At 72.9% G+C, this 57671-nt stretch carries 46 protein-coding genes and 3 pseudogenes (1 of these 49 running past the window's edge); 16 read left to right on the top strand and 33 right to left on the bottom strand.

Translation table 11 applies throughout. From position 1 onward, the window contains the following. On the top strand, positions 1–326 hold the 3' portion of the coding sequence (locus ABZY44_RS22195) for a subtilase-type protease inhibitor (RefSeq protein ID WP_356656393.1). The gene continues 118 nt to the left of window position 1, outside the view; only the last 326 of its 444 coding nucleotides appear in the window; the start codon falls outside the window, past its left edge; its stop codon occupies positions 324–326. 102 nt (positions 327–428) lie between these two features. Here the strand turns inward: ABZY44_RS22195 and ABZY44_RS22190 are convergent, their stop codons facing one another. Continuing rightward, complete coding sequence (locus tag ABZY44_RS22190) at positions 429–1301, bottom strand: GNAT family N-acetyltransferase (protein WP_356656391.1); 873 nt, start codon at positions 1299–1301, stop codon at positions 429–431. A 75-nt stretch (positions 1302–1376) separates the two neighbouring features. Beyond that, a complete protein-coding gene (locus ABZY44_RS22185; RefSeq protein ID WP_356656389.1) occupies positions 1377–2255 on the bottom strand; it encodes an ATP-grasp domain-containing protein in 879 nt (292 codons plus the stop codon). A gap of 150 nt (positions 2256–2405) precedes the next feature. Between ABZY44_RS22185 and ABZY44_RS22180 the strand changes: the two genes are divergently transcribed. Beyond that, a complete protein-coding gene (locus ABZY44_RS22180; RefSeq protein WP_356656387.1) occupies positions 2406–3146 on the top strand; it encodes a Sir2 family NAD-dependent protein deacetylase in 741 nt (246 codons plus the stop codon). A 25-nt stretch (positions 3147–3171) separates the two neighbouring features. Here ABZY44_RS22180 and ABZY44_RS22175 read toward each other — a convergent pair whose 3' ends face one another. From ABZY44_RS22175 to ABZY44_RS22145, 7 genes and pseudogenes are all read right to left on the bottom strand, one after another. Beyond that, positions 3172–3654, bottom strand: coding sequence for a VOC family protein (locus tag ABZY44_RS22175; protein ID WP_356656385.1), 483 nt, complete (start codon positions 3652–3654; stop codon positions 3172–3174). A gap of 145 nt (positions 3655–3799) precedes the next feature. After that, entirely contained in the window at positions 3800–7360 is a 3561-nt protein-coding gene (locus ABZY44_RS22170; RefSeq protein WP_356656383.1) for a bifunctional glycosyltransferase family 2 protein/CDP-glycerol:glycerophosphate glycerophosphotransferase, read from the bottom strand. Positions 7361–7520: 160 nt separating this feature from the next. Further along, entirely contained in the window at positions 7521–7895 is a 375-nt protein-coding gene (locus ABZY44_RS22165; RefSeq protein ID WP_356656381.1) for a hypothetical protein, read from the bottom strand. A 114-nt stretch (positions 7896–8009) separates the two neighbouring features. Then, a complete protein-coding gene (locus ABZY44_RS22160) occupies positions 8010–8414 on the bottom strand; it encodes a roadblock/LC7 domain-containing protein (protein WP_356656379.1) in 405 nt (134 codons plus the stop codon). A gap of 71 nt (positions 8415–8485) precedes the next feature. Beyond that, positions 8486–9283 carry a transcriptional regulator gene (locus tag ABZY44_RS22155; protein WP_356656377.1) on the bottom strand — a complete coding sequence of 266 codons (798 nt, stop codon included), beginning with the start codon at positions 9281–9283 and terminating at the stop codon, positions 8486–8488. Next, the gene (locus tag ABZY44_RS22150; protein WP_356656375.1) at positions 9280–9687 is read right to left on the bottom strand and encodes a hypothetical protein; all 408 of its coding nucleotides are present in this window, start codon (positions 9685–9687) and stop codon (positions 9280–9282) included. Before ABZY44_RS22150 ends, ABZY44_RS22155 begins: the two co-directional genes overlap by 4 nt. A gap of 241 nt (positions 9688–9928) precedes the next feature. Continuing rightward, positions 9929–10126 (bottom strand): annotated as a pseudogene (locus ABZY44_RS22145) (helix-turn-helix domain-containing protein); the annotation flags it as partial. A gap of 316 nt (positions 10127–10442) precedes the next feature. On the opposite strand from ABZY44_RS22145, the gene ABZY44_RS22140 reads away from it, so the two are divergent. Continuing rightward, on the top strand, positions 10443–11804 hold the full coding sequence (locus tag ABZY44_RS22140; RefSeq protein ID WP_356656373.1) for a M48 family metallopeptidase: 1362 nt from the start codon (positions 10443–10445) through the stop codon (positions 11802–11804). A gap of 76 nt (positions 11805–11880) precedes the next feature. Here ABZY44_RS22140 and ABZY44_RS22135 read toward each other — a convergent pair whose 3' ends face one another. Beyond that, a complete protein-coding gene (locus ABZY44_RS22135) occupies positions 11881–12588 on the bottom strand; it encodes a DUF6461 domain-containing protein (protein WP_356656371.1) in 708 nt (235 codons plus the stop codon). A gap of 11 nt (positions 12589–12599) precedes the next feature. Beyond that, a complete protein-coding gene (locus ABZY44_RS22130) occupies positions 12600–13163 on the bottom strand; it encodes a TetR family transcriptional regulator (protein ID WP_356656369.1) in 564 nt (187 codons plus the stop codon). A gap of 187 nt (positions 13164–13350) precedes the next feature. Between ABZY44_RS22130 and ABZY44_RS22125 the strand changes: the two genes are divergently transcribed. Then, positions 13351–14664, top strand: coding sequence for a helix-turn-helix domain-containing protein (locus ABZY44_RS22125; protein ID WP_356656367.1), 1314 nt, complete (start codon positions 13351–13353; stop codon positions 14662–14664). On the opposite strand, the gene ABZY44_RS22120 is transcribed toward ABZY44_RS22125, so the two are convergent. From ABZY44_RS22120 to ABZY44_RS22105, 4 genes and pseudogenes are all read right to left on the bottom strand, one after another. Then, positions 14546–16522, bottom strand: a complete 1977-nt coding sequence (locus ABZY44_RS22120; protein WP_356656365.1) for an APC family permease — start codon at positions 16520–16522, stop codon at positions 14546–14548. The genes ABZY44_RS22125 and ABZY44_RS22120 overlap by 119 nt on opposite strands. Before the next feature lie 37 nt (positions 16523–16559). Beyond that, positions 16560–17045, bottom strand: coding sequence for a (2Fe-2S)-binding protein (locus ABZY44_RS22115; RefSeq protein WP_356656363.1), 486 nt, complete (start codon positions 17043–17045; stop codon positions 16560–16562). Positions 17046–17060: 15 nt separating this feature from the next. Continuing rightward, a complete protein-coding gene (locus ABZY44_RS22110) occupies positions 17061–18509 on the bottom strand; it encodes a molybdopterin cofactor-binding domain-containing protein (RefSeq protein WP_356656361.1) in 1449 nt (482 codons plus the stop codon). A 244-nt stretch (positions 18510–18753) separates the two neighbouring features. Continuing rightward, positions 18754–19341 (bottom strand): annotated as a pseudogene (locus ABZY44_RS22105) (molybdopterin cofactor-binding domain-containing protein); the annotation flags it as partial. A gap of 336 nt (positions 19342–19677) precedes the next feature. On the opposite strand from ABZY44_RS22105, the gene ABZY44_RS22100 reads away from it, so the two are divergent. Beyond that, positions 19678–19926, top strand: a complete 249-nt coding sequence (locus ABZY44_RS22100; RefSeq protein ID WP_356656359.1) for an SCO4226 family nickel-binding protein — start codon at positions 19678–19680, stop codon at positions 19924–19926. A gap of 246 nt (positions 19927–20172) precedes the next feature. Then, the gene (locus ABZY44_RS22095; protein WP_356656357.1) at positions 20173–21612 is read left to right on the top strand and encodes a SpoIIE family protein phosphatase; all 1440 of its coding nucleotides are present in this window, start codon (positions 20173–20175) and stop codon (positions 21610–21612) included. A 141-nt stretch (positions 21613–21753) separates the two neighbouring features. Here ABZY44_RS22095 and ABZY44_RS22090 read toward each other — a convergent pair whose 3' ends face one another. Further along, positions 21754–23238 carry a hypothetical protein gene (locus tag ABZY44_RS22090; protein ID WP_356656355.1) on the bottom strand — a complete coding sequence of 495 codons (1485 nt, stop codon included), beginning with the start codon at positions 23236–23238 and terminating at the stop codon, positions 21754–21756. Between the two features lie 230 nt (positions 23239–23468). Here ABZY44_RS22090 and ABZY44_RS22085 point away from each other — a divergent pair, with 230 nt between their 5' ends. After that, positions 23469–24593, top strand: coding sequence for an aminoglycoside phosphotransferase family protein (locus ABZY44_RS22085; RefSeq protein ID WP_356656353.1), 1125 nt, complete (start codon positions 23469–23471; stop codon positions 24591–24593). Between the two features lie 220 nt (positions 24594–24813). Next, entirely contained in the window at positions 24814–26619 is a 1806-nt protein-coding gene (gene kstD / locus ABZY44_RS22080) for a 3-oxosteroid 1-dehydrogenase (protein WP_356656351.1), read from the top strand. Positions 26620–26653: 34 nt separating this feature from the next. Here the strand turns inward: kstD and ABZY44_RS22075 are convergent, their stop codons facing one another. The 9 genes and pseudogenes from ABZY44_RS22075 to ABZY44_RS22035 form a co-directional block, all read right to left on the bottom strand. Continuing rightward, the gene (locus ABZY44_RS22075; protein WP_356656349.1) at positions 26654–27154 is read right to left on the bottom strand and encodes a hypothetical protein; all 501 of its coding nucleotides are present in this window, start codon (positions 27152–27154) and stop codon (positions 26654–26656) included. A 140-nt stretch (positions 27155–27294) separates the two neighbouring features. Beyond that, complete coding sequence (locus ABZY44_RS22070; protein ID WP_356656347.1) at positions 27295–30138, bottom strand: AAA family ATPase; 2844 nt, start codon at positions 30136–30138, stop codon at positions 27295–27297. Between the two features lie 223 nt (positions 30139–30361). Then, positions 30362–30595: pseudogene (locus tag ABZY44_RS22065) on the bottom strand (hypothetical protein); the annotation flags it as partial. Positions 30596–30607: 12 nt separating this feature from the next. Then, positions 30608–30874, bottom strand: coding sequence for an RNase A-like domain-containing protein (locus ABZY44_RS22060; RefSeq protein ID WP_356656401.1), 267 nt, complete (start codon positions 30872–30874; stop codon positions 30608–30610). Between the two features lie 303 nt (positions 30875–31177). Next, positions 31178–31417 (bottom strand): DUF397 domain-containing protein, encoded by a 240-nt coding sequence (locus tag ABZY44_RS22055; RefSeq protein ID WP_356656345.1) that lies wholly within the window; start codon positions 31415–31417, stop codon positions 31178–31180. Between the two features lie 131 nt (positions 31418–31548). Beyond that, positions 31549–32715, bottom strand: coding sequence for a thiolase domain-containing protein (locus ABZY44_RS22050; RefSeq protein WP_356656343.1), 1167 nt, complete (start codon positions 32713–32715; stop codon positions 31549–31551). Further along, positions 32712–33785: a thiolase domain-containing protein gene (locus tag ABZY44_RS22045; RefSeq protein WP_356656341.1), complete on the bottom strand. Its 1074-nt coding sequence runs from the start codon at positions 33783–33785 to the stop codon at positions 32712–32714. Before ABZY44_RS22045 ends, ABZY44_RS22050 begins: the two co-directional genes overlap by 4 nt. Continuing rightward, complete coding sequence (locus ABZY44_RS22040; RefSeq protein WP_356656339.1) at positions 33785–34753, bottom strand: OB-fold domain-containing protein; 969 nt, start codon at positions 34751–34753, stop codon at positions 33785–33787. Before ABZY44_RS22040 ends, ABZY44_RS22045 begins: the two co-directional genes overlap by 1 nt. A gap of 202 nt (positions 34754–34955) precedes the next feature. Beyond that, positions 34956–35756, bottom strand: coding sequence for a crotonase/enoyl-CoA hydratase family protein (locus tag ABZY44_RS22035; protein ID WP_356656337.1), 801 nt, complete (start codon positions 35754–35756; stop codon positions 34956–34958). A gap of 174 nt (positions 35757–35930) precedes the next feature. Here ABZY44_RS22035 and ABZY44_RS22030 point away from each other — a divergent pair, with 174 nt between their 5' ends. After that, a complete protein-coding gene (locus ABZY44_RS22030; protein WP_356656335.1) occupies positions 35931–37562 on the top strand; it encodes an acyl-CoA synthetase in 1632 nt (543 codons plus the stop codon). Between the two features lie 38 nt (positions 37563–37600). Here the strand turns inward: ABZY44_RS22030 and ABZY44_RS22025 are convergent, their stop codons facing one another. Next, complete coding sequence (locus tag ABZY44_RS22025; protein WP_356656333.1) at positions 37601–37819, bottom strand: hypothetical protein; 219 nt, start codon at positions 37817–37819, stop codon at positions 37601–37603. A gap of 96 nt (positions 37820–37915) precedes the next feature. Next, positions 37916–38800: an alpha/beta hydrolase gene (locus ABZY44_RS22020; protein ID WP_356656331.1), complete on the bottom strand. Its 885-nt coding sequence runs from the start codon at positions 38798–38800 to the stop codon at positions 37916–37918. Between the two features lie 186 nt (positions 38801–38986). Between ABZY44_RS22020 and paaK the strand changes: the two genes are divergently transcribed. Both paaK and ABZY44_RS22010 read left to right on the top strand, forming a co-directional pair. Continuing rightward, positions 38987–40246, top strand: a complete 1260-nt coding sequence (paaK, locus tag ABZY44_RS22015) for a phenylacetate--CoA ligase PaaK (protein WP_356656399.1) — start codon at positions 38987–38989, stop codon at positions 40244–40246. Positions 40247–40429: 183 nt separating this feature from the next. After that, positions 40430–41176, top strand: coding sequence for a YhjD/YihY/BrkB family envelope integrity protein (locus ABZY44_RS22010; RefSeq protein WP_356656397.1), 747 nt, complete (start codon positions 40430–40432; stop codon positions 41174–41176). Positions 41177–41229: 53 nt separating this feature from the next. Here the strand turns inward: ABZY44_RS22010 and ABZY44_RS22005 are convergent, their stop codons facing one another. Further along, complete coding sequence (locus ABZY44_RS22005; protein ID WP_356656329.1) at positions 41230–42735, bottom strand: fatty acyl-CoA synthetase; 1506 nt, start codon at positions 42733–42735, stop codon at positions 41230–41232. A gap of 313 nt (positions 42736–43048) precedes the next feature. On the opposite strand from ABZY44_RS22005, the gene ABZY44_RS22000 reads away from it, so the two are divergent. The 3 genes from ABZY44_RS22000 (at position 43049) to ABZY44_RS21990 (ending at position 47497) form a co-directional block, all read left to right on the top strand. Beyond that, a complete protein-coding gene (locus ABZY44_RS22000; RefSeq protein WP_356656327.1) occupies positions 43049–43549 on the top strand; it encodes a MarR family transcriptional regulator in 501 nt (166 codons plus the stop codon). Continuing rightward, entirely contained in the window at positions 43540–44796 is a 1257-nt protein-coding gene (locus ABZY44_RS21995; protein ID WP_356656325.1) for an MFS transporter, read from the top strand. Before ABZY44_RS22000 ends, ABZY44_RS21995 begins: the two co-directional genes overlap by 10 nt. A 298-nt stretch (positions 44797–45094) precedes the next feature. Beyond that, the gene (locus tag ABZY44_RS21990) at positions 45095–47497 is read left to right on the top strand and encodes a 2OG-Fe(II) oxygenase (RefSeq protein ID WP_356656323.1); all 2403 of its coding nucleotides are present in this window, start codon (positions 45095–45097) and stop codon (positions 47495–47497) included. A 488-nt stretch (positions 47498–47985) separates the two neighbouring features. Here the strand turns inward: ABZY44_RS21990 and ABZY44_RS21985 are convergent, their stop codons facing one another. The 3 genes from ABZY44_RS21985 to ABZY44_RS21975 form a co-directional block, all read right to left on the bottom strand. Then, entirely contained in the window at positions 47986–49134 is a 1149-nt protein-coding gene (locus tag ABZY44_RS21985) for an ionic transporter y4hA (protein WP_356656321.1), read from the bottom strand. 165 nt (positions 49135–49299) lie between these two features. Beyond that, positions 49300–50883: an acyl-CoA synthetase gene (locus ABZY44_RS21980; RefSeq protein ID WP_356656395.1), complete on the bottom strand. Its 1584-nt coding sequence runs from the start codon at positions 50881–50883 to the stop codon at positions 49300–49302. A gap of 17 nt (positions 50884–50900) precedes the next feature. Beyond that, the gene (locus tag ABZY44_RS21975; RefSeq protein ID WP_356656319.1) at positions 50901–52007 is read right to left on the bottom strand and encodes a nitronate monooxygenase family protein; all 1107 of its coding nucleotides are present in this window, start codon (positions 52005–52007) and stop codon (positions 50901–50903) included. 145 nt (positions 52008–52152) lie between these two features. Between ABZY44_RS21975 and ABZY44_RS21970 the strand changes: the two genes are divergently transcribed. Further along, positions 52153–54252 (top strand): serine hydrolase, encoded by a 2100-nt coding sequence (locus tag ABZY44_RS21970; RefSeq protein WP_356656317.1) that lies wholly within the window; start codon positions 52153–52155, stop codon positions 54250–54252. A gap of 165 nt (positions 54253–54417) precedes the next feature. Continuing rightward, on the top strand, positions 54418–54861 hold the full coding sequence (locus ABZY44_RS21965) for a nitroreductase family deazaflavin-dependent oxidoreductase (protein WP_356656315.1): 444 nt from the start codon (positions 54418–54420) through the stop codon (positions 54859–54861). Positions 54862–55036: 175 nt separating this feature from the next. Here the strand turns inward: ABZY44_RS21965 and ABZY44_RS21960 are convergent, their stop codons facing one another. Further along, positions 55037–56638, bottom strand: a complete 1602-nt coding sequence (locus ABZY44_RS21960) for an NAD(P)/FAD-dependent oxidoreductase (RefSeq protein ID WP_356656313.1) — start codon at positions 56636–56638, stop codon at positions 55037–55039. Then, on the bottom strand, positions 56635–57671 hold a 1037-nt coding region (locus tag ABZY44_RS21955), incomplete at its 5' end, for a tetratricopeptide repeat protein (RefSeq protein WP_356656312.1). The genes ABZY44_RS21960 and ABZY44_RS21955, both read right to left, overlap by 4 nt.

The raw sequence follows: 57671 nt of genomic DNA, 5'->3' as shown, positions 1-57671 counted from the left end.
ACGCCCCCTCCGCGCTCGTCCTGAGCGTCACGGACGGCGTCGACGCCACGAGCGGTACGGTGCTGCGCGCGGTCACCCTGGTCTGCGCGCCCCGGGCCGGCGGTACGCACCCGGCCACCGCCGCCGCCTGTACCGAGTTACGGGCCAACGGCCCCGAACTGGACGCCCTGGCCCGACCCCGCCCGGACGCGGCGTGCACCCGCGAGTGGTCGCCCGTGACGGTCACGGCCGACGGGGTGTGGCAGGGCCGGCGCCTGAGCTACTCCTACACCTATGCCAACGCGTGCGGGCTGCGGAACAGCACCGGCGTGCTGTTCGGCTTCTGACCGGCCACCCCGACCGGCCCGGGCACACGGGCCGCGCCGACCGGCGGCGCCGCGCCGACGGGCCTCGCCGACCGGCGGCCCGGCCCCGGCAGCCCCGCCCCGTCAGCCGAGTTCGAGGCTCGTCACGCCGTAGAGGCCGGTCAGATCGACGTCCGGCTGCCGGCCGGTGTACATCCGGGCGGCCTCGAAGGCGGGGGTCAGGCCCAGACGCGCCGCCAGGGCCGTGGCGCGGGGGTGGGCGTCGGGTACGTCCACGGCGACCACCCCGTCCGGGGCGTGCTCGGCGAGCCGGAGCAGCAGGACCTCGGCCACCCCGGGAGAGGCCGCGTAGAGCGGCCCGATCCGCGAGGCGCCGCTGCACGGCCGGATCACGCCGAAACCCTCGATCCGGCCGTCCCGGACGGCGGCGAGGCCGGTCCGGCCCGGCAGCCCGACCCAGGCGGCCAGGAAGGCGTCACGGGGCGCCGGGAAGAACTTCCGGTCGTAGGCGGCGAGTTGCGCGAAGGGCAGGGTACCCGCGTCCACGATCTCCAGCCGTGTCCCCGCACCGGACACGGCCCCCTCCGACGGATCGGCGCAGGCGCGCGGGACCCCTTCGTGGCGGACGTTGTTCCAGGCCGGACGGAAGCCGGACGTGCGGTAGTTGTCCTGCTGCTCGATCACTCCGTCCAGCCCCACGAGCCGCCCGTCGAGCCGTTCCATGCCGGCCTTCCACAGCTGGATCCCGTAGCCCCGGCCGCGCACCTCGGGGCGGGCGATGTAGAAGCCGATGAAGCCGAAGGCCGCCCCGTACCGCACCGCCGAGATGCACGCGACGGGCTCCCCGCCGAGCCGGCCGACGAGGAAGCCGCCGGGGTCGGCGACGGAGAACGCGAACCGGTCGGAGTCCCCCGGGTTCCAGCCCTCCTCGTCGGCCCAGTCCCGGATCATCGCCATGTCGGCGGCGCTCGCGCCGTTGATCTCGAATCCCGTCATGTCCGGTGTTGTACCAGATGCGAAGGGGCGGCGCAGCCGGGCCTGTTCAGCCGTCGGACGGCCGCCCGCCAGTTGTCAGGAAGCCGTCAGGAGGCCGGCGAACGAGCTGAGGTCGGCCCCCCTGTGCAGGTCGCTCACCTGCCCGTCGCCCACTTCGACCACCCGCCAGACCCCGTCCGCCCGTAGCGCGAGGTCGGTGGTGACGAAGGGACAGTCCAGCGCCCCGACTGCGGCGCGCACGGCGACGAGATCCGGCGTCGCGACCGCCTCGTACGGGCTGTCGGGGTGGGCGGTCAGCAGCCGGGGCTCGCCGTCGCGCCACCAGACCCGTACCTCGGCGGCCGTGTCCGCGGCGGCGGTGAAGTGCTCGAAGGCGCGCAGGACCACCCCGCCCGCGAGGTCGTCGCCCTGGAGCTCCACGAAGCGGCTCACCACCCGCTGGACGGCGGCCCGGTCGGTGAGGTCGGGGAGATGGCAGGCCTCGGCCCACTGGTGTTTGCGGGACTTGACGTAGTCCTTGACGATGCCGGACCTGGACGGCAGGGCCCCGGCCAGTTCCGCGAGGCGGGCCGAGTCCGGGGCCCTGCCGGGGGCTACGGGCAGCCAGCCGCTGGCCGGGGTCAGCTCGGCGAAGGGCCCGTACCAGCCGGGGAGTTCGTGGGCGCGGCGGTAGGCCTGCGGGCTCACGCGCAGTGCGCCGCCGCGCTCGCGCAGGGCGGCGTCGAGGTCCGCGTACCGCTCGGCCGGGACCATCCAGCCGCGGTACCAGAGGGCCCCCGCCCCGGCAGGCACCCGGGCCACCGCCCGGTCCGCGTCCCCGGCGAGCAGCGCGCCGTGGTCGACGAGCGCGACGGCGGCCCCGTGGGCGCGCAGTGCGCGGGCCTCCCCCGCGAAATGGGCGTCGACACGGCGCTCGTCCAGCGGATCGGCGCAGTACAGGACGGTGGTCGGCATGCCGTCACCCTACGGAGCTCCGCGCGGGGACGTCCCGCGCTTTTCGGCGCGCGTCCCGCGGGCGCCGGCGCTCGCCCGCCGTGCGCGGACGGTCCGCGGCGCGGATTAAATGGGATCGCGCCGGTGGACGCCGCTCCCTAAGGTCGCCGTATGGGAAAGCCGCTCGTAGCAGTGTTCAGTGGGGCCGGAATGTCCACCGATTCCGGCATTCCGGACTATCGGGGGCCCCAGGGGCTGTGGCGGCGCGAGCCCGACGCCGAGAAGCTCGTGACGTACGCGTACTACATGGCCGATCCGGAGGTCCGTCGGCGGTCCTGGCTGATGCGGGCGGAGATCGGCGCGCTCGGCCCGCGACCGAATGCCGCGCACCTGGCCGTGGCCGAGCTGGAACGCGGCGGCACCCCGGTACGGGTGATCACACAGAACGTGGACGGGCTGCACCAGCTCGCCGGGATGCCCTCCCGCAAGGTCTTCGAACTGCACGGCACGGCGCGGGCGGTGGTGTGCACGGCCTGTCACGCCCGGTCGGCGATGGACGCGGCACTGGCCCGGGTCGCCGCCGGGGAGCCGGACCCCGCCTGCCTCGCGTGCGGCGGGATCCTCAAAGCGGCGACCGTGATGTTCGGTGAGCGGCTGGACCCCGAGGTGCTGGCGGCGGCCGTCGCCGTGGCCAAGGGGTGCCAGGTCTTCGTCGCCGTCGGGTCGACGCTCCAAGTGCAGCCCGCGGCCTCGCTGGCCGGGATGGCCGCGGAGGCGGGGGCCCGTCTGATCATCGTGAACGCGCAGGAGACCCCGTACGACTCCCTCGCCGACGAGGTGATCCGCGAGCCGATCGGCACCGCCCTGCCGACGCTGCTCCGGCGGATCGCCGGCACGCGGACCGGCGCCTGAGCCGGCCCCGAACCCCGGGAAGCCGCTACGCCGCGTCCGCCGCCCGCCGCATCTCGGCCACGTCGAGCTTCTTCATCTTCATCATGGCGGCGGTCGCGCGCGCGGCCCGCTGCGGGTCGGGGTCGGCGATCAGGTCGATGGCCCCGGCCGGGATGACCTGCCAGGACACGCCGAACTTGTCCTTGACCCACCCGCAGGCGGATTCCTCGCCGCCGTCGCCCGACAGCGTGTCGTAGTAGTAGTCCGCCTCCGCGTCGTCGGCGCAGTGGATCTGGAAGGAGATCGCCTCGCTGAAGTGGAACGCGGGGCCGCCGTTGAGGCCGACGAACTTCTGACCGTTGATCTCGAACTCGACGACCAGGACCTCACCCGCCGGGCCCGGCCCCGCCTCGGTGTAGCGGCCGACGCGGCCGAGCTTGCCGTCCTTGAAGACGGACAGGTAGTAGTCGGCGGCGGCTTCGGCGTTGCCGTCGAACCACAGGCACGTGGTGAAACCGTTGTTGCTCATGACTGCCTCCGGAGTGCGCGTAGGGGAACGGACCGGTAGCGGAATCGTCCCGCACATACAGACCGGCCCCGGCCCCGAAACTCATCGGTGGGGCCGGGGCCGGTCCGTTCCGGGCCGTTTCCGGTCCGGATCGCACTCCTGGGGACTACCTGCCGAGCATGCGGTCGACGATCCGCTCCGCGGCGCGGCCGTCGTCCAGGTCGCAGAACTCCGCCCGGAACTCCGCGCGGGCCCGTGCGTACCGCTCACCCACCGCGTCCGCGTCGCGCACGGCTTCGATCAGGCTCGCCGAGTCCCGCAGCAGCGGGCCGGGGGCCTTCTTCTCGAAGTCGAAGGTGAAGCCGCGCAGCGTGTCCCGGTAGTGCTCCAGGTCGTAGGTGAAGAGCAGGATCGGCTTGTCGGTGTGCGCGTAGTCGAAGATCGCGGAGGAGTAGTCCGAGATCAGTACGTCGGCGACGAGCAGCAGGTCGGTCGGGTCGGCCCAGCGCGACACGTCCCTGACGAAACCGTCGCGGACTCCGTCACGGACCTGCTCGTTGACCTTGTGGTGACCGCGGACGAGCAGGACGTGGTCCTCGCCGAGCTCGCGCCGGGCCGCGTCGATGTCGATCTGCAGGTCGAGCCGGTAGCCGGCGGCGAGCGACCAGCCGAGGCGGTTCTCCCGCCACGTGGGCATGTACAGGACGACCTTCTTGCCTTCCGGCAGGTCGAGCCGGCGGCGGATCTCCGCGACCCGCTCCGCGTCGGGCTTCAGCAGCGCGTCCGTGCGCGCACTGCCGGATTCGACGACCTCGCCGTCGTAGCCGAGGGCCCGCTTGAGGACCGGCGTCGCGTACGAGCCCGGGGAGGCGAGCAGCGACCACTGGGCGCTGTCGTGCTCCAGCGCCTCCAGCACCTCGGGGCTGGTGTAGTAGTCGTGCATGAAGTCGTGGCCGATCTGCTTCAGCGGCGTACCGTGCCACGTCTGCACGACGGTCTGGCCGGGACGGCGCCGGAAGGCGAGCGGCACGCTGTCGTTGACCACGTAGTACCGGGCTCGCGCGAGCAGGTCCCAGGACTCCAGGCTGTCGTACTGGACCGCGCGGGCGGTCGGGGGTACCTCCGCGCGGCCGTCGCGCACGAGCCAGACGTGCTCGAGCTTCTCGCCGCGCCGCAGGAGCTCCTCGTGGATGGCGCGGGGCGAGTCGCCGGCGCCGTTGCCCTGGAAGGAGTCGTAGACGACGACGTCCTTGAGCGGCAGGGCGCTCTGCGCCGGGTAGGTCACGTCGCGGGCGACGCGCTGCGCGTAGCGCGAGCGGTCGTGCGGGCTGATCAGCGGGTCGGCGACCAGCACCAGGCGGTCGTAGAGCCGTGCCTCGACCCGTATGCGACGGCCCAGCGCCGTGACGGCCTGGGGTCCCGCGTGCAGGGCGGTGGGTGCGAACTGCACGGGGGCGCCGCGGTCGACGCCGAGCAGGCCCGCGGTGACCCCGCCGCGGGAGACCGGGCGCATCGTGGGCCACCAGCGGCCCTGCGGGAGCGGGGTGTGCCCCGCGTAGGCCTCCGGGAGCACCGGCTCGAAGGTGGCTTCGAAGAGGTCGCCGTCGCGGGTGACGGGGTAGCTGAACTCCACGCCGTGCGAGTCGTGCAGGACCAGCTCGCAGGGCTCGTCCTCGGGTGCGACGTACCGGCCCCGGAGGGTCAGTGTGCCGTCCTTGGCCTCGATCGTGTCCACCAGCGGCGGCGAGGACTGCACGGAGAGGGTGAGGTGTCCGGTGTTGCCGCGCTTGGCGAAGAGGAAGCGGTCGCGCTCGTCGCCGGGCAGGGGCACGACGAGGCCGGCGAAACCGGCGCGCTCGTCGTGGGCCAGCCGGTGCTCGGCCCCGTCGGCGCCGAGCACGGACAGGCTCCACGGCTCGGGGGTCCACTCGCCGGGCTGGCCGGGGGCGTCCGGGACGGCGGCCAGTGCGGCCAGCGGGACGTGCGCGGTGAACGGGATCCGGCCGCCCGCGACGGCGGCGGCCGTCTCCAGCGGGAAGGTGAGCACGGCCCCGGTGGAGACGTGCTCCGCGCGCAGGGTACCGCTGCCGACCTCGGCGGCGAGTTCGCCCGTCACCTCGACGGCGTCGTCACCGGACGCGCGGACGTCCAGGGCGCGTGCGCGGACGATCTCGATCTGGATGGTGAGGGCGCCGACGGTGTTCGGGACGACCCGGACGTCGGGGGCGACCCAGTGCGCGGGCGGGTTCTGGCCGCTGTCGTGCTCGCCGCCGCGGAGCCGGGAGCGGTGCAGGCCGCCGGCGCCGGTGACGGCCACGGAGGTGGTCCACACGCCGTCGCTCCACTTGCCGCCCGTCTGGAAGGCGGTGGGGTCGACGACGGCGGTGAAGCCGGCCCAGTCGGCGTGGCGCAGGGCCAGGTGCGGGGAGTTCACGGTGGCCATCGGGGAGGCGACCGTACGGGTCCCGACGACGGTCCGGCGGCGCTTGCCGCTCTCGCGGAAGATCAGCGCCTTGCGCGAACCGAGGCGGCTCTCGGCGCCGAGGTGGCCGGGCAGCGCGTAACCGCGCAGCAGGAGCTTGCCGTCGGTCCACTGGGCCTGCTCCAGGCGGCTGACGACGCGGCGCTCGCGCGGGCCGAGGGTGAGGACCTTGCTCGGGACGGGTGCCTTGAGGAAGGGGTAGTCGGCCTGCGGGCGGGCCAGCCCCTTGACCGGCACGCTGTACGTGAAGTCCTTCTGGTGCTGGAGGAGGCCGATGAACTCCTCGATCCGGCCCTCGCCGGCGAGGTACGCCTTGAGCCGGTCGGCCACCGTGAGGTCGGGCCACGGCCCGGTGCCGATCTCCCGGACGAGTGCGCCGACCTCCTTGGAGAAGGCGGCCCGGAAGTCGGCGCCGGCCTCCGGTACGTACTTGTAGATGAGCGGGAGTTCCTCGCTCAGCACGTTGCGGTCGTATTCGCGCAGGTAGCGGGTGTACGGGGCACCCTGCTTGGCCTGGAGCGCCTCGCGCACCAGGCGCACGGAGGCCACCCGGTCGATGACCGACACCGGGTCGGTGGAGCGCTGGGTGATGGAGCGTTCGCCGGTCTCGCGGACGCGCCAGTGGTAGACGCATTCGGCGAGGATGTCGACGCTCTTGGCGAAGTAGTGCGCGGGGATGCTGACGGGGGCGTCCTCGTAGAGGATGCCCTCCGGGTACTGGAATCCGTGCTCGTCCCAGAAGCTGCGCCGGTAGACCTTGTTCCACGCGGTGCGGTCGGTGACCAGCGCCGGGAACTTGGAGATGTGGGTCTTCAGCTTGGTGGTCGCGAAGGCGGCGCGGTGGCCCCAGGACTGCGACATGCCGACGGAGCGGAAGCGCTTGACGTTGCCCGCGGCGAAGTCGGAGCCGGTCTCGTCGAGGGCGTCGATCAGCCGCTGGTAGGCGTAGTCCGGCATGGTGTCGTCGCTGTCGACGAAGGCCAGGTACTCCGTGCCCGGGGTGATGTGGCGGGCTCCGACGTTGCGGGCGGCGCCGAGTCCGGCGTTCTCCTGGAGGACCACGCGGAAGCGCGCGTCACGGTCCGCGAACGCCTGCGCCATGGCCGCACTGTCATCAGTGGATCCGTCGTCGACGAGCACGACTTCGAAGTCGTCGAATGTCTGCGCTGCGATGGACTCCAGGCACTCGTCGAGATAGAGCTCGACGTTGTAGACGGGGACGACAATACTGAGGCGCGGGGGCATGGGCGGCGAGTTCTCCAGCGTCTTTACCTGTTGATGATCAGCTGATTACAGCATCTTACTCCGTAGCGAGATGATGAAATTCAGTCGTCTCGGACATACGGGAGAAGCCGCCGGGCGGGCGGCAATGAGTTCAGCCGCCCGCCACCTCGCCGCCACCGGATCAGACTTCGAGTTCCGCCTCGATCTTCCTCAGCTGGTGCCGGGCCATCGCGAGGTTGGCCCGTCCCTTGTCCAGCGCGAGGTAGAGGAAGAGTCCCGAGCCGCCCCGGCCCTTCAGCAGCCGGATCAGGTGGTACTGGCTGCCGAGGGTGATCAGGATGTCCTCGATGTCGTCGCTGAGCTTGAGCATCTCCATCGTGCGGAGTTTGGCGCGGACCACGTCGGTGTTGCCGGCCGCGGCGACCGTGAGGTCCAGGTCCTTGCCGCCGCCGATGGTTCCGAGGGCCATGCCGCTGCTGTAGTCCACCAGAGCGGCGCCGAGCACGCCCTCGATGCTGGTGGTGGCTTCCTTGAGTGCGGTCTCCACGTTGGACACGGTTCATTCCTCTTTCTTGTTCGGCTGTCCTGGAATTCGGTCGGTACGGATGTACGTGGTCGGGGGCGCCCGGCGGCGCGGCGGCCCGCGCGGGAGGCGCGGAGGGTCCGGCTCCTAGAGGATCCGGCGGGCGAGGCCGTGGGCGAGCAGCTCGGCTATCCGCAGGCTGGAGCGCCGGGCCTCCAGGTGGAGGCGGCCCACGTTGACGCGCTGCTCGGCCATCAGGGTGAGGACCGCCGCTTCGCCCGCCGCGTAGGTGGCTACGTAGCCGTTCTCCCCGCGCACGAGCAGCTCGCGGAAGCCGCCCTGGCCGGTGCAGTCGCTGAGCCGCTGGGCCACCCCGAGGGCTGCCGCCGTCAGGGCGGCGACGGACTCGGCCTCGGCGGAGGCGCTGTCCTGGGCCAGCACCATGCCGTCGGCGCTGGCGGCGAGGGCGCCGGTGAGCTGGGGGACGCGGGACCGCAGCCGCCGGAGCTCGGCGAGTATCTCGGCCTCCGCTTCGGCGGGCACCGTACTCATGTCGGCCTTTCTCCTTTCGGGCTGCCGACGCTCGGAGCGGTCGGCGCGCAGGACCGGTCGCAGCGGGAGCCTCACAGGCTTGCCTCCAGTGCGTCGCGCAACCGGCGCAGCAGGGCCACGTCCGGGGACTGCGTCTGCGCCATCCAGTCGGGCAGGGGGGTGTCGGAGGCGGGTTCCGGCTCCGCCGCCGGCGCGTAGGGGGTCTCGACGAGCCCGGCCGCGGCCAGGCGCCGCACGTCGAGCAGGGTGTGGAACGCCGGCCGGCCCAGTACCCACGCGAGGTGGGCGGGTGTCCGTACGCCGTCGGCGCGGGCGAGCAGGATCCGCTGCCGGGCGGTGACGGTCTGGCCGGGGGCCGCGGCCCGGGGCACGACCGGGGAGGTGTCCAGCAGCGGGTAGGGCCAGACCGCGTCGAGCAGTTCCCGCCGCCTCCGGGTCTCCCGCTCGACGGCGGCGGCCGGTACGGAGCGGACGGTGCCTATCCAGTGGGTGGCACCGCGGCGGAAGCGGGAGGGGCCGCTGCCCGGGGAGAGCGCGAAGAAGGCGGCGTCGAAGATCGCGGCGAGGTGGCAGATCTCCAGCTCGCCGCCCGCCATGCCGCCGCTGTCGACGAGGAAGCGGGCGACCTGGCGGCGGGCGCCGGCCTGGTTCACCGCCTCGTTCCAGCGCTCCGGGGCGAGGCCGCCTCCGGTGGTGAGCAGGACGTCGAGACCGGGGGTGGCCGGGCTCTCCGCGTGGACGACGCGGCCGTTCTCCAGGAAGAGGGTGCCGCGCTCGCGGAGCAGGGCGCCGGTGGCTCGCTCGGCGGCGAGCCGGGTGAGTAAGGGCGAGACGGCGGCCGCCGGCGCCGGGAGAACGTGTGCGGTCATTTGAGCACCAGCCCCTCGGCGAGGGCGCGGAGTCTGTGCCGGGCGAGGGCGAGGTTGCCCTCGACCCGGTCGAGCCACAGGTGCAGGAAGACGCTGCTGTCGAAGCTGGTTTCGACGAAGCGGAGCACGTGGTAACCGGTGCGGGTGGTGACGATCAGGTCCTCCACCGGCAGTCCCCCCGCCGGGTCCCCGGAGCCGGCCGGTGGTTCCGCCTGGGCGAAGGACTCGTACTCGGCGGCGGCCCGCGCCAGTTCGGCGGTCTCGGCGGCAGTGGTCTCGTGGTCTCCGACCGGCGAGTCCCCTGCGGTGCCGAGGGCCAGGCCACTGCTCCAGTCGACCAGTGCGGCCCCTCTCGCTCCAGGCAGGGCCATGGCTTCGAGCAGGCATTCGTCGATCCCGGGCACGCGGGCTCCCCTCCCGGCCGGACCGGGCGTGGTGCACGGTCGTACGGCGCGACAGGAGGGAACTTACTCAACTTCCACAGGCCGAAAGGGCGTTCTGGCATTTTCCGCTGGAACATGCGCGGTAGCACGTGACAGCTTGGCCGGAACCCATCGGAATTTGATCATTCAGTGGTGATCATGGGATTACGGCGTCTGCGTGAACGGCGCGTCAAGAAGCGAGCGGAAGACCGTGCGCGAGCCGGAATGCGCCGCCCTCGCGCTGTACGTAGCCCTCATGGCTGAGGGTGCGGAGCAGGTGGTAAACGGTGGGCAGGGGAATGCCGGTGATCCGGGCGAGCCTCTTGGCGGTCACCCCGCCTTCCGCGTGCATCGCCTCCACGAGGCGCAACGCCCGCTGGACGGAGCCGATGAGGGTGGGCGCGGGGGTGGTGGGGGTGATGCCGTCGTCCGCGCCGTCCGCGCCGTCCGCGCTGTCCTTCTGGCCGTGGTCGCTGTCCCTCTGGCTGCGGTCGCTGTCCATGGGTGGTCCCCCTGCTCCGGTGACGAGGCCTGGCGAACCCATCAAAGTCGCTCACCGGCCGCAAAACCAGCGGACGCGCGTAAACCTGAGCATAAGATCAACCTCCGCCACCGGGCCCCGGACCCGCTCTCCCGGGCCGAGGACCGCCATGCCGTACCGGCCGCCGGGGGTCGCGCCGGCCCCCTTATCCTGCGCGGACCGGGGATCACAGCAGGTCCGCGGTGGGGAGGGATCGGTGAACGTGGAAACCATCGGGGAATCCGTAGGGAGATCCAGCGGGGAGGAGGACGCACCGGAGGTGCGGCCGTGCCCGGAGTGCGGGACCGCCGTCACCGTGCACACGCGGTACGTCCGCTGGTGCCCGGAATGCGAATGGAACGTGGATCCGGGTGCTCCGGAACCGGACCGGGGCCGCATCGAGACGGTCCGCCGACGCCTGGCCCGAGCGCACGGGGAGCAGCTGGCGGCCGAGATCGGGCGGCCGGGCACCGGGGGCGGGGCCGGACCGGCCGCGCTGGACCTCTCGACGGTCCTGGCCTTCGGGATCTCGGCTCTGGTGCACGCGGTCACCGTGGGGCTGGTGGTGGTCGCGGGGCTGTTGATCATCGGCGGGTGGTCCACGGGAATCCAGCCCGTGCTCGGCGCGCTGGTCCTGGTGATCGTGGCCACGCTGCTTCCCCGGCCGACCCGGCTGCCGAAGCACGCTCCGGTGCTGTACCGGGCGGACGCGCCCCGGCTGTTCGAGCTGATCGACGAGGTCGGGGCGGCCGTCGGGACGTCCGGGGTGCACGCCGTGGTGGTGGAACCCGTCGCCAACGCGGCGGTCACCGCCTACGGCTTCCGGAACCGGCGCGTCATGCATCTGGGGCTCGGGCTCTGGGAGATCCTCTCGCCGCAGGAGCGCGTGGCCCTGCTGGGGCACGAACTCGGGCACTTCGCGAACGGTGACATCCGTTCCACGCGCCTCACCGGCGAGGCGCTGCACGCGCTGCAGCGCTGGCACCACCTGCTGACCCCGGCGGCCCTGCCGTCCCTGGTGAGCTGGTGGCGCCATGCGTCGGAGCAGTTCCTGCACCTCGTGACGTTCCTGCCGCGCTCGACGGTCTACGGAGTGATCCACCTGCTCGACGGGCTGACGATGAGGGCCTCCCAGCGGGCGGAGTACCGGGCCGACACCGGCGCCGCCCGCGCCGGTTCCACGGAGGCGGCCGCCGCGCTGATGGACCGGCTGCTCCTCTGCGGGTCGGTGGAGCCGCACCTGCGGCGCGAGTCGGTGGCGGCGCAGATGCGCGGCGGCGCCGAGGGGCGCGCGGCGCGCGATGCCGCCGAGCAGGGGCTGTGGGAAGGGCTGCGCGCACGGACGGTGTCCGTCCCCGAGAGCGAGTACGAACGGCTGCGCCGGGTCTCCGTCCGGCGGGGGCACAGCGTCGACGACACCCACCCGCCGACCCACCTCCGCCGCCGGTGCCTGACGTCGGCCGGCGCGCTGCCGGCCCGGGTGGTGTGCGACGCCTCCCGTACGGAGGCGGTCGCGGCCGAGCTGGCTCCGGTCCGCGCCGAGCTGGCTCGCCTGGTGATCCGGGACTACGCGCGCTGAGCCGGGGCCCGGCCCCTTCCTTCCGCACCCCGCGCCTCGTACCGCCGCACCGCAGTGCCGCAGTCCCGCCGCACCGCTACTGCGTACAGGTCACGAAGGCCGGGAGCCGGGCCTCCTCCACGAGCCGGCGCGGCAAGGACAGGCCGAAGCGCTGCTCCAGCACCGCGAGGGTGAGCCGGTCGCGGTCCTCGTCCGGTTCGTCCTCGGGGCGGGCGTAGCCGCCGTCCGGGGTGAGGATCCTCGCCCCGGCCAGCTCCGGCAGCAGGAAGTCGGGCCGGTGGCCGCCCCGCCAGTACTCCTCGCCGAGGCCGAAGCAGCAGACCAGCTCCCCGTCCCGGGCGTACGCGAACTGCTTGGGCGGGTGGTCCGGCTGCGGGTCGAGGTGGACGGCCTCCACTCCGGAGCGGGACACCTCGGCGAGCCGCTGCGCCCCGGCCGGTATGCCGTGCTCGACGGCGAAGGACCAGCCGCCCCAGCTGCCGACCCGGGCCACCCCGTCGCCGTCCACCGTCTCGGTGACCATGCTCCAGGCGTCCAGGGCGCCCAGCGGCCCGGGCCGGATGCCGGGCAGCGCGCCGAGCCGCGCCGCCAGTTCCCCGGGCCCGATGCCCCGGGCGAAGGTGAGGCTGACGTACCACGCGTCCCAGTCGGCCAGCCACTGGATGCCGCTGCCGCCGGCTTCGCCGGCGCCGCCGTCGCCGTCCCGGACGCCGTTCCCGCTGGTGTCCGCCATCTCCACGGTCGCCTCCCGTGCCGCGTGCCGGTACTGCCGTCGCTCCCCCACGGGCACGATAGTCAGTCGGCGGGGCGCTCCGGGAGGAGGCGCTCGACCATCGTGCCGATGAGCCCCTCCACCGGGTAGGGGGCCAGCAGGCCGGGCGCGGTCAGGTCGTCCACGATCAGTCCCAGCATGGCCAGGTACAGCAGCACCACGCCCTGCCGGTCCCCGGGCAGCCCCGCCTCCAGGTGCCGGGCGACGTTCGCCTCCAGCTCGGCGCCCTGGAACCCCGCCAGTTCCTCCTGCAGTTCGGGCCGCCGGGTGGCCTCCAGGCGCAGCTCCAGCATCGCGGTGTGGACGCTGCGCTCGCGGCGCATGCGCGCCAGGAGCCGGCCGAGCAGGACCTTCGTGTCGTGCGGTGCGGCCAGCTCCGCCGGGTCGGGGACGAGCCGCTCGCGGGTGCGGTGCAGGATCTGCACGAGCAGCTGGGCCCGGTTGCTGAAGTAGTTGGAGGAAGTGCCGGTCGGGACCCCCGCCTCCGCGTCGACGGCGCGCAGGGTCAGCCCCCGGGAGCCCTCGCGGGCGAGGACTTCGATGGCGGCGTCGAGGAGCGCGGCGCGGCGCTCCGGGTTCTGGCGCATGGGCGGATCCCTGACGGTGTGGACACGGTGCGCCCTCGGCGCGCAACGGTGCGGCGCGGGGCGTGCGGAGGCGTCACGGTATGACCGCCGCATATGCACTGCATGTGCAGTGCTTCGGACACGCTAGCGGACGCGGCTCCGTCGCGGCCCTCCCCACCGCCCCCTCCTCCGTGTCACGCTGCCCGTCATGGAGCGGATCATCGAGGAGATACGCGAGGACCTGAACCGCCGGCTCGCGGTGGCGGCGGAGCGGCTCGTCGACCGGACGCCGGCCGAGGAACCGGCCCCTGCCGCCCATGCCGCCCCGCTCGTCCACGCCGCCCCGCCCGGCCGGGCCGAGTTGCGCGACCGGGTCCACCGCGTGCTCCGTCAGGCCGTCGAGGGCCTCGTCCGCGGCTCCCGCGGCCTGCCGCCCGATCTCGCCGACGCCCGCGCCGACGGCGCGCTCCACGCGGGGCGGGGCCTGCCGCTCTCCTCCCTGCTGGACATCTACCGGATCTGCGGCCGGCTGGTGTGGCAGGCCCTGACCGAGGCCGTCACCGCCCACGACCGGGCGGCGCTGCCCCGGCTGCTGCCCGGGGCGCCCGCACTGTGGGAGGTGGTCGACGGGATGGCGGACGCGGCGGCCGAGTCGTACGGCCGGGCCGAGGCCGTGCGCGGCGACCGTGAGCGGGAGCTCGCCGCCGCCCTGCTCGACGCGCTGCTCGACGGCTCCGGTCCGGCCGGGGAGGCCGCCCGGTCGGCGGAGCGGCTCGGGCTGCCGGAGCGCGGCCGCTTCGCGGTGGTGGCCCTCGCATCCGGCGGTGGCGCCGGGTCCCGCACCGCGACCGGTCACATGACGGACCCGGTGGCGGGCGCCCCGCGCGTGCTGTGGAGGATCCGCGCCGCCGGCGAGAGCTGCCTCGTGGAGCTGGGACACCATCCGCTGGAATCCGTACGGGAGCTGCTCGCACCGCTCGGGGTGCGAGCCGGGGTGAGCCCGGTGGTGACGTCGCCGGCCGAGCTGGCCGGGGCGCACCGGCTGGCCGTCCTCGCCCTGCGCGCCGCCGTCGCGGAGGGCCCGCGCACCGCGCTGCTGGACGAGCGGCTGCCGGCCGCGCTGGTCGCGGCCGAGCCCGAACTGGCGGCCCGGCTGCGCCGGGTGGTGCTGGGTCCGGTCCTGGCGCTGGCGCCGGAGGACCGCCGGGTCCTGCTGAACACCCTGGGCACCTGGCTGGCCTGCCAGGGCTCGACGACGTCCGCCGCGCAGCGGCTGTACTGCCACCGCAACACCGTCTCCAACCGGCTGCGCCGACTGGAGCGGCTGACCGGCCGCTCCCTCGCGGATCCGGCCCATGTCGTGGAGCTGGCGCTGGCCCATGCGGCGATCGTCCAGCGTCCGGCTACCTCCCCCGCGCCTCCTGTCCCCCCGTCCGCGGGTCCTGCGTCCCCTCCTCCGGCCGCGCCGTCTTCGCGGACTCCAGCAGGAACGGTACGTCGATCACCGCGACCCCCGGCGTGAACAGCAGCCGTGCCTTGAGCCGCAGCGCGTTCTGGTTGTGCAGGGGCTGTTCCCACCAGTGCCCCACCACGTACTCGGGGATCACCACCGACAGCATGTCCGTCCCCTCGGCGGCCGCCCGTTCCTGAACGTGGGCGAGCACCGGTCCGATCACCTCCCGGTACGGGGAGTGCAGCACTTTCAGCGGGATTCCCGGGGCGTGTTCCGCCCAGGCGGCCCGCAGCCGGTTCGCTTCCTCCTCGTCCGCGGCCACCGAGAGCGCGGTGAGGGTGTCGGGCCGCAGCCCCATCGCGAAGCCGAGGGCCTTGAGCGTGGGCGCGTGCACGGCGGCCACCAGGACGACGACGTGGTGGCGGGCGGGCTTGCGCGGTGTGACCCCGGGGGCGACGGCGACCTCCCGGGCCACGGTGTCGTAGTGGCGGCGCACGGCCTTCATGCCGAGGAAGAGCAGGGGCATCGCGATGACGACGAGCCAGGCCCCGTGGGTGAACTTGGTGATCAGGACGATCACCAGGACCACGCAGGTCATGACGGCGCCGACGGCGTTGATGGCCCGCCGGCGGTGAATGTGGATCCGCTCCTCCCTCGGGGTCCCGGGCGAGGCGAGCTCCTGCTTCCAGTGCCGGACCATGCCCGCCTGCGAGAGGGTGAAGGAGACGAAGACGCCGATGATGTAGAGCTGGATGAGGCGGGTCAGCTCCGCGTCGAAGGCGACGATGAGCGCGATGGCGGCGAGCGCCAGCAGGACGACGCCGTTGGAGTAGACGAGCCGGTCGCCCCGGTTGAAGAGCTGGCGCGGTACGTAGCGGTCCTTGGCCAGGATCGAGGCCAGCATCGGGAAGCCGTTGAAGGCGGTGTTCGCGGCGAGGACCAGCACGCCGGCCGTCACGGCCTGGAGCACGTAGAAGAGGACGTCCCAGTCGCCGAAGGTGGCCCGGCCGATCTGGGCGAGCGCGGTGGACATCGGTGTTCCGGGGGCCAGGCCCAGTTCGGTCGGGTCGGCCGCGACGTGCACCTCGTACACCATGGCGAGAACGGTGATCCCGGCGAACATGGTGACGGCGAGGGCGCCCATCGCGGCGAGCGTGGTCGCCGCGTTCCTGCTCTTGGGCTTCTGGAAGGCGGGCACGCCGTTGCTGATGGCCTCGACGCCGGTCAGGGCCGTGCAGCCGGAGGCGAAGGCGCGCAGTGCGAGCAGCACCAGGGCGAGGCCCGCGTAGCTGCCGGCCGCGGTGATCGGCAGTTCGGAGGATTCGGCGCGGATGGTGTCGCCGGTCGCGAGGCGGAAGGCGGCCACGGCGAACATGAGGTAGATGACGAGCACGAAGCCGTAGGTCGGGATCGCGAAGATCCGTCCCGACTCCCGTACGCCGCGCAGGTTCATCAGGGTCAGGAGCACGACGAAGCCCACCGACATGGACACTTCGTGGTCGCTGAGGGAGGGGATGGCTGAGGTGATGGCGGAGACGCCGGAGACGACGGAGACCGCGACCGTCATGACGTAGTCCACGAGCAGGGCGCTCGCGGCGGTGAGGGCCGCGGTCGGGCCGAGGTTCACGGCGCTGACGACGTAGGCGCCGCCGCCGCCCGGGTAGGCGTGGCAGGTCTGCCGGTAGGAGGCGACGACGACGGTCAGCAGGAAGACGATGGCGGCGGCCGCGTACCAGGTGAGGTGGAGCAGGGCGACGCCGCCGAGGGCGAGGATCAGCAGGATCTCCTCGGTGGCGTAGGCCACCGAGGAGAGCGGGTCGCTGCAGAAGATGGGGAGCGCGAGCCGTTTGGGCAGCAGGGTCTCGCCCAGACGAGCGGTGTCGAGCGGTTCACCGACCAGCACGCGTTTCGCATTGATACGCCTCATCCAGGCATGATCGGCTACAACTGTGCGGATTCACCCCTTATAGGGCTTGTGTCACGGGGCCGCCCGCCTGCATTTTGGCCGCCGCGCTGTGGATCGCCTCACGGATGCGGAAATAGGTGCCGCAGCGGCAGATGTTGGCGATCGCGTCGATGTCCTCGTCGGTCGGCGTGCTCGTGCGCTTCAACAGGGCCACCGCCGCCATGATCTGGCCGGGCTGGCAGAAGCCGCACTGCGCGACGTCCTGTTCGAGCCAGGCCTCCTGCACCGGGTGCAGCTCGTCGCCGTTCGCCAGCCCCTCGATGGTGGTGACGGCCTTCCCCGCGCACGCGGAGACCGGGACCACGCACGGGCGGACGTCCACCCCGTCGAGGTGGCTGGTGCAGGCCTTGCAGACGTCCACGCCGCAGCCGTATTTCGGCCCGCGCACGCCCAGCATGTCGCGGAGCACCCACAGCAGGGGCAGATCGTCGGGGGCGTCCACGGTGACGCTCTGCCCGTTGACGGTGAAGGTGTGCGAGGGCACGGCTCGGCTCCTGAACTAGCGGGGGTAGGGGGTGAAGTCGACGTCGAAGTCGAGCGGGAAGCTACGCGGCTTCGTGCCCGTGGCCCGGGCGTAGGCGTTGGCGATGGCGCCCACCGCGGCCGGCACGCCCAGCTCGCCGGCTCCGCCCGGCTCGGTTCCGGTCGCCGGGAGCACGAAGACCCGTACCTCCCGCGGGGTGTCGCGCTGCCGCGCCCAGTGGAACTGGCTGTAACTGCCCTCCAGCGGAAGCCCCTTGTCCAGGTGCAGGCCGGCCTTGAGCGTGGTGGAGAGGGCATCGGTCAGGCCGCCGATCATCTGGGCCTCCAGACCGCGCGGGTTGACGGGCAGGCCCACGTCCACGGCGATGAAGGCCTTGGTGACGCGTATGTGCTCCGGGTCCCGGGTGTCGATCTCGACCAGGCACGCGGTCCTCGACTTGTACTCCTCGTGGAAGGCGATGCCCTGGGCGCACCCGGCGGGCAGGGCACGGCCCCAGTTCCCCTCCGTGGCCACCTTGTCGAGCACGGCGCGCTGCGCGGCCGTCTTCAGGAAGGTGCGGCGGAACCGGTACGGGTCCCTGCCCGTGGCGGCGGCCAGTTCGTCGACCACGATCTCCTCGGCGCCCCGGGTGTTCGCCGAGTACACCGAGCGCCAGGAGCCGGTCGGCACCCCGGTGGGGACTTCGGTGAGCACCTGGGTGGTGAGCCCGAAGTGGTAGGGGGACTTGACCGTCGTGAGGAACAGCGTCTGGGCGAGGGTGGCGTTGCCGATGCCGGGCGGCAGGCTCGCCGCCGTGGCGGTGATGATCTCGCCGAGGCCGTGGCGGAAGTCCGTCTCGGCGGCGGCGACCCGGTGTTCGAAGCTGAGCACCTCGCCGAGCAGGTGGGTCGCACGGATCTTGTGGTGGGTGGCGGGGCGCATCCGGCCGTGCCGGGTGTCGTCGACACGGGTCCACATCAGGCGGACCGGCCGGCGGCAGGCCTTGGAGATCCGGGCCGCCTCCAGGGCGGCGTCGAAGAAGAGCCGCCGCCCGAAGGAGCCGCCGGCCTGGACCACGTGCACGGTGACCTTGTCGAGCGGCAGGCCGAGGTCGGCGGCTATGGTCTCGCGGGCCACGATCGGGGACTTGAGCCCGGACCAGATCTCGGCGCGGTCCTCGCGCACGTCGGCGATCGCGGAGTTGGTCTCCATCGGCGCGTGGCTGACGAAGGCGAAGTCGAACTCGGCGTCCACGTGCGCGGTGAGCAGCGGCGGCACGAGCAGCGGGGCGGTGGCGGCACGCAGTGCGCTGCGCACGGCCGCGTCGGAGAGCTGGTCGGCGGGGCCGGGGCCCCAGGTGACCTGGAGCGCGGCCCTGGCGTCCAGGGCCTGGCCGAAGGTCTCGGCGACGACGGCCACACCGGTGGCGACGGTGACCACGTGCAGGACGCCCGGCATGGCCCTGACGGCCGCGAGGTTGGCCACGGAGCGGACGATCCCGCCGAGGGTGGGGGGGACGGCGGACCACGCAGGGCTTGGCCCCGGGGACCTCGAGGTCGAGGGTGTACCGCAGGGCGCCGGTGACCATCGCGCGGGCATCGATCCGGCGGGTGGGCGTGCCGACCAGGGCATGCCTCGCCGGCTGCTTGGGGCTCGCGCCGAGGACCACGAGGGCGGGGTCGGCGGCGGCCGCGGCGAGGGAGCCGTAGCCGGCGGTGCGGCCGTCGGGAGCGTGGACGGCGCCGTCCGCGGTGGTGAGGGAGGAGGCCGGAAGGCTCCAGCGCACGGCCGCGGCCGCCACGAGCCGGGCGCGGGCCGTCGCGGCGCACTGGCGGACCGGGCCGTAGAGGGAGCGGACGGAGTTCGAGGAGCCGGTGAGCTGGTTGAAGAGCAGCTCGGGGCGGGCGTCGTCCAGTTCGATCCGTACGGCGGCCAGCGGTGCGTCGAGTTCCTCCGCGACGAGCATCGCCACGGCGGTGGTGATCCCCTGGCCGACCTCCTCGCGCGGCAGCCGGAAACGGATGGCGCCGTCGGGCTCCACGGCGAGCGCGAGCAGGGCGGAGGTCGCGGCGCCGGCGAGAATGAACAGGTCGCCGAGGTCGACCAGGTCGGCGGGGGCGGGCAGGGTCGGGACCACCGCGTGGGCGGCCTGCGGCGCGAGGAGGTCCGCGCCGGCGCGGGTGACGAGCGCCAGCGTCGGCGCGGCGACGAGGTAGGTGAGGAAGGAGCGGCGGCTCTGCCCGTCGGTCCCGCCCCGCCGCCCGTCCGCGCCGTCGTGGTCCGTCCCGTCGGTCGGCGCATGGCTCTGCCCGGTCATGTCGTCGTGTCCCCGCCCTGCGCCCGGCCCGCCTGCGGGCCTCCCCGGTTCATTACCGGCACGTAGGGTAGCGATCGCCGGAGGAGCGGGGAAGCCCGTGGACGGGCGCGGGGGCCTGCCGGACGCTTCACCGCCCCTTCACCGCGCGCGCCGCCGTCCTTCGTTCGGGGGCACCCGTCCGCGCGGGTGCGACCCCGGTTCCTTTCGTACACCTCGGCCGTACGAGCGACCGCCCCTCCCCGAAGGGCCGGTTTCCGGCCGCGGGCGGACGATGGGAAGAGCACACAAGAGCAGGCCGGGCTGACCGGGAACACTGGATGGAGGAGGTGCGCGGCAGTGGCTAAGTACATGGACGTCCACTACGGCATGAACGGCATCACGGCGGATCAGCTGCAGGCAGCCCACAAGGCCGACCTGGACATCGAGGCGGAGGAGAGCGTGCACTTCGAGCACGCCTGGGCCGACCCCGCGTCGGGCACGGTCTACTGCCTCTCCGAGGCCCCCTCGGCGGACGCGGTCAAGCGGATCCACGACCGCACGGGTCACCCCTTCAGCGAGATCCACCCGGTGCCGGTCTCCGTGTAACGGACCACGGGGCGCAAGGGGCGGCGGGCCTCCGGGACGGGGCCCGCCGACAGGGCTGACCGGATTCGTTCGCACGCCCCCGGGGCAGCGGGAGGCCTCAGGCATATGCCTGAAGCAAGTCCTCCACAGATGTTGCCAAACGCCTTACAGGCCGTCGTGGCCTGTGCCACAGTCGTTACCGGCCCTTCCATCAGAACCGGTCCTCCCTTTCAGTTCTGGCCGTGCCGCGCCTGTATCGGAGCTCTCATGCCGTCCCACCTGTACGCGGACCGTCCCGCGCAGTCCCCGGAACCAGGGTCGGTGGACGCGCTGATCTCGCAGACCCGACAGCTGCGGGGGGAAGTCGACGCCGTCCGCCCGGACACCGTCGATGACGACGACGCCCGGGGACGGTGGCAGCGCGCACTGTGCGATCTCGCCGTGCACCACCTCGACGACATCGGAGAGCACCTCGGCCAGCTCAAAGAGGGCCTGGAGCCCACCGTGCCCGAAGCCGTCGAACTGCCGAGGGCCGCCCCGGCCCCCGAGACGGGAGCCGCCGGCGGCGAAGCGCAGCAGACCCGGGTCGGCAGCGCCGAGTGGAACCTGCTGACCGACGAGGTCAGCTGGTCCGACGAGCTCTTCCAGATCTTCGGCCGCTCCCCCGAGAGCGGCGCGCTCACCCTCGACGAGCTGGGCTCCACCCTGTTCTCCGAAGACCAGCCGTTGCTGACGGCCATGGTCACGGCCTGCCTGGTGGACGGCAAGCCCATAGACGGCGAGTTCCGCATCGTCCGGGCCGACGGTCGCGTCCGGACGCTGCACATGAGGGGCGAGCCGGTACTCGACGCCGACGGCTGCACGGCCACCATGTGGGCCGTACTGCGGGACGTGAGCGACCTGCGCCGGAGCCAGCGGGCGGTCCGCGAGTCCCGTGACTCGTTGCGGCGCCGGCAGGAGATCGCGCGGACCGAGCGCCGGCTGGCGGTCGAGCTGCAGGAAGCCGTGCTCCCCCCGTGGCGCGGCTCCCTGCGGTTTCCGCACGACAGCACGGGAGCACTGGACGTCGCCGCGCACTACCTGCCCTCCGCGACCAGCGCGCTGATCGGCGGCGACTGGTACGACGCCCTCGAACTCCCGGGCGGCCGGACCATGCTGACGGTCGGTGATCTGACCGGGCACGGGGTGACCGCCACTTCGGGCATGGCCGTGATGCTCGGCGCCCTGCGCGGGATGGCCATGGCCGGCATCGAACCGGGCCCCCTGATGGGCTGGCTGAACCAGCTCCTGGAGACCTCCGTACAGCCCGCGCTGGGGTCCGCGGTGTGCTGCCGCTACGATCCGGCACGCCGCGTCCTGTCCTGGGCGCAGGCCGGCCACCCCGCCCCGCTGCTCTTCCGCCGCGGCCGGGGCCGCTCGCTGCTGCCGCCCGAGGGCGTGCTGCTGGGAGCGACCTCCGGCGCCGCCTACGGGCAGGCAGAGGAGGCGCTGGAGACCGGCGACGTGCTCGTCCTGCACACCGACGGACTGACCCCGCGCGGCATCGAGTTCAGCAAGGCCGACGGAACCGAGCGGCTGCTGGCGCTCGCCCCGCGCTTCTCGGCCGCCCGCTCGGCGCAGGACTGCGTGCGCCTGGTGATCGGGGAGTTCGGCGAGGGTGAGCGCGAGGACGACGCCTGCGTACTGGTGGCCCGGGTCGGCGCATAGCCGTCGGGGAGGCCGGCCCGGGCGGACGGCCGCCGGCCGCGCGTACGCGTACGGATCTCAGGGCCGCGCCGGAAGGCGCGGCCTTCTTCGTCGCGCGGAGCCGCACCCGCACCCACGCCCGCACCTCTCACCCGCACCCGCTCAGACCGGGCGCGGGGCCACCGGGCTGTTCGGGAGGGCCAGTTTGATCTCCTCGCGGAGCTCCTCGATGCCGGCGAATCCGGAGTAGTGGCCGCTCAGCCGGTACATCTCGCGCAGCCGGTCCCACGTCCGGTGCGAGGAGGTCTCGTTCATCGAGACGAGCGCGAGGCGGGCGTAGCGGTCGGCCTGCTCCGGATCGTCCGCGATGAAGCAGGCCGAGGCCATCGAGATGTAGTCGAAGATCTTCGAGCGCTGGTGCCCGTCCGCACGCAGCCGCAGCGCCTCCTTGGCGTGCCTCTGGGCGATCGGCGCGGCCGACGGATCGTGGTCGGCGAGGGTGCGGAAGGCCAGGGCCTGCATGCCGTGCAGATCGGCCTCGTCGAAGTGCTGCATCCACGACGGCGGCGGCACGTCCCCCGACGTGGACACGAACAGGTCCTCGGCCTCGCCCAGGGTGCGGCGCATCGCCTGGCCCTTGCCGAGCGCCGCCTGCGCCCACGCCTCGATGGTGTGCAGCATCGCGCGGGTGCGGGGCAGGGTCCGCTCGCCCGAACCGGACTGCGCGAGCTTCATCAGGTCGAGGGCCTCGTTGGGCTTGCCCAGGTGGACCATCTGACGCGCGGCCCGGGACAGCGCCTCCCCCGCCCGCGGCCGGTCGCCGCCCTCGCGGGCCGCGTGCGCGGCGATCACGAAGTACTTCTGGGCCGTCGGCTCCAGACCCACGTCGTGGGACATCCAGCCCGCCAGCACTGCCAGGTTGGCCGCCACCCCCCACAGCCTGCGCTGGAGGTGGTCGGGGTGGTGGTACGCGAGCATGCCGCCCACCTCGTTGAGCTGACCGACCACGGCCTTGCGCTGCAGGCCGCCGCCCCTGGAGGCGTCCCAGGCGCGGAAGACGTCCACGGAGCGTTCCAGGGCTTCGATCTCCTGGGAGCCGATGGGTGCGGCCTCGTACCGGTCGTATCCCACCCCGTCGGCCTGGTGGAGGCCGTCGTGGCGGAACGCGTCCTTGGCGCGGGCCGGGTCGGTGTGGAGCCAGTCGTACATGGCATTGCTGAGGGCTGAGCCGGCGGTGAGCGCGGCGCCCGCGCCCATCAGACCGCGACGGTTGAGCATGAGGTCCATTCCCGTGAATTCGGTGAGGACCGCGGCTGTGCGTTCGGGCGCCCATGGCATGCCGTCGGGGTTCTCCTGCTCCCCGTCCGGTTGCCGCCTGGTGGTGCGCCGTTGCCGTACGAACCCGAGGTCCTCGATGGTCACGACACGACCGAGCCGCTCGGTGAACAGTGCTGCCAGTACCGTGGGAACCGGTTCGCGCGGGGTCTCCCCCATGTCGATCCAGCGCCGTACCCGCGAGGTGTCGGTGGCCAGCTGGTGGTGACCCATCGAGGCCGCCTGCCGGTTGACCATCCTCGCCAGTTCGCCCTTCGACCAGCCGGCCAGGCCGAACAAGTCGTTCAGACGGGTGTTTGGTCCCTTGCTCACGTCAAGCCCCCAGGTTCTCGGCTGAGTTGACAGTAGCCCCCCGTCAGATGCCGAGCGACTATTCGCCAGGGTTCGCCAGGGCACGCAACGTGGTACGCCACCCACCGCCAGGTGTCAGGTAGGAATGCGCCTCCCCGACCCGGTCACCGGCGGAACTCCCCAGGGTGATGCACGGGATCCGGCGGGGCGGCGTACGCAACTCGTCGGCGCACGAAGGGATCCGTAACGCCATGTACGCAGCAACGACCTCCGTGTCCGCCCCGGTCCGGCCGCACCGCACCCTCCCCGCGGTGGGCGGCCCCTACCTCGAACCCGGCCGCATCGCGGCACCGGGGCAGAGCGCCGTACGGGCACGGCGGATGCCGGGAACCGGATCTCAGCCGCTCAGTGGAAGAATCGACCTGTCGGGACCGCAGGGAGCGCAGCTGCGCACCGCGCTCGCCTCGGTGCAGCGGATCTGTCCGGAGTTCGCGCCCGTCCAGGTGCTGCGGCGCAGCGGCCGGTCGGTCCTCCTGGTGGGGACCACCGGCCGGATGACGGCCGTGGCGAAGGTATTACTGGATCCCTCGCCCGAGTGGCGCGCGCGGTACCGGCACGAAATAGCGACGTACCGGACGTTCGTCCGGCACCGCCCGCAGGTCCGCGTGCCGCGGCTGATCGCCGCCGACCCGGAGAACTGCGTACTGATCGTCGAGCGGATGGCGGGCCGGGTCGCCGCGCTCCAGCGGCACCCGGTGGAGGCCCCGCCCAGGGCCGACCTGCGGGCGGCCCTGGGCGCGGTGCGCCAGGTGAACACATGGCGTCCCGCCGAGGAGCTGTTCGAGAAGCCCCTGGACTACGACCGCCGGATCGCCCGGGACTACCAGCAGGGCCTTCTGACCGACCGGGACTTCGGTGACCTGCAGAAGCTGCTGCACGGGGTGAAACTGTCCGGCACCCCCTGGCAGTTCAACCACGGCGACGCGCTGCTGTCGAACCTGCTGCTGTCCCCGGCGGGGCCGGTGCTCCTCGACTGGGAGCACGCCGGCTGGTACCTGCCCGGCTACGACCTGGCCACGCTGTGGACGGTGCTGGGCGACGCCCCGGCCGCCCGCGCCCACATCAGCCGTATGGCGCAGACCGCCGGACCGGCCGCGCGGGACGCCTTCCTGGTCAACCTGATGCTGGTGCTGACCCGGGAGATCCGGATGTCGGAGACGGCGGTGCACCGCTCGATGGCGGCGGCCGCCCCGGCCCACCCCGTGCCGGCGGGTTCCCTGTCCTGCGGCGAGGAGCAGCGCCTGCTGCTGCGGCGCCTGCACGACGACGCGGGCATGGCGCGCAGGGCGGTCCGCGCCGCCGTGGGCACGCGCTGAGCCGGCAGCGCGAGGGCGCGTAGAACGGAGCACGGCGGCACGGATCCCCGTCCCGTGCCGCACACACCCGGTGTGTGCGGCACGGGACTTCGCATGTCCGGGCCCACCGCACAACTGGTGCGCATGCCTTGACTTCACATGATCCCCCGAACACCTTTTCTGACTTGGCATCAGAAATGCCGGAACCGTCCCCTCACTCCCACGCCTCTGGAGCCCGCCCATGACCGCGAGAACCGCCTCCACCCCGCACGCCGAACCGAGTTCCGCCCTTCCCTCCCGCCGGACGGTCCTCGCCGGGACCGGGGCCGGGGTGCTCGCCGCCGGGGTGCTGCCCGCCGCCCGGGCGCACGCCGCCGGCGCCGGACCGGGGGCCGTGCTCGGCGAGTACGACGTCGTTGTGGTCGGATCCGGGGCCTCCGGGATGACCGCCGCGCTCACCGCCGCCAAGCGGGGCCTGAGCGTGCTCGTCGTCGAGAAGGCCCCGACCTTCGGCGGTTCCGCCGCCCGCTCCGGGGCCGGCATCTGGCTGCCCAACAATTCCGTGATCCTGGGCGCGGGGGTCCCCGACTCCCCGGAGAAGGCGGCGGCGTACCTCGCGGCCGTCGTGGGCGACGGCTCCCCGGCGGACCGGCAGGCCGCCTTCCTCGCCAACGGGCCGCGGATGCTCGACTTCGTGATGGCCAACAGCCCGCTGCGCTTCCGCTTCATGGACGGCTACAGCGACTACTACCCCAACCTGCCGGGCGGCCTCCCGAACGGCCGCTCCATCGAGCCCGATCAGTTCGACGGCAACATCCTCGGCGCCGAACTGGCCCGGCTGAACCCGGCGTACATGCCCGTGCCGGCCGGCATGGTGGTGTTCAGCCAGGACTACAAGTGGCTCAACCTCGCGGCCGTGAGCGCCAAGGGCCTCGCGGTGTCCACCGAATGCCTGGCGCGCGGCACCGCGGCCGCGCTGTGCGGCCAGAAGCCGCTGACCATGGGCCAGGCCCTGGCGGCCGGCCTGCGGGCCGGACTGATGCGGGCCGGCGTGCCGGTGTGGCTGAACAGCCCCCTCGTCGACCTGGTCCAGGAGGCCGGCGCGGTCACCGGGGTCGTGGTGGAGAAGGAGGGCGTGCGGGGCGTCGTGCGGGCCCGCAAGGGCGTCGTCATCGGATCCGGCGGCTTCGAGCACAACGCGGAGATGCGGGCCCGGTACCAGCAGCAGCCGATCGGCACCCAGTGGTCGGTGGGCGCCAGGGAGAACACCGGCGACGGCATCCGGGCGGGCCAACGCGCCGGAGCGGCACTGGCGTTGATGGAGGACGCCTGGTGGGGCCCCTCGATCCCGCTGCCGGACGAGCCCTACTTCTGCCTGGCCGAACGGACCCTGCCCGGCGGCCTGATGGTCAACGGGAAGGGTGCCCGCTTCGTCAACGAGGCGGCTCCGTACAGCGATGTCGTGCACGTGATGTACGAGAAGGACCGTGGCGCGACCGGCTCGCACATCCCCGCCTGGCTGATCGTGGATCAGAACTACCGCAACAGGTACCTGTTCAAGGACATCCTGCCCACGATCGCCTTCCCCGACTCGTGGTACGAGGCGGGCGCGGCGAAGAAGGCGTGGACCTGGGACGCGCTGGCCGGCCAGATCGGCGTACCGGCCGGAGCCCTGCGCTCCACCCTCAACCGGTTCAACGCGCAGGCCTGGAACGGATCCGACCCCGATTTCCACCGGGGCGACACGGCGTACGACCACTACTACACGGACCCGGGCGTCCACCCGAACTCGTGCCTGGCCCCGGTCTGGGCGCCGCCGTTCTACGCCTTCAAGATCGTGCCGGGTGACCTGGGCACGAAGGGCGGCATCGTCACGGACGCGCGGGCCCGCGCGCTGCGGGCCGACGGATCGGTGATCCGGGGCCTGTGGGCGGCGGGCAACGCGAGTGCGGCGGTGATGGGACACAGCTACGCCGGGGCCGGGTCGACGATCGGCCCCGCGATGACGTTCGGCTACGTCGCGGCGAACGACGTGGCGGACGCGTGACGCCCGCGGGCCGGGTGCGGCGGCCTGCGGGCTGTTAGCCCTGCTGGAAGAGCTCGGCCGGCAAGGGCTTCAGCAGCGCGTACAGGTCGTCGGTGATCGGCCGGTCCCAGCTCGCGATGGTGACCAGCACGTTGTCGCTGCGGTCGAACTGCACGCAGCTGATCCTGCTCTCGGAGAGCTTGACCTTCCGGACGATGAGGAGGTTGTCGCCCTGCATGACGGGGCAGTCCTCGGCCCCGGTGACCTCGACGTCCTCGTCGTTCTCGAGGGCGTCGAGGAGCTGGGCCACCTCGAAGGGGACCTGCCCCTCGGCGAGGTCGCGGGCGGGGGATCCCTCGGGGAGGTTCCCGATGATCATCGCGGGGCCGCGTCCGCCGAAGAGGTCGTAGCGGAGGAAGACACCCTGGCAGCTGCCGTCGGGCGCGGGCAGCAGCCCGGCCCCGAGATTGCCCGGCCAGTCCCCCGGGTCCATGGCCAGGACGTCGAAGTCCGGGCCGGCGGGTGTGGCGGCGCGGTGGCGGCGGAGGAAGGACATGCCGCCATGGTACGTGCCCGTCCACGTTCCCCGGACTCCGCCCGGCCCCGAACCCGGCGCCAGGCACAGCGCCCGGCAGATCCAGCCCCGCCGGCGTTTGAGGCGCCGGGTTCGGGGGCCCGGGAGCCGGGCCGGACGGGTCAGCGGGCCCGGCGGGCCATCGCGTCGGGCAGGCCCGCGCGGTCCGTGCCCAGTTTGCGGAACACCGGCGACTGCTCCTCCTCCGAGACGGCCGCGTCACCCGCCAGCAGCCGCTCCGCCACCTGCCGGTCGTACCCGTCCAGCTCGTCCTCCCAGACGGCCCCGCACGGCAGGGGTCCGCCCACCGCCGTCAACGCCGCGCCGGCGGTCGCCGCCAGCCCGTCCGCCCCGCACTGCCGGGCCGCCGTCACCGCGCGCAGCAGTACGTCCGCGTCCCCCCGTTCCTCACCCAGCGCGGTCAGCGCGAGCGCCAGCTCGTAGCCCGCCGGGGAGGCCGACAGCAGCGCCACCGCCTCCTGCAGCAGAGCAACCCGCCCGGCCCCCGGCGCAGCCACTTCCGCCGCGACCCGCAGCGCCTGGCCGATGCCCGACGGAGCCCCGAACGCGCGCGCCCGGCGTACCGCCTCCGTGGCGAGGTCCCGCGCCCGCGCGGGGTCCTGCGCGGCCACCGCACGGGCCAGGTGCAGCCGCCACGGGCACCAGGACGGGTTCTGGATCCCCCTCGGGGTCAGCCGCCGGTCCACCGCCTCCAGCTCCGCCACCGCCGCCTTCGCCTCGCCGCGGGCCAGCAGCAGCTCCGCGTAGACGGTCTGGGAGTCCGGGAAGACGACCGCCGCCGGGAAGGGCTCCCCGTACTCGTGTTCCCGGGCCAGTTCCCACGCCTCGTCCACCCGGCCCCGCGCCAGCAACGTGGTGACGAGGATCGCGATGGCGTACCAGTGCACGGGCGTGCGCCGCCCCACGCGCTCCGCGAGCCTCAGGCCCGCCCGGGCCAGCTCCTCCGCCTCCACGAGCCTCCCGCGCCGGTAGCGGATGTACGCGCGCAGGCTGTACGCGAAGGACAGGTGCGCTCCGCGCCAGCCCTGCCGTTCGAACTCGGCGGTGCCGGCCTCGAACAGCTCCTCGGCCCGGCCCGGCCGGTCGGCGTACATGTGCACCATCGCGACGAGCACGGGGACCTCGAAGCCCCGGTCCTCGTACGCCCAGCTGAAGCCGGTCTCGAGCACCCGGCCCGCGTGGTGCAGGACCACGTCGACCGGCTCCCCGCGCAGGCAGGCGTCCCACGCCCGCAGCCCGATGACGTACCGCTCGGTGAGGTCCCGCCCGGTCAGCCGGTCGGCGAGCCGCGCGAGGCGCCGCGAGCGCGCCGGGGAATCGGACTCGGCGGCGTCGAAGGCGTCCCACATGAACTGCTCGGACTGCAGGCGCAGCCGGGCGCGTACGTCCTGGGTGTACGGGATCTCCCGCGCGAGGGATTCCGAGGCCTCGGAGAGGCGGTCGCTGTGCGAGAGGACCTGCGCGAGCCGGATCACGATGCCCTGGCGCAGCGCCTGGTCCTCGAAGGGCTCCGCGAGGGCGGCGCGCAGGTGGTTGACGGTGGTGGCGGGCTCGGTGAGCAGGGAGGCGCAGCCGAGCTCGTACAGGACGGCCGCGCGTTCGTCGAAGTCCGGGGGTTCCCGCAGGGCCCGCGCGAGCTGGCGGCGGGCGGCTTCGGGGGCGCCGGCCCGCAGGTTCTCGCCGGCGGCCTCACGCAGGGTGCGCACCACCCAGGGGTCGCTCTCGGGGTGGGTCTCGAGCAGGTGGCGGGCGGCCGCGGAGGGCCCGAGCCCGGCGTCGAGGACGGCTGCTGCGGCCTTCCCGTGCAGGGCGACCCGCAGGGCGTCGGGGATGCCCCGGTACAGGGCGGTGGCGATGAGGGGGTGGACGAACTCCAGCCCGGCCCCCTCCTCTTCGCCCGGTTCCGCGGCTTCGGCGGCGGCCGAGAGGATGCGGGCGGCGCGCAGCCGCTCGGTGGCGTCGACGGCTTCCTCGGTGCCGAGTCCCGCGACCCGGGCGGCGAGTTCCCGCGGGATGTCGGTGCCGAGGACCGCGCAGGCCCAGGCGAAGCGGACGGTGGAGGGGCCGAGGCTGTGCAGGCGGGCGACGAGTCCGCTGCCGCGCTGGGCGGCGGCGAGGTCGCGCAGGAGCGGGGCGCTGGCCTCGACGGGGGACAGGCCCTTGTCCCTTACCCGCACGGCGAGTTCGACGGCCTCGAAGGGGTTGCCGGTGGTGACGGCCCAGGCCTCCCGGCAGAACGCGTCGTCGGCGTGCTCGCCGACGGCTTCCCGTACCAGGGTGGAGACGGCCTCGGCGGTGAGCGGCGCGAGCGTGAGGGGGCGGTGTCCCGCGCGGCCGGGGAGCGTACGGAACGCTTCGGCGTGGGCGGGCAGTTCCTCGGGCCGGTAGGCGACGACGAGGAGCAGCTGGAGGTGCTCCGCGCGCGGGGCGAAGGCGGCGAGCCAGGAGAGGGATTCGGGGTCGGCCCAGTGGGCGTCGTCGAGGACGAGGGCGACCGGGGCGCGCTGGACGACGAGGTGGGTCAGGACCCAGTCGAGTCCGTCGCGCAGGCCCTGGGGGTCGGGCGGGGCGCCCTGCTCCGGGGCGCAGAGGCCGAGGGCGGGGCCGACGATGGCGTACCAGCTGCCGAGCGCGGCGCGCAGTTCCCCGTCGGTGGCGCCGGCCAGCTGGGGCTGGATGAGCTGGCGGGCGACGTGGAAGGGCTGGCTCTGTTCCTGTTCGCCGCCGCGGGCGGCGAGCACGGTGCAGGTCCTGGCGTGGGCGCGGCGGCGGACTTCGGCGAGGAGCGTGGTCTTGCCGAGCCCGGCCGGTCCGGAGAAGGCCAGGAGGGCTCCGGCGGTGTCGGGGCCGGTACCGGTGAGTCGGTCCAGGGCTTCGTCGACGGCGGCGAGCTCCGCGTGGCGTTCGAACATCGTGCGCCGTTTGCGGGTCCGGCGTTCCGTCATGGCTGGTACCCCCCAGGCCTGTTCGGGGGATCAGCGTACGCCCGCGCACCCGGCCGGGGGCCCCGTACGGAAAAACAACTGATCTTCTTTTCGGCGGCTGTCCGGAGCTGCTACGTAGGCGCTGCCGTGGCCTGACGGGACCGCCGTCGCGGACAGATACGGCTCGTACCGCCTCGACGGAGGGCGCGCGGGCAAGCTGCTCTGGGTGGAGTGCGCAGCCGCACCACTCGCCGAGCCGCTGACGCAGCCGACCGGGTGGATTGTTGGCGTAGGCGCGCAGTTGCTGCTCCGCGGCGGACAGAGCCCACGGGCGGGTGTGCAAGGTGTGCCGCAGGTACGCCGTGAGAGCGCGGCTCGGCCGGTCTTGCCCGTCGTCTGCGGGCTGACCGAGGTACGCGCTGACCACGTGGTCCAGCTCGCCATAGCGGCGGTCGAAGTCGATGGGCTTCATGGACATCGGGGACGGCCTCTACAGGTAGATCGGGACGGTGGTGTGCACGACGAAGCCTTGGGGTGCGTCGGGCACGCGCCGGAGCACCACCCGCGCGGCCCGTACGTCCACGGGCGGCTCGTGCCCGGCGAAGGCCATGGCCTGGAGCAGGACGCGGCCGACCGGATCGGGACGGGAGGGCCAGGCCGCTTCGAGGGTGATCCGGAGGCGGGTGCCCTGGGCTAGCCAGCGGTGGATCGCTTGTTCGTTGCGGTTGATGACCTCCTGTTGGGCGCGGGCCGGGATCGCCCTGCCCCTGGCGGTGCCTGCCGTCGCCGGCTCGCGGGGAGCGGATGGGCCGGCGCCTGTCTCCTGGACGGTCCAGCGCCTCGTCCCGCTCGTGAACTGCGTGTCCCTCTACAGCGACCTGACCGAATCGTGCCCTACCTGCAGAACCTCAGGGGGCGCATACCCCTCACCCGTTTCCGCAGGTCGCTCTCTCCACTCATACGGACACCCCGCCTTTCCTCCCGATATGACCGTACGGCCCGCCCGCCACCGCGAAGGTGGCGGCCGGGCCGCGCCGGGCGTGCGTCCGCGCTGCTGCGGCTACGTCAGGTCGAACTCCCCGCCCCGCGCGTTCAGGACGAACTTGTGCCATTCGTCCGGCGCGAAGATCAGCGAGGGACTCCCGGGCCGGTCGCCGTTGCGCATCGCGATGAACCCCTCCACGAAGGCGATCTGGACGTCGCCCTCCCCCCGGCTGCTCGACTGCCAGTCCGCCTCGGTCAGATCGAGGTCCGGCTTTCCCCAGCCGGCCGGCGCCTGCGAAATCGTGCTCTCTGCCACGTGCGTACTCCTCCCGTACGTCGTCCCCGGGTCAGGTTAGCGATCGCACGCCGTGCCGCACAGGCCACGGTGCGTCACTCGTGGCCTGTGCGGCACCCTTACGGGAAACCGCCTTCCGCGGGCCGCCGTCCTCAGGAGGACGGCGGCTGCGATCCCACCAGCCACATCGAGAAGAACTGCGCCCCGCCGCCGTAGGCGTGCCCCATCGCCCTGCGCGCGTCCGGGACTTGGTGCTCTCCGGCCTGCCCGCGCACCTGGAGGGCCGCTTCCGCGAAGCGGATCATGCCGGAGGCGCCGATCGGGTTGGTGGACAGGACGCCGCCCGACGGATTGACGGGCAGGTCGCCGTCGAGTTCCGTGACCCCGGCCTCGGTGAGCTTCCAGCCCTCGCCCTCGTCCGCGAAGCCGAGGTTCTCCAGCCACATCGGCTCGTACCAGGAGAAGGGCACGTACATCTCGACCGCGTCGATCTCCCGGCGCGGGTCGGTGATCCCGGCCTGCCGGTAGACGTCGGCCGCGCAGTCCTTGCCCGCCTGCGGGGACACGAAGTCCTTGCCCGCGAAGAGCGTCGGCTCGCTGCGCATCGCCCCGCCGTGCACCCAGGCCGGCGGCTTCGGCGAACGGGCCGCGCCCGCCCGGTCCGTGAGGATCATCGCGCAGGCGCCGTCGGAGGACGGGCAGGTCTCGGAGTACCGGATCGGGTCCCACAGCATGGGCGAGGCCTGGACCTTCTCCAGCGTGATGTCGTGCTCGTGCAGGTGCGCGTACGGGTTCTTCAGCGCGTTGCGCCGGTCCTTGTACGCCACGAGCGAGCCGACGGTGTCGGGGGCGCCCGTGCGCCGCATGTACGCGCGCACGTGCGGGGCGAAGAACCCGCCTGCCCCGGCCAGCAGCGGCTGCTGGAAGGGAACGGGCAGGGAGAGCCCCCACATGGCGTTGGACTCGGACTGCTTCTCGAAGGCGAGGGTCAGGACGGTGCGGTGCACGCGGGCGGCGATCAGGTTGGAGGCGACCAGCGCCGTGGACCCGCCCACCGAACCGGCGGTGTGCACCCGGAGCATGGGCTTGCCGACCGCGCCGAGGGCGTCCGCCAGGTACAGCTCCGGCATCATCACGCCCTCGAAGAAGTCGGGGGCCTTGCCGATGACGACCGCGTCGATGTCCGCCCAGGACAGTTCGGCGTCCGCGAGCGCGCGGGCCGCGGCCTCGCGGACCAGCCCGGCGATGGACACGTCGTGGCGGGCGGCGACGTGTTTGGTCTGGCCGATGCCGACGACGGCCACTGGCTCCTTGCTCATGCTCGGTCCCCTTCCAGGACGGCGACCAGGTTCTGCTGGAGGCAGGGGCCGGAGGTGGCGTGCGCGAGGGCCCGGTCGGACTCGCCGCGGTGGATCCGGGCGGCCGCCTCGCCGATCCGGATCAGGCCGGCGGCCATCATCGGGTTGGCGGCGAGCGCGCCGCCGGACGGGTTGACGGACACGCTCCCGTCGAGTCCGAGGGCCTTGCGGAGCACCACCTCCTGGGAGGAGAACGGCGCGTGCAGTTCGGCGGTGTCCACCGGCCGCTCGAAGACCCCCGCGCGCTCGGCGGCGATCCTCGTGGACGGGGAGTCGGTGAGGTCGCGCAGCCCGAGGCCGTGCGCCTCGATGCGGTGGTCGATGCCGGTGATCCAGGCGGGCCTGGCACACAGCCGCCGGGCCACGTCCCCGGCGGCCAGGACGACCGCGGCCACGCCGTCGCCGACGGGCGGGCAGTCGCCGGTGCGCAGCGGGGCGACCTGGTAGTCGCCCTGCGCGACGGAGCCGCTGAGCTGGGCGTGCGGGTTGCCGCTCGCGGCGGCCCGGCTGCGGGCGCCGATCGCGGCGAGCGCGGTTTCGTCGGTCTCCCCCGCGTCGATGAGGGCCTGCGCCTGGAGGGCGGCCAGGGCCACGGCGTCGGGCCACAGCGGAGCCACGTAGTAGGGGTCGAGCTGGCGCGTCAGGACGTCCCGTACCGAGCCCGGGGAGGACTTCCCGTACGAGTAGACGAGCGCGGTGTCCGCCTCGCCGGTCTGGAGCTTGACCCAGGCCTCGTACAAGGCCCAGGCCCCGTCCATCTCCACGTGGGACTCGGAGATGGGCGGCCAGGCGCCGACCCCGTCGAGGGTCATGGTGAAGGAGAAGGCCCGGCCGGCGAGGTAGTCGCTGGAACCGGAGCAGGTGAAGCCGATCTCGCCCGCCTTGAGGCCGGTCTGGGCCAGCACCCGGTGCAGGACCGGCATGACCATCTCGACTTCGCTGAGTTCGTCGGTGCGGCGCAGGTGGTCGCTCTGCGCGAAGGCCACGACGGCCACTTCCCGTGCGTGCCCGCTGCTGCTCGGCGTGGCCATCAGATGAGCTCCTTGTAGACGTCGTAGTCCGCGTCCGGCTCACCGGTGGGGCGGTAGTGGTCGGGGTAGCGGCCGCCCTCGGTCCACACGGGCTCCACGCGCAGGCCCATGCGGACCTGGTCGTAGGGGATGCCGCCGATCCGGCCGTGGAGTGCGAGGCCGGCGCCGTCGAGGGCGATGTGGGCGTAGACGTAGGGGACGTCGATGTCGAGGTTCTTGGCCTTGATGTTGACGATGCAGTACGTGGTGACCGTGCCCGCCGGGCCGACCTCGACCCGGTCGGTGGTGGCGACCCCGCAGGTGGGGCAGGCGCCGCGCGGGGGCACGTACACCTTGTGGCAGGAGGGGCAGCGCTCGCCGATGGTCTTCCGGTCGGAGAGGCCGTTGATGTACGCGGTCTGCGCGCGGCCGGGGCTGTACGTGTAGTCCAGGCGGGCCGGGGCGACGATGCCGGTGACGGCGTCGGCGAACTCCCCTTCGTGCGGGGCCGCTTGCGCGGTTCCGTCTCCTTCGCCGGGCCCCGCGGGCTCGAAGCAGGCGATGTCGGTGATCGCCCCGACCCGCTCCGCGGCCCACCGGATCCGGACCCGCATGCCGGTGTGCACGGCCTGCGGCCCGGGGGCGTCGAGGGCGTGCAGGATCCCGGTGTCGGCGCCGTCGAGGCGTACGAGGACCCAGGCGAAGGGGGTGGTGAGGGGCTGGCCGGGGCGCGGGGTGCCGTTCCAGGCCCAGGTGGTCACCGTCCCGGTGGCGCCGACCTCGACGAGGTCGCGGATCTCCTCGGCGGTGACGGGGTCGTACTCGACCGGCGGCACCATCACCTTGCCGTCGGTGGTGGTGACCCCGAGGACGACGCCCTCGCGCAGTCCGGTGAGGAAGGCGCTCTGGACGGGTCCGAGGGACCGGGTGAAGGGGAACTCGACGACGAGGGGCGCGCGGAGGATCTCGGGTGGGGACGGGGCTGTCATGGAGGGTCTCCGATGCTCGGGACGGGAACGGTTCGGCCCTGCGGGGCGGACTGCGCCCGCAGGCGATCGAGGCGCGGGGCCAGGGGCGGAGCCGGATCGAGCCCCGCCGGATCGGGCGGCGGGGGCCGGGGTCCGGCCCCCGGCAACGGCGCCGCACCCGCGCCGGGTCCGGCGCCGCCGGACGGGAGCGGGGACCGGCCGGCTACTCCCGCCGGTACAGCGCGGGCCGCTTCTCGGCGAAGGCCCGGGCCCCTTCCCGGGCGTCCGCGGTGTCGAAGATCGGCCACCCCCGCAGGAGTTCCGCCGCCAGCCCCTGCGATTCGGTCAGTTCGGCCGTCTCGTAGACGGACGCCTTCACCGCCTCCACCGCCAGCGGACCGCAGGCGTTGATCCGCTCGGCGATCTCCAGGGCAGCCGCCAGCGCGGTGCCGTCCGGCACCACCCGCCCGATCAGCCCGATCCGCGCCGCCTCCTCGGCGGCGTAGGGCCGCCCGGTCAGCAGCATCTCCAGGGCGTGCGTGCGCGGGATCTGCCGGGGCAGCCGGACCGTCGAGCCGCCGATCGGGAAGAGCCCGCGCTTGACCTCGAACAGTCCGAAGGTCGCGCCCTCCCCCGCCACGCGGATGTCGGTGCCCTGGAGGATCTCCGTCCCGCCGGCCACGCAGTAGCCCTCGACCGCCGCGATGACGGGCTTGCGCGGCCGGTGGTGGCGCAGCATCGCCTTCCAGTGCAGGTCGGGGTCGGCCTTGAGCCGGTCCCGGTACTGGTCGCCCTCCATGCCCTTGCCGGCCAGTGCCTTCAGGTCCATGCCGGCGCAGAAGTCCCCGCCGGCGCCCGTCAGCACGACCGAGCGGATCCCGTCGTCGGCGTCCGCCTCCAGCCAGCCGTCGTACAGCCCCACCAACAGCGGTAGCGAAAGCGCGTTCTTCGCCTCCGGCCTGTTCATGGTGAGCACCAGCGTGGCGCCGTGGCGTTCCACGGTGAGGTGTTCGGTCCCACCCATTGCCGTCCTCCCGTCTCAAGACCTAGAACAGGTTGCAGTAGGGGCGGGTGCAGTTCAATAGTTTTCTGACACCCAGTCAGATTTATTGGACGGTCCCCTTCCCAGTTGGGGTTGGCGCGGCTCTAATGACCGCCGAGCAGACCAGCCATGGGATTTTCTGGGTCAGGAGGACCGGTGGAGTACAACATTGCCGACCTGTTCGAGTCGGTCGTGGACGTGGTCCCGGACCGCGAGGCCCTCGTGTACGTGGACCACCCCGGGACCGGCGCCGAGCGCCGCCTGACGTACGCGGAGCTGGACGCGGCGGCGAACCGCATCGCGCACCACCTGCTGGAGAGCGGCCTGAAGGCCGGCGAGCACCTGGGCCTGCACCTCTACAACGGGATCGAGTACCTGCAGACCGTGCTGGCCTGCCTCAAGGCCCGTCTGGTACCGGTGAACGTGAACTACCGGTACGTGGAGGAGGAGCTGGTCTACCTCTACAACGACGCCGACCTCGCCGCGCTCGTCTTCGAGGGCGAGTTCACCGAGCGGGTCGCGGCGGCGCTGCCGCAGACGACGAAGCTGCGCCACCTGATCCGGGTCGGGCCGACCCCCGAGGGCGCTCCGGAGCCGGCGATCGCACCGGTCGCGTACGCCGACGCGGAAGCGGCCGGATCGCCCGGGCGCGGCTTCCCTCCCCGCTCGCCGGACGACCTGTTCATCATCTACACGGGCGGCACGACCGGCATGCCCAAGGGCGTCATGTGGCGCGCCGAGGACCTCTTCTTCGCGGGGCTGTTCGGCGGCGAACCGTCCGGCGAGCCGGTGAAGCGGCCCGAGGAGCTGGCCGAACGGGTCGCGTCGAAGGGCGCGGGGCTCACGTTCTTCCCCGCGCCGCCCCTCATGCACGGCACGTCCACGCTGACCTCGTTCATCGCCTTCAACTACGGGCAGAGGGTGGTCATCCACCGCAAGTACGCGCCCGAGGAGGTGCTGCGGACGATCGCGAAGGAGAAGGTCTCCAGCGTGTCGCTGGTGGGCGACGCCATGCTGCGGCCGCTCATCGACGCCCTGAAGGGACCGCTGAAGGGCACGGACCTGTCCTCCCTGTTCAGCGTCTCCTCGTCCGGAGCGATCATGTCGGAGACCGTGCGCGCCGAGTTCCAGGAACTCGTGCCGAACGTGGTGCTCCTGAACAACTTCGGGTCCTCCGAGTCCGGCTCCAACGGGCGGGCCACGAACGACTCCGGCCCGGAGAAGGGCTTCCGGCTGGAGGTCAACGAGCGGACTCAGGTGGTGGACCCGGTCACCCACGAGCCCGTGCCGGTGGGCGAGCCGGGGCGGCTCGCGCAGCGCGGCTACGTGCCGCTGGGCTACTACAACGACCCGGCCAAGACCGCCGAGACCTTCTTCCAGAAGGGATCGGAGCGGTGGGTGCTGCTCGGCGACATGGCGACGGTGGACGAGCAGGGCATCGTGACCGTCCTCGGCCGCGGTTCGCAGTGCATCAACACGGGCGGCGAGAAGGTGTACCCGGAGGAGGTCGAGCAGGCGCTGAAGTCCCACCCGGACGTCTACGACGCCTTGGTGGCCGGGGTCACCGACGCCACGTGGGGCAGCCACGTGGCCGCGGTCGTCCAGATCCGGGAGGGCGCGCCCGAGCCGACGCTCGAGGAGATCCAGGCCCACTGCCGCACCAAGCTGGCGGGTTACAAGATTCCGCGCCAGCTCGTCGTCACCCCCGCCGTCCAGCGCTCCCCGAGCGGCAAGGCGGACTACCGGTGGGCGAAGTCGGTGGCGACGGAAGCGGACGCGGCGCGCTGACCGCGCGGGTGTGCGGGGCGGGTGCCGTGAGGGCCGGCTCAGAGCTTGCTGAGCAGTTCGGCCGCGAGGCCGCGGGTCCAGGCCGTCAGCTCGGGCCGGTCCACGCCCTGGCCCAGCGCGTCGGCCTGGGCGTCCGTGAGCCGGAGCGGGCCGCCCGGATCCTCCAACAGGTGGGCGACCTCGGAGAGCAGGCCGGCCAGGCGGCGCGCGCCCGGCGCACCGAGCCGCAGCGATACCGCGGGGTCGATGACGGGCATGGCCGCGGCCTCCCTTCGCCAGGGGCGTCTTCGCCAGGGGCTCCTTCGCCGGGGGCGTCTGTTTCGACCGTACGCCCCCGGTCCGACGGCCGCCGCTCAGGCCCCGGTGGCCAGGAACCGCTCGATCCGGGCCGCGAACCACGGCGCGTCGTCCAGCCACGGGAAGTGCCCGCCGTCCTTCTGTGAATCGACGACGCCCTTCGGGAAGAGCGCGGCGAGGCGGGCGGCGAGCGCGGGCCTCGGGTTGAAGTCCAGCTCTCCGGCCAGTACCAGCACTTCGCCGGTGACCCGGCTCAGTGCGGCCCGGGTGGCGGGCGGGTCGAAGGCCCCGGGGCCGGCGAAGGCGGCGGACGCCCCGGCGTTCTTCTGGACCGGGCTCAGGGCCGCGTGGGCCCGCGCCGTGTCGTCCCAGCGCCCGTAGGCGAGCGGCATCGCCGCCGCCCAGTCGGCCTCGTCGGGGGAGCCTCCGGCGGCGAACGCCGCGAGCGCCCGCTCGTAGGCCGCGATGGCCGTGTCGTACGGTTCGCCGCCCGCCCGTCGGCGGACCTCCGCCAGGCGGTCTTCGGGGGAGTCCTCGAGGCCGACGGCCCAGCAGGTCGGGGTGACCATCGCGAGCCGGCGGACGCGCTGCGGGTGCGCCGCGGCGTAGAGCTGGGCGAGACTTCCGGAGGCGGAGTGGGCGAGCAGGTCCACGGTCGGAAGGCCGAGGTGGAGGCGCAGCGCCTCGATGTCGGCGACCTGGTGGTCGGCCCGGTACGTGGACGGGTCGGCCGGAATCGCGGAGTCGCCCGTGCCGCGCAGGTCGAGCAGGACGAGCCGGCGCCCGGCGGAGAGTCCGCCGAGGTCGCCCAGGTACGCGGAAGCCCGCATGGCACCGCCGGGGAGGCATACGAGCGGCTCCCCTTCACCTCGGAGGTGGTAGGCGAGCTCGGTTCCGTCGTAGCTGGTGAAGGTGCGGGTGCGGGGCGTGGAGATCGACATGGGAGCAATCCCAGCAGACGATCACCCGTTCGAGTAATTGATTTGGGCGCCCGGGTCCGGCAATCTACCGAATGATCGGTCGGTTGGCTCGGCAGAGGGGTGGACGGCATGAACACGTTTCCGAAGGGGCGCGGCGAGGAGGGCCGCGGCGGCGCTGTCGGCCGCGGCGCCGACGAGGCCGAGCGGATGAGCGGGGACGAGCTGGCCGCGCTCCAGCTCACGCGGCTGCGCGCGACCCTGCACCGGGTGTACGAGCGGGTGCCCTTCTACCGGCAGTCCTTCGACAAGGCCGGCCTGCATCCCGACGACTGCCGCTCCCTCGCCGATCTGGCCCTCTTCCCCTTCACCACCAAGAGCGATCTCCGCGATCAGTACCCCTTCGGCATGTTCGCCGTCCCGCGCTCCGAGGTGCGGCGCGTCCACGCGTCCAGTGGCACCACGGGCCGGCCGACCGTCGTCGGATACACCGAGGGCGATCTGTCCACCTGGGCGGACGTCGTCGCCCGCTCGATCCGCGCGGCGGGCGGCAGACCCGGCCAGATGGTCCACATCGCCTACGGGTACGGCCTGTTCACCGGCGGCCTGGGCGCGCACTACGGCGCGGAGCGCCTGGGCTGTACGGTCGTGCCCGCCTCGGGCGGGATGACGGACCGCCAGGTCCGGCTGATCCAGGACTTCCGTCCGGAGGTCATCATGGTGACCCCCTCGTACATGCTGACCCTGCTGGACGAGATGGAGCGCCAGGGCGTGGACCCCCGCTCCACCTCGCTCCGTACGGGGATCTTCGGTGCCGAGCCGTGGACCGAGGAGATGCGCCGCGAGATCGAGGAGCGGCTGCACATCGACGCGGTGGACATCTACGGCCTGTCCGAGGTGATGGGCCCCGGCGTCGCGCAGGAATGCGCCGAGACCAAGGACGGTCTGCACGTGTGGGAGGACCACTTCTACCCGGAGGTGGTGGACCCGCTGACGGGAGCCGTGCTGCCGGAGGGCGAGGCCGGGGAGCTGGTGTTCACCTCGCTCACCAAGGAGGCGATGCCCGTCATCCGCTACCGCACCCGGGACCTGACCCGGCTGCTGCCCGGTACCGCCCGCCCGGCCTTCCGCCGGATGGAGAGGATCGCCGGCCGCAGTGACGACCTGATCATCCTGCGCGGAGTGAACCTCTACCCCTCGCAGATCGAGGAGGTGCTCCTGCGCACCCCCGCCCTGGCCCCGCACTTCCAGCTCCGCCTGACCCGGGAAGGCCGCATGGACGCACTGACGGTACGGGTGGAGGCGCGCCGGGAGAGCGACGCCGGTCAGCGGGAGGCCGCGGCCGTGGCCGTGGCCCGGGCCGTCAAGGAGGGCATCGGCGTCTCGGTGACGGTGGAGGTGGTGGATCCGGAGACCCTGGAGCGGTCGGTCGGCAAGATCAAGCGCCTGGTGGATCTCCGGGGAGCCTGAGCGCAGTGCCCGCACACCGCCGGATCCGTCGCCGAAACCACCTTTTCGGGGCCACTTCGGGGGACGTGCCGGGAGCCGGCGGGCCCCTGCGGGTAGGGGAAGGGCGTGACCTCGATCTTCCGGCTGCTTCCCGACCGTCTGCGGGCCTCCCCGGCCGGGCTGGCCTGGAGCCGTGGCCGGGAGATGGAACTGATGCACCGGGCGATGGGCTTCGCGGCCCTCGGCTTCCTGACCCTGGTGCCGCTGCTGATCGTCGTCGCGGCCGCCGCGCCCGGCAGCGGCTCGGGCTTCGGCCGCTGGCTCGGCCAGGCCCTGGGGGTGACGGCGTACTCCCGGGAGCGGGTCGAGATGGTGTTCGGCGCCGCGGACCTCGCGCTGGAGCGGACCACCGCCTTCGGCCTCGCCGCGCTGGCCGTCTTCGGCCTGACCTTCGGCTCCGCCGTACAGACGGGGTACGAGAAGGTCTGGGACCTGCCGACGGCCCGCTGGCACACCATGTGGCGGCACGTCGTCTGGCTGGGCCTGCTGGTCTGCTATCTCGGGCTGCTGGTCCTCATCCCCGCACCCTTGCAGAACGCCTCCGGCACGGTCCTGGGCGCCACGGGCGATCTCATCGGCACCTGCCTGTTCTTCTGGACCTCCCAACGCCTCCTCCTCGGCGGACGGGTCCGCTGGCGTGCGCTCCTCCCGGGTGCGGCGGCCACCAGCCTCGGCCTCCTCGGCTTGCGGATCTTCTCGCAGCTGGTCTTCTCGCCGCTGATCGCCTCCAACGCCGTGACCTACGGCCCCTTCGGCACCCTCCTGGTCGTCCAGTCCTGGCTGGTCGGCGTCGGCTTCGTGGTCTACGGCGGCGCCCTGGTGGGCCGTCTGGTCCACGAGCACCTCACCGCGCGCCGCCTGCGCACCGCGGGCCTCCTGCCGGAGGAATGAACGGCACACCGGCATACCGGCGCGCCGGGAGCGCGCGGGAGGGAAGGAAGCGGTCAGGCGGGAGGGGAGAGGCGGTCGCGGAGGGTGCGCTTGAGGATCTTTCCGCTCGCGTTGCGCGGGAGGGAGTCCACGAAGACCACGCGCTTCGGGGCCTTGAAGTGGGCCAGCTCCTCCCGGGCGTACGCGAGCAGTTCGGCCTCCGTCACGCCGTCGCGCGGCACCACCACCGCCGTGACCGCCTCGATCCACCGCTCGTCCGGCAGGCCGACCACCGCCGCCTCCGCCACGCCCGGATGCGTGTACAGCACGTCCTCGACCTGGCGGGAGGCGACCAGCACGCCCCCGGAGTTGATGACGTCCTTCACCCGGTCCACGACCGTGAAGTACCCCTCCGCGTCCCGGACCGCCAGGTCCCCCGAGCGGAACCAGCCGTCCCGGAAGGCCTTCTTCGTCGCCTCCGCGTCGTTCCAGTAGCCCCGGCACAACTGCGGGGACCGGTAGACGACCTCACCGGCGGTACCGTCCGGCACCTGAGCCCCGTCCTCGTCGACGACCCTCGCCTCCACGTGGCGTACCGGCCGCCCGCAGGAGTCCATCCGGCCTTCGTGCTCCTCCGGCCGCAGCACCGTGGCCAGCGGGCCGATCTCGCTCTGGCCGAAGCAGTTGTAGAAGCCGAGCCCCGGCAGCCGCGCGCGCAGCCGCTCCAGGACGGGCACCGGCATGATCGAGGCCCCGTAGTACGCCTTGCGGAGCGCGGAGAGGTCACGGACCGCGAAGTCCGGATGGTTCGCCAGCCCGATCCACACCGTCGGCGGCGCGAACAGGCTGTCCGCCTCCCCCGCCTCCACCAGGTCGAAGATCTCCGTGGCGACCGGGGAGTCCACGATCGTGTTCCGCGCGCCGACCGCCAGGTAGGGCAGCAGGAACACGTGCGTCTGCGCCGAGTGGTACAGCGGCAGGGCGTGGACCGGCAGGTCCTCCTCCCCCAGGTCCAGGGCGTCGATCGCGCTCTCGTACTCGTGGCACAGCGCCTCGTGCGTCATCATCGCGCCCTTCGGCAGGGCGGTCGTCCCGGAGGTGTACAGCAGTTGCGCCAGGCGGGACGGGTCGGCGGCGCGGACGGCGTACGGCGCCGGTTCGGCGAGTTCCGCGAGGAAGGATCCGGGCGCGTCGCGCAGCGGTCGTACGGCGAACCCCTCGGGGACCCGGCCGGCCAGGCCCGGGTCGGCGAGGACCAGTGAGCTCGCGGAGTTCTCCAGGATGTGGGAGAGGTCCTCGCCGGTCAGGTTCTGGTTGACCGGGACGTGCGTGAGACCGGCCCGGGCGCACGCGAGGAAGGCGACGAGGTAGGCGTCGGAATTGTGCGCGTAGGTCGCGACCCGCTCCCCCTCCGCGAGTCCGTACCGCTCCCGCAGCACGTGCGCGCCCGTGGAGACCGCCGCGTCGAGTTCCGCGTAGGTCCAGGCCCGCTCGCGGTAGCGGACCGCCACCCGGTGGGGGACGCGCCGCGCGCTGTCGTGGACCAGTCCGTCGACCGTGTTCTTCCGCACTGCCGTCATACCGGGATCCTCGTCTCCTCGTGGGCGCGAGGTCAATGACCGCAACTCTCGCGAAACTCCGGCTCGAACACCCGACGCTTCTCCGCCATGACTCTCGACTTCCCCAGCAGTCACGGACTCCACGCTACGAGGGGAGCCTCAGCTGCGGACATCTCTCCGGGCCTGCAACCGGACGGCTGCGTCGTCTGCGGGACGCCACTCACCCGGGGTGCTTACGGGCAGGTCCGGCTGACCTGCTCAGGCTCCTGCCGAGCGAAGCGCGCTTAATGGCACAAGCGACAGTACTTATATAAGCACTGTTACGATGCCTCTCATGGCCGACCCCCGTACGCTCGACCCGACACAGCAGAGCCTCTGGCGACCCCTGCGCCTGCTCCAGGCGTCCATGGACGCCGACATTGCCGAGGTCTACTCAGCGCAACAGATCGACGGGCTCAAGCCCAGCTACGTGAGGGAGTTGCTCCGGCTCCACGCCTGCGGGCCCATGACCATCGCGGAACTGGCCGAATCGGTCCAGCGCACGCATTCGGCACTCAGTCAGAAAGTCGCCGCGATGCGCACGGCCGGCTGGGTCCAGACCGTCGTGGGCGACGACGCGCGCACCAGGAAGGTGACGCTCACCGACAAGGCCCGCGGCGTCGTGGATCGCCTGGCGGCGGAATGGCGGGCCACCGAGGCTGCGGTCGCTGAACTGGAGGCGGAGATTCCCTACCCGCTCTCCCAGGTCGTCGCCGATATCGAGCGGGCTCTGGAGCGCAGGAGTTTCCACGACCGGATCGCCGAGAAGCTGGCGGAGGATCCCGCGTGGGGCTGAAGCGCACGCTGATCGACGTGACTCCGTTACGGTCGTCACCACCGTTCCGGCGCTTGTGGATCGGACAGACCCTGTCCGGTTTCGGCGGCCAGATGTCGCTCGTCGCCGTCATGTTCCAGGTCTGGCAGATGACGGAGAGCCCCACGTGGACGGGTGCCGTCGGGCTGGCCCAGGCGGTTCCGCTCGTCGCGCTCGGGCTGTTCGCCGGCTCGCTCGTCGACCGGGTGGACCGCCGGAAGTTCTACCTGCTCACGATCAGCGGACAGGCCGCATGTTCGCTCCTCCTCGCATTCCAGGGCTTCCTCGGGCACGTTCCCGCCGCCGGTGTTCTGGGGCTGGTCGCACTCCAGTCCTGCTTCAGCGCAGGCAGCGGCCCCGCCTCTCGCACCTTCATTCCCCACCTCTTGCCCAAACACCAACTGGCCGCAGGTCTGGCGCTGGGACGAATCGCCTTCCAGGGCGCCATGCTCCTCGGTCCCGCACTGAGCGGACTGATCGTGGGCGGCCTGGGAGTCGGCGCCTGCTACCTGATCGACGCCCTGACCTTCATCGCCGCGCTCTACGGAGCGTTCGGCCTGCCGAAGATGGCCCCCGGAGGCGAGCCCGCACAGCCCGGCCTGCGCGGAGTACTGGACGGTCTGACCTTCCTCGCCCGCACCCCCGTCATCCGCGGGGCCCTGCTCACAGACCTGGCCACCACCGTGCTGTCCATGCCCATCAGCCTGTTCCCGCTGATCAACGCCGAACGGTTCGGCGGCAACCCCCGCACCCTCGGACTGTTCCTCACAGCCATCGCCGTCGGCGGCGTTGCAGCGTCGCTGTTCTCCGGAATCTTCACACGGCTCCCCCGCCCCGGCCTGGCCATGCTCGGCGGCTCCGCCACCTGGGGTGCAGCGCTGACACTGTTCGGCTTCTCAACCAACCCATGGGCCGGCTTGACCTTCCTCGTCATAGCCGGCGCCGCCGACACGGTCTCCGTCGTCTCCCGGAGCACCGTCGTCCAGATGCACACCCCGCACGAACTACTCGGCCGGGTCAGCGCTGCCGAACAGATCGTGGGACAAGCGGGCCCCGACATCGGCAACATGCGCGGCGGCCTCGTCGCAGACGCCACCTCGGGAGCAGGAGCCCTCGTCAGCGGTGGCCTGCTATGCCTCGGCGCCGTCGTCGTGGTGGGCGCCACCACGGCAGACCTGCGCAGTTCCTCCGCACCGCCCCATCCCCACACAGCCGCAGCCAGCCCATGAGCCCTGCTCCGAGGCATGCGGTCACTGGTTCCCACGCTCGTGCCCAGGTTCCCACTAGGGAGCGTATTCGGTTGTGATCGATTTGCGGGATTGGCCCCCGCGGTTGGCGTCGCTGACCTGCCGAGAGAGACCCCGACCCACGAGGGGATTGCGGTCCTACACGAACCTCCCCTCGGTGGCAGGCACGCCGGCCCCGGCACCAGGGGAGGGGCGCCGGGGCCGGAGCATGCGGTCACAGCGGCGTTAGGGTCTCCGGGACAGGCCATACGGCAGGCTGCACCCCTGGGGACGAAACGGTATGGGACACGGAGCGCGGAAGCAGCTGGCGGAGCTGCTCGACGTCGTACAGCGGCGTGGGGACTTCAGCACCCGGATCGAGATGTCGGCCGGCGCGCTGCGCATCGAGGTTGACGGCGTGGGGGAGCTGCCGCTGCCGCTGCGTGCCCCGGTGACCAGGAAACTGATCGCGCAGGCCCGTCGGGCATCCTTCGGCCGTGGCGAGCAGACCTTGTCCGACACCAGCGTCCGCGACACCTGGGAGGTCACCCCGGACCGCATCACGCTCGGCGGAACCGACTGGGACCGCACCCTGGGCGGCGTCCTCGACGGTGTCCGCACCGCGCTTGGTCTGCCGCCCGCCATCGTCCTACGTGCTGAGCCGCACGCACTGCTCGTCTACGGCAAGGGCCAGTTCTTCCTGCCGCACCAGGACTCCGAGAAGGACGACTCCATGGTGGGCACCCTGGTCGTCTCGCTGCCCTCGCACCATACCGGCGGCGAACTCGTCGTCTCGCACGCCGGCCGCAGCGTCGTCCACCAGGCGTCCCGGGAGAAGCTGACCTTCGCCGCCTTCTACGCGGACTGCCTACACGAGGTCAAGCCCGTCAAGTCCGGCTACCGTGTCACCCTCACCATGAACCTCCTCGCCGAACGCATCCGCCCGGCCGGCGAGGACGACGGGGGCCCGGTCGCCGATCTGGCCCACTGCCTGACCGGACACTTCACCGAACCGGCCGAGGAGCGCTACGCCTACGGCCGCCAGAGGGCCGCGCCCCCGAACCGCCTCGTGTACCTCCTCGACCATGAGTACACCCAGCGCGGCCTGGACTGGGACCGGCTCAAGGGCGCCGACACCACACGCACCGCCCTGCTCCGCCAGGCCGCCGCAGAGGCGGACTGCGAAGCGGTCCTCGCGTTGGCCGAGGTGAAGGAGACCTGGGACGCGCATCCGCCGTACGACCGCTACGACCACTACTACGGCGAGGTCGAGCACTACGACGACTGCGAGGACGAGGAGTGCGAGGGTGAATGTCTCCTGGACCCCGACGGGGAACCTGGCGCCGAGCGCCTGCGCAGCGGCGACTTCGCCAACTACGAGCTGAACGAGCTGATCGACGACGAGATCACGCTGAGCTGGTGGACCCGCCCGGACGGCACCGGCGGCGAGCAGATCCACCTGCCCGTTGCGTACGCCGAGGTGTGCGCCACCACCGAGAACAAGGACCTGACGCCCTACCAGTCCGAGTACGAGGGCTACATGGGCAACTACGGCAACACCCTCGACCGCTGGTACCGGCGGGCCGCCGTGGTCCTGTGGCCCCGGCAGCGCTCGTTCACGGCCCGCGCCGAGGCCGGCTCCGAGGACGCGCTGCACGAACTTCAGGGCCACCTGGATGCCGGGGACCTCGACCGGGCGCGCGCGCTCGCCCAGTCGCTCGCCCCGTTCTGGAAGCACCACGGTTCGGGCGGGGCGGCCGTAGCGCTGTTCGCCGCCGCCCTGCCCGTCGCGGTGGGACTCCGGGAAGCGGACACTGCCACGATGCTCCTCGCGCCTTTCGGGGTGGAGACCCTGGGCGAGCGGCACGCCCCGGGTCTCGCGGCAGCGGCCGCGCGGTACGGACGGACGTGGGCCCGCGGGGCCGTCAGCAGCTGGTTCGGCACGGTTGGCGCGTACACCGGGGCCGACCGCGCGGCGTGGCTCGAATCGCTGCCCGGCCTGTGCACCGCGCTGCGGGCCGCCGACGGCGACGGGGACGCGATGGCCTCGCCGCTGGCCGAGGGTGCCTGGCAAGCAGTCGAGCAGCAGCTCACCAGCTGGCTCGGCGTCGGCCGCGAGACGGAGCGCCGCACAGGCATGGAGCAGCTCGGCGCATCACTGGCCCGCGTCCTGCAGGCGGCAGGGCCCGAGACCGCCGACACCATCGCCGCCACGCTGCACGGCCTGCCGGACACCGCCCTCGAATGCCTGCTCCCCGCCCTGCGCACCGCGGCCCGCCAGCCGACGACCATCCGCGACGGCGCACCCGCCGCCCGTGCCTTCCAGACCCTCGCCGACCACTGCGAGGACCGGCTCACCGCGGCCCTCACCCGCCCCCTGCGCGCGGCCGGCGACTGGTCCCTTACCCCGGCTGGGACATGTCGGACCGGCTGCGGACTCTGCCCCGACTTGGACGCCTTCCTCACCTCCCCTACCCGCCACGTCATGGAGTGGCCACTCGCGAAGGACGGACGCCGCCACCTCCACAGCCGCATCGACCAGGCCGGCCTGCCCGTCTCTCACACCACCCGGCGCCAGGGACGCCCCTACGTCCTGGTCCTGACCAAGACGGACGCCGTCTTCACCCGCGAACAGGCGACCCGCACCCGCGCCGAGACCGACCTGGCGTGGCTGCGGCACGACTGGACCCGGTCGCGCGGCTGAGAGGTGACACATTCGTACGCAATCATTCAGTGCCAAGCGGGTAATCGGAGCGTGGCGGTGGCTACCGTGATGTGACGGACCGTGAGGGTACGAGGTGTCAGTCGCGCGGTGCGGTTGGATCTCGCCCCTGACTCCCGCAGTTGGCGGGCACATGGGAGCGTCGAGGGCTTACAAGATCAGCGCTATACGGGTGGAGACCGGCCCGGACGAGTATCACGCGGGCGGAGTTCTTGTCCCTGGGGGACACGGCTCCGCACGCGGTGCACGTGGCCAGTCCTCGGACACGGGCTCGCCGCACTCCGCCGACCAGACCCGGCTCTTCTTGCAGGAGCGCTGGGTGACCTCGCGGTTCTGCGAGTGGGACATCCTCACGTCGCCGCAGCTGAGGGTGGTCTGGCCGCGCGAGCGGCGCTGACGCCGCGGGCCCCGTGCCCGGCCGCGGGCAACGGGCCGCACGCGTGCCCCGGCACGCTCACGGGCTCACGGGCTCACGGGCTGACGGCGAGGAAGAGGAACGCTGCCAGCAGCACGATGTGGACGCCGCCCTGGAGCAGGGTGGCCCGGCCCGGGACGATCGTGAGGGCGCTGACGACGATGGTCAGCGCGAGCAGCACCATGTGGACCGGGGCGAGGCCGAGCATCAGCGGCCCGGAGAGCCAGATCGAGGCGAGCGCGATGGCCGGGATGGTCAGGCCGATGCTGGCGATCGCGGAGCCGTAGGCGAGGTTCAGGCTGGTCTGCACGCGGTCGCGGCGGGCGGCGCGGACGGCGGCCAGGGTTTCGGGCGCCAGGACGAGCAGGGCGATGATCACGCCGACGACCGCATAGGGCAGGCCCAGGTTCGCGACGCCGCGTTCGATGGTCGGGGAGACCGCTTTGGCGTTGCCGACGACCGCGACGAGGGCGACGAACAGCAGTCCGAGGCTGATCAGGGTGGCCCGCGCGGTGGGCGGCTCCGCGTGCTCCGAGCCGTCGGAGTCCGTGCCCGCCGCGGCCGCGGCGGCGGCCTGTGCGGCCTCCTTGCGGATCCGCTTCGTGTCGACGGGCAGGAAGTAGTCGCGGTGGCGGACGGTCTGGACGGTGATGAAGAGCCCGTAGAGGGCGAGCGAGGCGGTGGCCGCGAAGGCCAGCTGGGCCGTGGAGAACTCGGGGCCGGGCTTGCTGGTGGTGAAGGTGGGCAGCACGAGGCTGAGGACGGCGAGCGTCGCGACGGTGGCGAGGGCCGCGCCCGAGCCCTCGGCGTTGAAGACGGCGACGCGGTTGCGCAGGGCCCCGACGAGCAGGGACAGGCCGACGATGCCGTTGCACGTGATCATGACTGCGGCGAAGACGGTGTCACGGGCGAGCGAGGAGGTCTTGTCCCCGCCGTCGGCCAGCAGGGTGACGATGAGGGCCACTTCGATGACGGTCACGGCGACGGCCAGGACGAGGGAGCCGAAGGGTTCTCCCACCCGGAGCGCGACGACCTCGGCGTGGTGGACCGCCGCGAGCACCGCGCCGGCCAGGCAGAGCGCCACCAGGGCCACGGCCGGCGTGGGCAGGTCGCGTCCCCAGCTGAAGAGGAGCGCGACGAGCGCGACGACGGGGACCACGACGGTCCAGTCGGTCAGGGGTGTTCTGTGCGTTGCCGTACTCATATCAGCCAACTTGCCAGAACTGTCCCCTCAGTGCGGCGCAACAGCTGCCGTCAGGGCCCTGACGTGGCACTTCTCACGTGGCTCCGGGCGTGGCGGGGCCGGCTCCGGGCGGCGGGGCCGGCCCTCACGTCGCGCGCGCGTGCCTCCGCCCGCGCGCGCGTGTCCTCACATCGCCCGTGCGTGACCCTCCCAGTACGGGTCGCGGAGCCGGCGCTTGTACAGCTTGCCGTTGGGATCGCGCGGCATCGTCTCGATGAAGTCCACGGTCTTGGGCCGCTTGTACCCGGCCAGTTGGCGCTCGCAGTGGTTCAGGATCTCCGCCGCCAGCGCGTCACTGGCCGCGAAGCCCTCGGCGGGCTCGATGACGGCTTTGACCTCCTCGCCCCAGGAGGGGTGCGGGATGCCGAAGGCGGCGGCGTCGGCGACCGCCGGATGGGTGAGCAGGGCCGATTCGATCTCGGCCGGGTAGATGTTCACCCCGCCCGAGATGATCATGTCGATCTTGCGGTCGCGGAGGAAGAGGTAGCCCTCCTCGTCCATCAGGCCGAGGTCGCCGACGGTGAAGAAGTCACCGATGCGGTTCTTCCTCGTCTTGCCCTCGTCCTTGTGGTAGCTGAAGCCGCCGGTGTTCATCTTGATGTAGACGGTGCCGAGTTCACCGGCGGGCAGCCGTTCGCCCTCGTCGTCGAAGATGGCGAGCTCGCTGATCGGCCAGGCCTTGCCGACGGTGCCCGGCTTCTTCAGCCAGTCCTCGGCTGTCGCGAAGGCGCCGCCGCCCTCGCTCGCCGCGTAGTACTCCTCCACGCACCGGCCCCACCACTCGATCATCGCCCGCTTGACGTGGTCGGGGCAGGGCGCGGCGCCGTGGATGGCGTGCCGCATCGAGGACACGTCGTACGCGTCCTTCGTGTGCTGCGGGAGCGCGAGGAGCCGGTGGAACTGCGTCGGGACCATGTGGGTGTGTGTGCAGGCGTGCCCGTCGATCAGGCGGAGCATCTCCTCGGGGGACCACTTGTCCATGAGGACCAGCGGGTGGCCGATGTGCAGGGCGGCGGCCGCGAACTGCAGGACGGCCGTGTGGTAGAGCGGCGAGCACACGAGGTGGACGTTGTCGTCGAAGGGGCGGATGCCGAAGATGCCGAGGAAGCCGCCGAGGTAGGTCTCCTCCGGGAGCTTGCCGGGCAGCGGGCGGCGGATGCCGCGCGGCCGGCCGGTGGTGCCGGAGGTGTAGTTCATGACCCAGCCGAGCGTGCGGTCCCCGGGCGCGGCGTCGCTCTGCCCGGCGAGCAGTTCGGCGTAGGCGCGGAAGCCCGGGACGGCTCCGACGGCGTAGCGGCGGTCGGCGGGGAGTTCCGCCTCGTCGGCCGCGGCGGTCGCGGCGTCCGCGAAGCGCTCGTGGGCGATGAGGACCTTGGCACCGGAGTCGGAGACGATCCAGGCGATCTCGGGTCCGACGAGGTGGTGGTTGACCGGGACGAGGTAGAAGCCGGCCTGCGAGGCGGCGAGGTAGGCGGTGAGGAACTCGACGCTGTTGGGCAGGACGACGGCGAAGACGTCGCCCTTCTCCAGTCCGGCGGCGCGCAGGCCGTGGACGAGGCGGTTGACGTCGGCGTGCAGCCGGGCCGCGGACCACTCCTCGCCCTCGGGGGTCACCAGGACCGTGCGGTCGGGGTCGGCGGCGGCCTGGGCCCAGAACCCGTTGGGGGGCTGGGCGGTCGGCGCGGGCCGCGTGCTCGGTGAGTCGGTCATGTCGCTGCTCACGCCTCTCAGGCTCGGCCGGCGATGCGGGTGATGCGGTCGATGGCTCGTTCGAAGCCGCGGGTGAGGTCGTCGAAGACGGCCTGGACGCTGCGCTCGCTGTTCATCCGGCCGACGATCTGGCCGACGGGCGTGCCGAGCAGCGGCTGGATCTCGTACTTCTGGATGCGGGAGACGGCCTCGGCGACGAGCAGGCCCTGGAGCGGCATCGGGAGCGCGCCGGGGCCCTCCGGGTCGTCCCAGGCGTCGGTCCACTCGGTGCGCAGCTGGCGGGCGGGCTTGCCGGTGAGGGCGCGGGAGCGGACGGTGTCGCCGGAGCCGGCGGCGAGGAGCTTCTCGGTGAGGGCACGGGAGTGCATGTCGGCCTCGGTGGTGGTGAGCCAGAGGGAGCCGAGCCAGGCGCCCTGCGCGCCCAGGGCGAGGCCCGCGGCGATCTGCTCGCCGCTGCCGATGCCGCCGGCCGCGAGGACCGGGAGCGGGGCGACGGCCTCGACGACCTCGGGGACCAGGACCATGGTGGCGATGTCGCCGGTGTGTCCGCCGGCCTCGTAGCCCTGCGCGACGACGATGTCGATGCCCGCCTCGGCGTGGCGGCGGGCGTGCTTGGCGCTGCCCGCGAGGGCGGCGACGAGGACACCGTGGTCGTGGGCACGCGCGATGACGTCGGCGGGCGGGGAACCGAGGGCGTTCGCGAGGAGTTTGATGGGGTAGTCGAAGGCGACGTCGAGCTGGTTGCGGGCGACCTGCTCCATCCAGCCCGTGATCCGCCAGCCGGAGGCCTCTCCCTCCGCGAGCTCGGGCACGTGGTGCTTGGCGAGGGTGTCCCGGACGTACTCGCGGTGCGCGGCCGGGATCATCGCCTCGATGTCGGCCTCGCTGACGCCGTCGACGGCCTTCTTGGCGGGCATGACGACGTCGAGACCGTACGGCTTGCCGTCGGTGCGCTCCTGCATCCAGTCGAGGTCGCGCTTGAGGTCGTCGGGGGCGGTGTAGCGCACTGCCCCGAGCACGCCGAACCCGCCCGCGCGGGTGATGGCAGCGGCGACCGCCGGGAAGGGCGTGAAGCCGAAGATGGCGTGCTCGACTCCCAGTTTCTTGCTCAGCTCCGTCTCCATGGGCGGCAGGATGCCGCAGCCGGGCCGTCGAGGGAAGGGATTTTCTGATGCAGCGTCAGATTCTTTGCGGCGCGGTCGCGGCGGGGGCGGGGGAAGGACGGGCAGATACTTCGGGAGGGTGCGACGGCGGACGGGAGGACCGGTCATGGAGGAACGGACGGCAACCGGGAACGACGGCGGGGCGGAGGGTGCGGGCGACGGCGGTCGCGGCAGCTTCGCCGACGCCGCGGGCAGCGGCGGCACGGGGGCGGGCACGGGCACGGGCACGGACGCGGGCACGGGCGTGGGCGTGGGCGTGGGCGTGGGCAACACCATCCGGAACGCCACCGCCACGGAAACCGGCACCGGCACGGAAACCGGCAGCACCGATACCGGCACGAACACCGGCACGAACACCGGCAAGAGCAGGGGCAACGCCGACACCGGCAGCAACGCCGGCGCCGGCGCCGGCCACACCGCCTCCCTCACCCGCCGGCGGCTGGGCGCGCGGCTGTTGGCGCTGGGCGGTGTGCTCGTGCTCCAGGCCGCGCTGCCCGGCTCCGCCGGGGCCACCGGCTCCTCCGGCGGCCCCGCCGAGCGGCGTGCGCTCCAGGGACTGCGACTGCGCTACGGCTCCGCCCGCCAGGCCGGTCTGCTGGAGAAGCACCTCGAAGGGGTCGCGGACGAGGCGCGGAGGTTCCTCGGCCCCTCCCCCGAACACCCTTACTACGCCGGCGCCGTGGTCCTCGCCGGCCGGGGCCGCACCGTGGCCCTGCACCGGGCGATGGGCGACGCGGTCCGCTACGCCGACTACGACGGCCGCACCGACCGGGCCCGGGAGTTCCCGGCCGCCGAGCGCATCGCGATGTCGGAGGACACGGTCTTCGACCTGGCGTCGCTGTCGAAGCTGTTCACCTCGCTGCTGGCGGTGCAGCAGATGGAGCGCGGGCGCCTGGAACTGGAAGCGCCGGTGAGCCGGTACCTGCCCGAGTTCACCGGCGGGGGCAAAGAGGTGATCACCGTCCGCCAGCTCCTCACGCACACGTCGGGGCTGCGGTCCTGGGCGCCCTTCTACAAGGAGCACAGCCGCGCGGGTCAGTTGAGGCTGCTGTGGTCGGTGAGGCCGCAGGAAACCCCGGGGACGGTCTACCGCTACTCGGACCTCAACCTCGTCGCCCTGCAACTGCTCTTGGAACGGATCACCGGTCACACTCTGGATCTCCTGCTCCAAGACGAGATCACTGCTCCACTCGGGATGCACCGCACTCGTTACAACCCACCGCTCTCCTGGCGCCGGGTCACGGCCGCCACCGAGGTGCAGCGGCCGCCCTGGTCCGGTCTCGACCGCGGGCTCGTCTGGGGCGAGGTCCACGACGAGAACGCGCACGCCCTGGGCGGCGTCGCCGGCCACGCCGGCGTCTTCGGCACCGCCTGGGACCTGGCCATCCTCGCCCGCGCCCTGCTCGACGGGGGGGTCTACGCCGGCAGGCGCATCCTGCGCCCCGCCTCCGTCGAACTGCTCTTCACCGACTACAACACCGCCTTCCCCGGCGACGACCACGGCCTCGGCTTCGAGCTCTACCAGCACTGGTACATGGGCGCCATGGCCACCCCGCACTCCGCCGGCCACACGGGCTTCACCGGCACCTCCCTGGTCCTCGACCCGTCGACCGACTCCTTCCTGATCCTGCTCGGCAACTCGGTCCACCCCGTACGCAACTGGCGCGCGGGCAGCGCCCCCCGCGTCGCCACCGGCAACCGCTTCGCCCGCGCCGTCCCGGTCCGCACGAAGCACGGGGGCCCGGCCTGGTACTCCGGCATGGAGACCGGCGCATCCGGCACCCTGACCCTGCCGCCGCTCACCCCGGCCACCGGCTCGGCCCGGCTGCGCTGCGCGCTCTGGTGGGACACCGTGCCCGGCGGGGGCGCCTTGCACGTCGAGGCATCCGCCGACGGACAGACCTGGGAGCCGCTCCCCTTCAGTACGGTGCGCAGCACCGGCGGAGCCGCCGAACAGTGGCCGGGCGGCTCGGTCGCCGGCTGGTCGGGCCGCATCTGGCACCGGCTCGAGGCCCCCCTCACGGCCTGGGCCGGCCGCGAGGTCCGCCTGCGTCTGCGCCACACCGCGCAGGGCCGCTACGTGGGACGCGGGGTCTACGCCGACGTCCTGCGCGTATCGGAGCCCGCCCGGCTCCTCTTCGCGGAGGACCGCCCCGCCGACGCCGCCCGCATCGAGGCCACGGGCTGGTCCCGTTCGGCGGACTAGCCGCAGGGCCGCCCGCGGGAGCGGGATCGCGCCCTGCGGGCTCGAACGGCGGGCCGTGGGGATGGGAACCGTGCCTCGGAGCGTTGGTGTTCGTTGTGGTGGGTTGTTGACCGTTCAACCCGAAGTCATGGACGACACCGACGATACGAAGGCGGGCAGAACCACATGGACGACATCGACTGGGACAACCCGATCGACCCCCAGCCGGGCTGGACCCTGGACCACGTCAAGCTGTACGTCGGGTCGGGCGGGACCGAGGGGCAGTTCTGGAACGACACCCAGACCCTGCTCCTCACCACCGTCGGCCGCAAGTCCGGCAGGCCGGTGCGCACTCCGCTCATCTACGGCGAGGACGGCGGCCGCTACCTCGTCGTCGCGTCCAAGGGCGGCGACCCGGCGCATCCGCTCTGGTACCGGAACCTGACCGAGCACCCCGAGGTCCGCGTCCAGGTCGGCCCGAAGATCGTCCAGGGCATCGCGCGCACCGCGACGTCCGAGGAGCGGGCCGCGTTCTGGCCTCAGATGGTCGCGCACTGGCCCGCGTACGACGAGTACCAGACCAAGACGGACCGGGAGATCCCGATCGTGGTGATCGACCCCGTCGCCTGACGGGCGAGCGCCCCTCATCCCAGCCGTGCCCGGGCCCCTTGGAGGTCCTCGGGCACGGCCCCTCGCGCACCTCCCGCACCTCCCGCACCTCCCGCACCTCAGCCCCTCCCGCACCTGCCGTTCAGGCCCCCGCAGTACGCCCCCGCGCAGGCCCGCGGCACCGGCCCCCGCGCGGTCAGTGCCCCAGCACCGCCATCGCCGCGTTGTGGCCCGGGACCCCGCTGACGCCGCCGCCGCGCACCGCGCCCGCGCCGCACAGCAGTACGTTCCGGTGGGCGGTCTCCACGCCCCACCGGCCCCCCGGGCTCCCCGGATCCCCCGGGCCGTCCGGCGCGGAGTACGGCCAGGACAGGTCTCCGTGGAAGATGTGGCCGCCCGGCAGCCGCAGTTCGCGTTCCAGGTCGAGCGGTGTCTTGGCCTCGATGCAGGGGCGCCCGTCGGCGTCGAAGGCCAGGCAGTCTGTGAGCGGTTCCGCCAGATGGGCGTCCAACTGGGCGAGGGTGGCCGCGAGGAGGACCTCCCGCGCTCCCTGGTTGTCGTGCCGGAACAGCCGCGCCGGGGTGTGCAGTCCGAAGAGGGTGAGCGTCTGATAACCCCGCTCCGCCAGCTCGCGCCCCAGGATCGTCGGATCCGTCAGCGAGTGGCAGTAGATCTCCGAGGGCGGCACGGAGGGCAGTTCGCCGGTCGCGGCCTCCGCGTGGGCCCGCGCGAGCTGCTCGTACCCCTCCGCGATGTGGAAGGTCCCGCCGAACGCCTCGCGCGGGTCCACGGAGGTGTCCCGCAGCCTGGGCAGCCGCTTCAGCAGCATGTTGACCTTGAGCTGGGCGCCCTCGGGGGCGGGCCGCGCGGGCTCCTCGCCCAGCAGCTCGGCCAGCGCCCCGGGCGAGGCGTTGACGAGCACCACCCGCCCGGCCACCCGCCCCTCCCCCGTGGCCGTCCGGAAGGTCACCTCGGCCGGTGCCGTGGTCGTGCCGTCCGTCTCGACGCGCAGCACCTCGTGCCCGGTGGCGATCTCCGCCCCGGCCGCCAGGGCGGCCCCCGCCAGGGCGCCGGTGAGCGCGCCCATGCCTCCGACGGGCACGTCCCAGTCCCCCGTACCGCCCCCGATCACGTGGTAGAGGAAGCAGCGGTTCTGGGCGAGCGAGCGGTCGTGGGCACCGGCGAAGGTCCCGATCAGGGCGTCGGTGAGGACGACCCCGCGCACCAGGTCGTCCGCGAACTCCCGCTCCACCGTCTGCCCGAGGGGCTCCTCGAACAGCATCCGCCAGGCCGCCTCGTCGTCGACCCTGGCCCGCAGCTCCGCCCGTGTGGGCAGCGGCTCGGTCAGCGTCGGGAAGACCCGTTGGGCCACCCGCCCGGTGGTCCCGTAGAAGGCGCGCCAGCTCTCGTACTCCCGCTCCGAGCCGGTCAGCCGCGCGAAGGACTCCCGGGTGCGCGCCTCGCCGCCGCCGACCAGCAGCCCGCCGGGCCGTCCGGCGCGGTCCACGGGGGTGTACGAGGAGACCTCGCGCTTGCGCACCTCGAAGCGCAGCCCCAGCTCGCGCACGATCTTCTGCGGGAGCAGGGAGACGAGGTAGGAGTACCGGGACAGGCGGGCGTCGACCCCCGCGAAGGGCCGGGCGGACACGGCGGCCCCGCCGGTGCGGCCGAGCCGCTCCAGGACGAGCACGGAGCGGCCGGCCCGTGCCAGGTAGGCGGCGGCGACCAGTCCGTTGTGACCGCCGCCCACGATCACCGCGTCGTACACGTCCGTGCTGAAGCCCCGCGAGGTCGTCATGGCTCTTGGTAACACACCTGCCCGAGCCGCTCCAGACAGTGCGCCTCGTCGGCGTGGGCGGCGACCGTGTCGGGGTGGTCGTCGCCCAGCGACCGTTCGCGGATGCCGGACAGTTCCCGGTAGACCGGCAGCGCCTCGTCCCAGCGGCCCAGCCGGCCGAGGCCGACGGCGAGTTCCCGGCGGCTGACCAGCGTGTCGGGGTGTTCGGCGCCGAGCGTGCGGGCGCGCGCCGTGCCCACCTCCCGGGCCTCGGCCACCGCTTCCTCCCAGCGCTCCAGCCGCCCCAGGTTGACCCCGAGGACGTGCCGGGCGCGCAGCGTCTCCGGGTCGGCGGCCCCGTACGCGCGGGTACGGTCGCGGACCAGTTCGCGGAACAGCTCCAGGGCCTCGCCCGAGCGGCCGGTGCGGCCGAGCGCGATGCCCGACTCGTACCGTGCGGCCAGCGTGTCGGGGTGGTCCCGGCCGAGCACCCGCTCCCGTACGGCGGCCACGTGCCGGAAGCCGGCCAGGGCCTCCTTCCAGCGTTCCAGCCGCCCGAGCGCGTAGGCCGCTTCGTAGCGGGTCAGCAGCGTGTCCGCGTGCTCCGCGCCCAGCACCGCCGCCCGGTCGGCGGCGACCTCGGCGGCGGCGGCGTGGGCTTCGGCGAACCGGCCGAGGGCGCCGAGGGCGCAGGCCAGGTTGTGCCGGCAGCGCAGGGTGTCGGGGTGGCGCGGGCCCACGGTCCGTTCCCGGGCGGCGAGCACCGCGCGGTAGATGTCGTAGGCCTCCTGGTGGCGGCCGAGCAGGCCCGTCTCGTACGCCGCCTCCTGCCGCGCGGCGAGGGTGTCGGCGTGGTCCGGGCCGAGCACCCGGGCCCGTCCGTCGGCCACGGCCGCGTAGACGGCGAGGGCCTCCTCGGTGCGGCCGGCCCGGCTGAGGGCGAAGGCCCGGGTGTGACCGGCGGCGAGCGCCTCGGGACCGGTGGGGTCGGCGGCGGGGCCGCGCGGGAGCCCGTACGCGGCGGTGAGCCGCGGGTCCGCGGCCGGGCGCGGGC

Origin of the sequence: Streptomyces sp. NPDC006544, assembly GCF_040611715.1 — a bacterium.
Lineage (GTDB): Bacteria > Actinomycetota > Actinomycetes > Streptomycetales > Streptomycetaceae > Streptomyces.
This window is presented reverse-complemented; position numbering and strand designations above follow the sequence as displayed.

Bases quoted from the DNA above. Each gene is read 5' to 3' on its own strand.
- ABZY44_RS22095 (WP_356656357.1), top strand. From the start codon at position 20,173: ATGCCGTCCCACCTGTACGCGGACCGTCCCGCGCAGTCCCCGGAACCA.
- ABZY44_RS21990 (WP_356656323.1), top strand. From the start codon at position 45,095: ATGGGACACGGAGCGCGGAAGCAGCTGGCGGAGCTGCTCGACGTCGTA.
- ABZY44_RS22000 (WP_356656327.1), top strand. From the start codon at position 43,049: ATGGCCGACCCCCGTACGCTCGACCCGACACAGCAGAGCCTCTGGCGA.
- ABZY44_RS22035 (WP_356656337.1), bottom strand. From the start codon at position 35,756: ATGGGTGGGACCGAACACCTCACCGTGGAACGCCACGGCGCCACGCTG.
- ABZY44_RS22190 (WP_356656391.1), bottom strand. From the start codon at position 1,301: ATGACGGGATTCGAGATCAACGGCGCGAGCGCCGCCGACATGGCGATG.
- ABZY44_RS22155 (WP_356656377.1), bottom strand. From the start codon at position 9,283: ATGACCGCACACGTTCTCCCGGCGCCGGCGGCCGCCGTCTCGCCCTTA.
- ABZY44_RS21980 (WP_356656395.1), bottom strand. From the start codon at position 50,883: ATGACCGACTCACCGAGCACGCGGCCCGCGCCGACCGCCCAGCCCCCC.
- ABZY44_RS21985 (WP_356656321.1), bottom strand. From the start codon at position 49,134: ATGAGTACGGCAACGCACAGAACACCCCTGACCGACTGGACCGTCGTG.
- ABZY44_RS22050 (WP_356656343.1), bottom strand. From the start codon at position 32,715: ATGAGCAAGGAGCCAGTGGCCGTCGTCGGCATCGGCCAGACCAAACAC.
- ABZY44_RS21965 (WP_356656315.1), top strand. From the start codon at position 54,418: ATGGACGACATCGACTGGGACAACCCGATCGACCCCCAGCCGGGCTGG.
- ABZY44_RS22010 (WP_356656397.1), top strand. From the start codon at position 40,430: ATGGAACTGATGCACCGGGCGATGGGCTTCGCGGCCCTCGGCTTCCTG.
- paaK (WP_356656399.1), top strand. From the start codon at position 38,987: ATGAGCGGGGACGAGCTGGCCGCGCTCCAGCTCACGCGGCTGCGCGCG.
- kstD (WP_356656351.1), top strand. From the start codon at position 24,814: ATGACCGCGAGAACCGCCTCCACCCCGCACGCCGAACCGAGTTCCGCC.
- ABZY44_RS22025 (WP_356656333.1), bottom strand. From the start codon at position 37,819: ATGCCCGTCATCGACCCCGCGGTATCGCTGCGGCTCGGTGCGCCGGGC.
- ABZY44_RS22070 (WP_356656347.1), bottom strand. From the start codon at position 30,138: ATGACGGAACGCCGGACCCGCAAACGGCGCACGATGTTCGAACGCCAC.
- ABZY44_RS21970 (WP_356656317.1), top strand. From the start codon at position 52,153: ATGGAGGAACGGACGGCAACCGGGAACGACGGCGGGGCGGAGGGTGCG.
- ABZY44_RS22175 (WP_356656385.1), bottom strand. From the start codon at position 3,654: ATGAGCAACAACGGTTTCACCACGTGCCTGTGGTTCGACGGCAACGCC.
- ABZY44_RS22130 (WP_356656369.1), bottom strand. From the start codon at position 13,163: ATGCGCCAGAACCCGGAGCGCCGCGCCGCGCTCCTCGACGCCGCCATC.
- ABZY44_RS22180 (WP_356656387.1), top strand. From the start codon at position 2,406: ATGGGAAAGCCGCTCGTAGCAGTGTTCAGTGGGGCCGGAATGTCCACC.
- ABZY44_RS21975 (WP_356656319.1), bottom strand. From the start codon at position 52,007: ATGGAGACGGAGCTGAGCAAGAAACTGGGAGTCGAGCACGCCATCTTC.
- ABZY44_RS22120 (WP_356656365.1), bottom strand. From the start codon at position 16,522: ATGAGGCGTATCAATGCGAAACGCGTGCTGGTCGGTGAACCGCTCGAC.
- ABZY44_RS22075 (WP_356656349.1), bottom strand. From the start codon at position 27,154: ATGTCCTTCCTCCGCCGCCACCGCGCCGCCACACCCGCCGGCCCGGAC.
- ABZY44_RS22160 (WP_356656379.1), bottom strand. From the start codon at position 8,414: ATGAGTACGGTGCCCGCCGAAGCGGAGGCCGAGATACTCGCCGAGCTC.
- ABZY44_RS22005 (WP_356656329.1), bottom strand. From the start codon at position 42,735: ATGACGGCAGTGCGGAAGAACACGGTCGACGGACTGGTCCACGACAGC.
- ABZY44_RS22020 (WP_356656331.1), bottom strand. From the start codon at position 38,800: ATGTCGATCTCCACGCCCCGCACCCGCACCTTCACCAGCTACGACGGA.
- ABZY44_RS22125 (WP_356656367.1), top strand. From the start codon at position 13,351: ATGGAGCGGATCATCGAGGAGATACGCGAGGACCTGAACCGCCGGCTC.
- ABZY44_RS22185 (WP_356656389.1), bottom strand. From the start codon at position 2,255: ATGCCGACCACCGTCCTGTACTGCGCCGATCCGCTGGACGAGCGCCGT.
- ABZY44_RS22045 (WP_356656341.1), bottom strand. From the start codon at position 33,785: ATGGCCACGCCGAGCAGCAGCGGGCACGCACGGGAAGTGGCCGTCGTG.
- ABZY44_RS22040 (WP_356656339.1), bottom strand. From the start codon at position 34,753: ATGACAGCCCCGTCCCCACCCGAGATCCTCCGCGCGCCCCTCGTCGTC.
- ABZY44_RS22085 (WP_356656353.1), top strand. From the start codon at position 23,469: ATGTACGCAGCAACGACCTCCGTGTCCGCCCCGGTCCGGCCGCACCGC.
- ABZY44_RS21960 (WP_356656313.1), bottom strand. From the start codon at position 56,638: ATGACGACCTCGCGGGGCTTCAGCACGGACGTGTACGACGCGGTGATC.
- ABZY44_RS22170 (WP_356656383.1), bottom strand. From the start codon at position 7,360: ATGCCCCCGCGCCTCAGTATTGTCGTCCCCGTCTACAACGTCGAGCTC.